General features: G+C 52.8%; 35 protein-coding genes and 3 pseudogenes (1 of these 38 cut by a window edge). 29 read left to right on the top strand and 9 right to left on the bottom strand.

The genetic code is table 11. The features are described from left to right. From A7K61_RS34155 to A7K61_RS32105, 7 genes and pseudogenes are all read left to right on the top strand, one after another. Positions 1-746, top strand: a pseudogene (locus A7K61_RS34155) (MCP four helix bundle domain-containing protein); its annotated part reaches 10 nt to the left of the window's first position; the annotation flags it as partial. Beyond that, a complete protein-coding gene (locus tag A7K61_RS34150) occupies positions 741-1,604 on the top strand; it encodes a methyl-accepting chemotaxis protein (RefSeq protein ID WP_371914714.1) in 864 nt (287 codons plus the stop codon). The pseudogene A7K61_RS34155 and the gene A7K61_RS34150, both read left to right, overlap by 6 nt. 246 nt (positions 1,605-1,850) lie before the next feature. Then, a complete protein-coding gene (locus tag A7K61_RS03545) occupies positions 1,851-2,405 on the top strand; it encodes a hypothetical protein (protein WP_256557695.1) in 555 nt (184 codons plus the stop codon). 784 nt (positions 2,406-3,189) lie between these two features. Then, positions 3,190-3,807 (top strand): hypothetical protein, encoded by a 618-nt coding sequence (locus A7K61_RS03540; RefSeq protein ID WP_019817046.1) that lies wholly within the window; start codon positions 3,190-3,192, stop codon positions 3,805-3,807. After that, positions 3,804-5,810, top strand: a complete 2,007-nt coding sequence (locus A7K61_RS03535) for a hypothetical protein (RefSeq protein ID WP_019817045.1) — start codon at positions 3,804-3,806, stop codon at positions 5,808-5,810. Before A7K61_RS03540 ends, A7K61_RS03535 begins: the two co-directional genes overlap by 4 nt. Continuing rightward, on the top strand, positions 5,810-6,775 hold the full coding sequence (locus A7K61_RS03530) for an ATP-binding protein (RefSeq protein ID WP_019817044.1): 966 nt from the start codon (positions 5,810-5,812) through the stop codon (positions 6,773-6,775). Before A7K61_RS03535 ends, A7K61_RS03530 begins: the two co-directional genes overlap by 1 nt. 3 nt (positions 6,776-6,778) lie before the next feature. After that, positions 6,779-8,233: a hypothetical protein gene (locus A7K61_RS32105; protein WP_139129452.1), complete on the top strand. Its 1,455-nt coding sequence runs from the start codon at positions 6,779-6,781 to the stop codon at positions 8,231-8,233. A 414-nt stretch (positions 8,234-8,647) separates the two neighbouring features. Here A7K61_RS32105 and A7K61_RS03525 read toward each other — a convergent pair whose 3' ends face one another. Then, positions 8,648-8,935, bottom strand: a complete 288-nt coding sequence (locus tag A7K61_RS03525) for a hypothetical protein (RefSeq protein ID WP_171905453.1) — start codon at positions 8,933-8,935, stop codon at positions 8,648-8,650. Positions 8,936-9,167: 232 nt separating this feature from the next. Between A7K61_RS03525 and A7K61_RS03520 the strand changes: the two genes are divergently transcribed. Then, positions 9,168-9,455, top strand: coding sequence for a helix-turn-helix domain-containing protein (locus A7K61_RS03520; protein WP_019817042.1), 288 nt, complete (start codon positions 9,168-9,170; stop codon positions 9,453-9,455). A gap of 630 nt (positions 9,456-10,085) precedes the next feature. Continuing rightward, positions 10,086-12,125: a hypothetical protein gene (locus A7K61_RS03515; RefSeq protein WP_019817039.1), complete on the top strand. Its 2,040-nt coding sequence runs from the start codon at positions 10,086-10,088 to the stop codon at positions 12,123-12,125. Positions 12,126-12,360: 235 nt separating this feature from the next. Here A7K61_RS03515 and A7K61_RS03510 read toward each other — a convergent pair whose 3' ends face one another. The 4 genes and pseudogenes from A7K61_RS03510 to A7K61_RS03495 form a co-directional block, all read right to left on the bottom strand. After that, positions 12,361-13,737 carry a hypothetical protein gene (locus tag A7K61_RS03510; RefSeq protein WP_019817038.1) on the bottom strand — a complete coding sequence of 459 codons (1,377 nt, stop codon included), beginning with the start codon at positions 13,735-13,737 and terminating at the stop codon, positions 12,361-12,363. Next, complete coding sequence (locus A7K61_RS03505; RefSeq protein ID WP_019817037.1) at positions 13,734-15,557, bottom strand: VPA1262 family N-terminal domain-containing protein; 1,824 nt, start codon at positions 15,555-15,557, stop codon at positions 13,734-13,736. The genes A7K61_RS03510 and A7K61_RS03505 overlap by 4 nt, the downstream gene beginning before the upstream one ends. A gap of 250 nt (positions 15,558-15,807) precedes the next feature. Further along, a pseudogene (locus tag A7K61_RS03500) lies at positions 15,808-16,428 on the bottom strand (tyrosine-type recombinase/integrase). A gap of 106 nt (positions 16,429-16,534) precedes the next feature. Next, the gene (locus A7K61_RS03495; protein WP_019817036.1) at positions 16,535-17,590 is read right to left on the bottom strand and encodes a hypothetical protein; all 1,056 of its coding nucleotides are present in this window, start codon (positions 17,588-17,590) and stop codon (positions 16,535-16,537) included. A gap of 308 nt (positions 17,591-17,898) precedes the next feature. Between A7K61_RS03495 and A7K61_RS03490 the strand changes: the two genes are divergently transcribed. Further along, on the top strand, positions 17,899-22,281 hold the full coding sequence (locus tag A7K61_RS03490) for an NACHT domain-containing NTPase (RefSeq protein WP_139129451.1): 4,383 nt from the start codon (positions 17,899-17,901) through the stop codon (positions 22,279-22,281). Positions 22,282-22,749: 468 nt separating this feature from the next. Here A7K61_RS03490 and A7K61_RS03485 read toward each other — a convergent pair whose 3' ends face one another. Continuing rightward, a complete protein-coding gene (locus A7K61_RS03485) occupies positions 22,750-23,145 on the bottom strand; it encodes a hypothetical protein (RefSeq protein ID WP_069556933.1) in 396 nt (131 codons plus the stop codon). A 277-nt stretch (positions 23,146-23,422) separates the two neighbouring features. On the opposite strand from A7K61_RS03485, the gene A7K61_RS03480 reads away from it, so the two are divergent. Genes A7K61_RS03480 through A7K61_RS03465 form a run of 4 tightly spaced genes read left to right on the top strand, consistent with a single transcriptional unit; the run spans position 23,423 to position 26,779 of the window. Then, positions 23,423-23,962, top strand: a complete 540-nt coding sequence (locus A7K61_RS03480) for an AAA family ATPase (protein WP_069556932.1) — start codon at positions 23,423-23,425, stop codon at positions 23,960-23,962. A gap of 3 nt (positions 23,963-23,965) precedes the next feature. Next, positions 23,966-25,639 (top strand): adenylosuccinate synthetase, encoded by a 1,674-nt coding sequence (locus A7K61_RS03475; RefSeq protein WP_069556931.1) that lies wholly within the window; start codon positions 23,966-23,968, stop codon positions 25,637-25,639. Between the two features lie 3 nt (positions 25,640-25,642). Continuing rightward, positions 25,643-26,293, top strand: coding sequence for a hypothetical protein (locus tag A7K61_RS03470; protein WP_069556930.1), 651 nt, complete (start codon positions 25,643-25,645; stop codon positions 26,291-26,293). 24 nt (positions 26,294-26,317) lie between these two features. Then, positions 26,318-26,779 carry an NUDIX hydrolase gene (locus A7K61_RS03465; RefSeq protein ID WP_069556929.1) on the top strand — a complete coding sequence of 154 codons (462 nt, stop codon included), beginning with the start codon at positions 26,318-26,320 and terminating at the stop codon, positions 26,777-26,779. Between the two features lie 180 nt (positions 26,780-26,959). On the opposite strand, the gene A7K61_RS03460 is transcribed toward A7K61_RS03465, so the two are convergent. Next, positions 26,960-27,172: a hypothetical protein gene (locus A7K61_RS03460; RefSeq protein WP_069556928.1), complete on the bottom strand. Its 213-nt coding sequence runs from the start codon at positions 27,170-27,172 to the stop codon at positions 26,960-26,962. Positions 27,173-27,263: 91 nt separating this feature from the next. Here A7K61_RS03460 and A7K61_RS03455 point away from each other — a divergent pair, with 91 nt between their 5' ends. Further along, entirely contained in the window at positions 27,264-27,599 is a 336-nt protein-coding gene (locus A7K61_RS03455; protein WP_069556927.1) for a hypothetical protein, read from the top strand. Between the two features lie 368 nt (positions 27,600-27,967). Here the strand turns inward: A7K61_RS03455 and A7K61_RS03450 are convergent, their stop codons facing one another. After that, entirely contained in the window at positions 27,968-29,119 is a 1,152-nt protein-coding gene (locus A7K61_RS03450) for a site-specific integrase (RefSeq protein ID WP_069556926.1), read from the bottom strand. Positions 29,120-29,197: 78 nt separating this feature from the next. On the opposite strand from A7K61_RS03450, the pseudogene A7K61_RS03445 reads away from it, so the two are divergent. Both A7K61_RS03445 and A7K61_RS03440 read left to right on the top strand, forming a co-directional pair. Beyond that, positions 29,198-30,068, top strand: a pseudogene (locus A7K61_RS03445) (DNA-binding protein). A gap of 273 nt (positions 30,069-30,341) precedes the next feature. Then, positions 30,342-31,097, top strand: a complete 756-nt coding sequence (locus tag A7K61_RS03440; RefSeq protein WP_019819770.1) for a GNAT family N-acetyltransferase — start codon at positions 30,342-30,344, stop codon at positions 31,095-31,097. A gap of 141 nt (positions 31,098-31,238) precedes the next feature. Here A7K61_RS03440 and A7K61_RS33465 read toward each other — a convergent pair whose 3' ends face one another. Beyond that, positions 31,239-31,361 (bottom strand): hypothetical protein, encoded by a 123-nt coding sequence (locus A7K61_RS33465; RefSeq protein ID WP_256203228.1) that lies wholly within the window; start codon positions 31,359-31,361, stop codon positions 31,239-31,241. A 641-nt stretch (positions 31,362-32,002) separates the two neighbouring features. Between A7K61_RS33465 and A7K61_RS30820 the strand changes: the two genes are divergently transcribed. From A7K61_RS30820 to A7K61_RS34145, 12 genes are all read left to right on the top strand, one after another. Continuing rightward, positions 32,003-32,722 (top strand): polyphenol oxidase family protein, encoded by a 720-nt coding sequence (locus tag A7K61_RS30820; protein WP_171905452.1) that lies wholly within the window; start codon positions 32,003-32,005, stop codon positions 32,720-32,722. A 375-nt stretch (positions 32,723-33,097) separates the two neighbouring features. After that, a complete protein-coding gene (locus A7K61_RS03435; protein ID WP_019819764.1) occupies positions 33,098-43,033 on the top strand; it encodes a non-ribosomal peptide synthetase in 9,936 nt (3,311 codons plus the stop codon). Positions 43,034-43,041: 8 nt separating this feature from the next. Next, complete coding sequence (locus A7K61_RS03430) at positions 43,042-46,815, top strand: MupA/Atu3671 family FMN-dependent luciferase-like monooxygenase (RefSeq protein ID WP_074059239.1); 3,774 nt, start codon at positions 43,042-43,044, stop codon at positions 46,813-46,815. After that, positions 46,802-49,357 carry a condensation domain-containing protein gene (locus A7K61_RS03425; protein ID WP_019819761.1) on the top strand — a complete coding sequence of 852 codons (2,556 nt, stop codon included), beginning with the start codon at positions 46,802-46,804 and terminating at the stop codon, positions 49,355-49,357. The genes A7K61_RS03430 and A7K61_RS03425 overlap by 14 nt, the downstream gene beginning before the upstream one ends. After that, the gene (locus A7K61_RS03420) at positions 49,341-50,204 is read left to right on the top strand and encodes an LD-carboxypeptidase (RefSeq protein WP_323570853.1); all 864 of its coding nucleotides are present in this window, start codon (positions 49,341-49,343) and stop codon (positions 50,202-50,204) included. The genes A7K61_RS03425 and A7K61_RS03420 overlap by 17 nt, the downstream gene beginning before the upstream one ends. Then, on the top strand, positions 50,194-51,207 hold the full coding sequence (locus tag A7K61_RS03415) for an N-acetylmuramoyl-L-alanine amidase-like domain-containing protein (protein WP_019819757.1): 1,014 nt from the start codon (positions 50,194-50,196) through the stop codon (positions 51,205-51,207). The genes A7K61_RS03420 and A7K61_RS03415 overlap by 11 nt, the downstream gene beginning before the upstream one ends. Before the next feature lie 98 nt (positions 51,208-51,305). Beyond that, positions 51,306-52,454 carry an HlyD family secretion protein gene (locus A7K61_RS03410; protein ID WP_019819755.1) on the top strand — a complete coding sequence of 383 codons (1,149 nt, stop codon included), beginning with the start codon at positions 51,306-51,308 and terminating at the stop codon, positions 52,452-52,454. 8 nt (positions 52,455-52,462) lie between these two features. Next, positions 52,463-54,592, top strand: coding sequence for a peptidase domain-containing ABC transporter (locus A7K61_RS03405; protein WP_019819753.1), 2,130 nt, complete (start codon positions 52,463-52,465; stop codon positions 54,590-54,592). Continuing rightward, positions 54,589-55,641 (top strand): RNA ligase family protein, encoded by a 1,053-nt coding sequence (locus tag A7K61_RS33065; protein WP_171905451.1) that lies wholly within the window; start codon positions 54,589-54,591, stop codon positions 55,639-55,641. The genes A7K61_RS03405 and A7K61_RS33065 overlap by 4 nt, the downstream gene beginning before the upstream one ends. A 53-nt stretch (positions 55,642-55,694) precedes the next feature. Then, entirely contained in the window at positions 55,695-56,756 is a 1,062-nt protein-coding gene (locus A7K61_RS03400) for an ROK family protein (protein WP_019819748.1), read from the top strand. A gap of 67 nt (positions 56,757-56,823) precedes the next feature. Continuing rightward, on the top strand, positions 56,824-57,420 hold the full coding sequence (locus A7K61_RS03395; protein WP_019819746.1) for a hypothetical protein: 597 nt from the start codon (positions 56,824-56,826) through the stop codon (positions 57,418-57,420). Continuing rightward, positions 57,417-57,629: a hypothetical protein gene (locus A7K61_RS34145; RefSeq protein ID WP_367235741.1), complete on the top strand. Its 213-nt coding sequence runs from the start codon at positions 57,417-57,419 to the stop codon at positions 57,627-57,629. The genes A7K61_RS03395 and A7K61_RS34145 overlap by 4 nt, the downstream gene beginning before the upstream one ends. Positions 57,630-57,671: the final 42 nt, after the last annotated feature.

Below are 57,671 nucleotides of genomic sequence, written 5' to 3'. Positions count from 1 at the left end.
AATTACGCTTGGTGCTGTTGATTGCGACCGGGTTGCTCACCGCTTTGATCATGAGCCTGGCTGGCTACCTGGGCAATACGCGGATGGCCGATGCGGTACAGGACAACGACGTCAGCATGACGGTACTGCGCAACCACATGGAAGCCGACATGATGCACGACGCCCTGCGTGCGGATGTGCTGTCTGCCATGTTGGTCGGGCTGGGCAAAAGCACCAGTACGCCGGCCGAGGTCAACAGCTCGATCAAGGAGCATGCCGAACACTTCCGCGAGGTGCTGGCGGAAAACCTCAAGCTGCCACTGGACGCCTCGATCAAGGCCAGCCTGGAAAAAATCAAACCCAGCCTGGACACCTACATCAGCGCCGGCGAGCGCATCGTCGCCCTGGCCCTGGAGAACCCCGAGGCCGCACGAGGGGAACTGCAGACCTTCAATGCCGCGTTCAGCCAGTTGGAAGAACAAATGGCAGCGTTGAGCGAACTGATCGAAAACAATACCCAACTCACCAGCACCGGTACCCGGCAAACCATCAGTAACGCCAACTGGACCTTGATTATCGTATTGGGCGCGAGCCTGCTGTTGCTGCTGGCACAAGGACGTTGGGTGACCCTGAGCATCATGGGGCCGTTGCGCACCGCCAGCCATATTGCCCAGAGCATTGCCCATGGCAACCTGAGCGAGCCGATTGTCGAACCCAAGAACCAGGACGAAGCCAGTACGCTGATTCGCAGCCTGGCGACGATGCAGCGGGATTTGCGCGGCATGATCGAAGTGGTTCGCAGCAATGCCCATGGCGTCAATGGCATGAGCGAGCGCCTCAGCCAGGGTTGCCATGAAGTGGCAGGCAGCAGCCAGCAACAAAGCGTCGCCGCCAGCACCATGGCCGCCGCCGCAAGCGAAATGACCGCCAGCATCGAAGAAATCACCCGTCACGCCCAGCGTGCCCTGGACATGGCCAGCCAGGCTGAAACCCTGGCCAAGGACGGCGGCCGCGTCATTCACCAGGTGGTCAGCGACATGGACGGCATCGCCCGTTCTGCCCAACAGTCAGCCCAAGTGATCCGCACACTGGACAAGGAGTCTGAAGCGATCTACAGCATCATCCAGGTGATCAAGGGGATTGCCGACCAGACCAACCTGCTGGCCCTGAACGCCGCCATCGAAGCCGCCCGCGCCGGTGAACAAGGGCGCGGCTTTGCAGTCGTGGCCGACGAAGTGCGCAGCCTGGCCGGACGCACCAGCGCCTCCACCCAGGAAATCGCCAGCATGGTCGGGAGCATCCAGCAGAACACCCGAGCAGCGGTGATCAGCATGGAGGAGGGCGTTGCTCAAGTGGACAAGGGCATGGCAGTGACTGCCGAAGTGGAACGCGCCATTCGCGAGATCCTCCAGGCTACGCTGAGTACCACTGAATTGGTCAATGATATTTCCCGCACTATTAGCGAGCAGAGCCTGGCCAGTAATGAGATTGCTCATCAGGTGGAGAGGATTGCGGGGATGTCGGAAAGTAACAGCCGGGTAATCGCGGGCACGGCATCGACCACCGATGAGCTATCCAGCCTGGCAGGGCAGCTGTCGCAGTCGGTTGATCGGTTTAAGATGTAGGAGCCTAAGAACCTGGCCCGGGTTCCAGTAGAGGCGATAAGCAGCCTGCATATAACTCAACTAAATAGTCATTTAGTCGAGTTATAACTCATTATTATTAGTGGAGTAGGGTAGCTCACAAGATGATCTACGGGTAGCTCATCCTTGTTCGTTATCTTCCAAGCATGTTCGGTATCTTTCAAGCACACGTCTAATCGGTAAAAGCCCCGTAAATCAACGGCTCTAGCCATCTGAGGTGCCTATTCAATGGAGTATTCGATGGGGCATTTTCCAAGCTGGATGCTTCAAAGCGCTCATAATTACCTGAAAGCTTCTGAGGTTCTGGACGCGCAGAACCTACCGCACGTTGCCCAGGTCAATGCGGCGATTGGTATGGAAATTCTGCTCAAGAGCTTTATTTCCGTGCCTGACCAACATCAAGGTACATCCGGCGAGACCTACAAACTCGACTCTGTAGCGTTGGCCGCGGCTCACCAACATCTGAAAAGCGTTGGCAAAACCAACCGTAAAACGGCTGATAAGCACGATCTATTGACGTTGTTTCATGCGATACCCGAAGCGATTCGTAGCAGCTTGTCGCTGGACAGCCAGGAAGATTCCTTCGAGAGATACCGCGACGTGTTCACCAACAGCCGGTATCCGTATGAGCCGAGCAGCTGGAAATTTTCCGACCCGGTGCTGATGAGGTTGCTGCGGTGGACGCTGGCCAATGTGGTTGGCTATTACAAGGCGCAAGGTTCTCAGGATCAGTTCGTTCTGAATTACATCGTTGAGGTGCAGGCACGAGCTGCGGCACAGTGATTCGAGGCCCGGGCAGTCCCCAGAACTAAAGTATTGACATTTTTACCACCTAAAAATAGCAAAAAAAACAGATCGTTAGCAAAATCTAGCATCGGCGTGGTGCCAAGATATGAAAAGAAATTAGTCCCGGCTTTGGAAGTGATTATTTTTCTAAGAATGCGTAGGAACTAAATTACTGTCGGTGCTGCAGCAACACTATAGGAGCCCGAACGCCGGCTTAAAGGGGAGTTCATTACCCACTGCGTATAGGTCACAGAGGCTATTGTTGGATGGATGGCTACAAGTGTGGCCACCCAATCTGAGTTTGCCTCCTTCGACCTCAGTAAATACAGATTATGAAAAGGGTGACGTATTTGACCAAGGGCCGTTTTGTCCCGGTCAGTGTGTTATTGGGTTTGGTGATAACGCGTTAATCACGAGCAAAAATTACGCGCACCAATTTGCTTATTTTTTAATTGGGTCTCGCTGAAAAGGTAAGGGGCTTTGCCTATTTCTTATAGGTCAGCATACGAGGGGGGATCTCAGGTTGACAATCTCTAAAATGCGGAAGCTCTGAATATTTAATACACTACACGTATGCATATGATAGGACTGCAAGCCGTTGCATTAATACGATACTAAACACGTAGCTGTAATAATTTGAAGAATACCTATTTGACCGCAGGCTGACTTGGTTTGTAGAGCCACTATATGGCAATTAAGCGATAGAAATTTATGATTAATTGATATAACAAGAAAAATATTCTGGGGGTAGATTAAAGCCTAATGAAAACGGAGAGCTGGTATGGCTTCGGGCAAGCAATCTCTCAAGCAAGCGCATAGGAAGCGAATTATTCGAGAGGTAAGAGCGCGCGGTCACAGTAATAGAAATCTATGGTATGTGTACAGCGTCAAGCTAAAACAGGACTTGGTGTTGTCTTCTGATCTAGCGTTAGTCTACTGGCTAGTATTTCTTGAGATTAATCTAGATGTGGTGTCATTTCGGCAGTCTGAGGGAAGCGAAACTTTTGATTTTTTAGTGCAAAAAAGATCAGGAGATCTAGTTGAAGTTGAACTCTCGAACTTGGGTGAGCCTGCGGATAACAGTAGTGAGAAAAGTGTTCGAGTTCCATCAGTGCAAGTTATGAAGGAGGCGCCTTTCGCGATAAAAATTATGAAAGCTTTGGCATTTGCCGCGGCTATCAGATCGCTCGATTGTGTAGCAGCTTCGAATGCCATACGTGCAATTGAGGTGTCGCTTGGGGAGGGGGACATAAAGAGTGTACTTTCGAAGGCTCCGCTTGTCGCACCTCCGATAGTTTGCGGTGTTTTAGTACGTCACTTTATCGCGGGGCATATCGAAATTGATTTTGCGGGTAAACCCTCATTCGGGTATCACACCCAATGGAAATGTCGGTCATGACTACGATAAATAATGAGACTAACAATTGGGTCGAAAGCTTAAGCAAGCGAGCGATAGCGCTAGGCACTTTTCATGACTGGCCAAAGCCTGAATTGGTGGGATTGACTGACCAAGAGATAGAGAAATTTCAGCTAAAGTTTTTGGCAATGAAACTCTACTGTGAAGGCCTACCATTAAACAGCATCGTTGCTGCAACAGGTATAAATAGGCAGTGTATAAATTATTACGCGTCACGGTGCATGCAGTTGGCTCCTGACGGCTTATGTTGGGGATGCCGCGCACTGTTGCCGTATTTGCATACAAAGAAGTATAGCAGATCCAAGCAAGCGGCTCCAAAACTTCCTGAAGCTCAAGGCGGGTACTCTGGGCTCTTGGGCGCAGTCTTAAAAAAGTATCCAGATTTAGAGAGTAGATTTATTAGGAAAGTTCTTTCTTATTCAGATCCGGAGTCTGAAAGCGAGTATGCCATCAGTTCAAAAACACTACATAAGATATTTCTTGCTTCGCTTAAGGAGTTCGGTGTTAAGGAAGATGAATGGCCGTTTAATACTTTGTATCAAGGGCAGCGTACGATATATGATTACATTAAAAATATAAGAGAAAGCAATTTTAGTCGCATGATTCGCCTTGAAGGGACGCGCGAGGCGAAAGCACATATGGCGGTCGGAAAGGGACCAAGACCTGGATTGGTCTACACTGAACCATTCGAAGCTGTTGAGATTGATGGTTATAAAATTGATTGTCACTCTTCAGTTTTAATGAAGGCGCCGAATGGAACTTATATCCCCAAAAGGATTAGCCGGATATGGGTCGTACTCATGATTGATTGTGCATCGGGGGCGGTGCTGTCCTATAAGTGTGTTTTTCGATCAGAGATTTCAGCTACGGACGTGGTTGATGTCATGCGTTATTCTGTTGTAGGGCAGCAAAAACCAGAGCCCGGTATTGAAGGACTGATATATCCCGAAGGCAGCGGATTGCCTAATGACGTTATTCCGCAGTGTAAAGGAGCCTTATTTACGGTTGTAAAATTCGATGGGGCACTGGCTCACCTATCGGTAAAAGTTACAAATGCTGCAAGAAAAGAGTTGGGCTATTTCTGGACGGTTGGTGCACCTGCGCACTTTGAAAGGCGACCATGTGTAGAGCATGTATTTGGCTTGCTCTCCAATAATGTATTTTGCCGACTTTTAAGTACGACGGGCCACGGCCCTAACAATGGGCGTGCGGAAAACTGTGAGGAAGTTGCGACGCAAGCCCCGATTCTTGTTGAGCATTTGCTTCATCTACTTGATGTTGAAATAGCTCAGCATAATACAAGGATGAGTGAAGGCCTGTTTTTCTTGTCACCGTTAGACTTTATCAGGCAAAAACTGGAGAAAGATCACCAGCACTTCATGGTGAGAACGTTACCGGATGCCAGTGCTATGGGGGATACTATATTGCAGATGAAAAAAACAGTTAATGTTCGAGGTAGCAAAAAAAATGGCCGCCATCCTTATATTCAATTTATGAAAGTTCGTTACACGTCAAGCTATTTGCACGATGCGTGGGCAATGATTGGATCGAAGGTCGTACTGCACATTGATGAAAACGACTTAAGATTTGTAACAGCATTCACGATGGAAGGTTTTTTGCTTGGAAAGCTTGTTGCAGTTGGAAAATGGGCAGATACCAAGCATGATTTGCGAACCCGTAAAGCCATCAACTCAAAGGTGGCGGATAGAACGTTGCAAGTCAGCTTTGAACAAGATCCAGTTCTAGCTTATCTGGCTTTTTTAAGTAAGTCGAAGAGCAAAAAATCCATAGCTATTTCGGCCGACTCGGCAACCGAGGCGAAGCGTGTAGCGAGTGAGGCGGGAGCGCCATTAGTAGTTTCCGGATCCGCTAATAATTCAATTCCGGCGCTGGAAGGGAAACCGTTGGAGTTTTCGGACTCATTAATCATTGGTAGAAAGATTCCTGACCTGAATGAACTGCTCAGAAAAAGAAGGCTAAAATAATGGAATCCAAACAAGAGTTTGATAGGGAGGCTTATTTAGAGAGTCACCCGATTGTAAGTACTTTTTACACGCTGATTACGCCGATGATCGAAAAGGTCTATTCCATTTTTCGAGAAAGAGTATTCTCAAGACATACTGGGACCTTCTTGTATGCTCAGCCGAGAATGGGTAAGACAAGGTGCGCTAATGCCGTTAGAGACCTACTGGCCACCGAATTTCCAAAAAAATATGTCCTGTATCATACAGCAGATGGAAACAAGTCAGCTCACTTGACTCGCGATTTGGTTTTTGGAGCAGGGTTGTACAAAAATCCAAAAGAGTCATACAGCGCTTTGATTGAAAAATTTATCCTTCATGTACGTGTTGAAGTGGAATCAAGAGGTGGTAGGCACTTTGTAATAATTATTGATGAAAATCAACTTTTGTCGATAGACAGTTGGAATGAGTTACTTGTCATTCATAATCGTTTGGAGGAGCATGGCATTAGCATGACGACGCTAGGATTCGGACAGGAGGAGATACTTCAAAGAAGAAATTTATTATTCGGTGTTGGAGCAACCAACTTAGTGGCTCGGTTTTTAAGTGAGCCAATTCATTTTGACGGATGTTTGTCAGAAGCTGATTTCGAAAGCATACTCAATGAGTACGATTTGAATAAAGAATATCCGCTTGACTCGGGGTGCACATATACCGATTTCTTTTTGCCTAAGGCCTTTGCAGCAAATTTCCGATTGACCAGTTACAAAAAACTTATTTGGGCCGAGTTAATGAATGTAGCAGGGGAAAATGGCCCCCGCGTATTACCTCTTGAACATATTTTCCGCGTTATCGAAAGGATTTTAATGCGTTCCCGCCATATGGATAGCTCAGAGTTTCAAGTCACGGAAGGGATTGTTAAGGAGGCAGTGGGCGCAAGTTTAATCGCTGAATTTGTATCGTTGATGCGACAGGCAGAAAGGAAGTAGCCCATGAAACTCACATATGGACACTTTAACTATATTCCATTTGAGTCATCGTGGGGGATCCTGCTAAAAGCAAGCGCATTAAACTTCACTCGCCCGTTACAACTACTCAACGAGATTTCACGATTTCAGCAGTCCAGTCGTCCTGTTCAGTACTGGAGGGGGCGTGCCATTGATGACTCCAAGCTGGCCGAAGCGCTTTCCCTGCCATATCCTGCAGTCAGGCGGGCTTTTATCGATAACCTGGTGGAATGTACGCCATTCAATTCGGTGGTTTATATACGACACTGCGCAAAATGTATCGCTCTAGGTTACCACTCAGTGTTCTTTCTTCTCCAAATGATAAAGCGGTGCCCTTGGCATAACCTACCACTTGAGCTATGCGTGCCCTGCAGCAATGCCATGAGGCTAGGACTATTTTTTTCTCCATCACCTGGAGGATTCGTCGCCAAGACGCGCTGCGATCATTTTGTTTTTGATTCTTCCGGGTCCGTCTACCTGAATAGCACTACTCCAGAGCAGCGGAATAAGTATGTGGAAGTTGGCTTAAGGATCGAAGCATGGCTTCATGCTGCGAGTGCAATGAAAGATCCTGTAGTCGACTACGCAGTGTCTCTGCTTCACGCCGCCAAAGTAGAAAGCACAGACTTTAACGAGCAAGCGCAGTTCGTCAATATCGGTCTCAATTTCGCGATCACCGAATTACGAGGATTCCCCTTTCCTAACGCAATCACTACTCGACCCATCCCTCCTTATAGAAAGATCGGCGCTACATACAGTCATCAAGAGGCTACAGATTTTGATCTCAGCGCGCGAGAAGTATACGTTCGATACCGGTGTGTTCGTCGATACTTGTACAAGACGTATGTGAAACCGCATTTGGAGTGCTATAAATATCTGAGTTCCCTAGATGCTCAGAGTCGACATGGTCTCGACTGCCGGTGCGCCTGTACGGTGTCTGCAGCGTTTTTGGCTTGGCGTTTAGCGTTGCACTATCGATTTCCTGCTGATGGGCGCGCGATCAATCTTACTACACCGAGTTGGCGTTTCCGTCCGACCTCTCCACGTCAAATTATGACTCTCTGGATAACGCAGTTTTATGCTATCTGGACCGGCATTGAATCCAGATGCGCAAATTGCAACCGAGACCGGGACCGTTTTTCGGTTGAGCTGTCGGGTGGAGATTCCCTTATGTTGGGGGCGGATGTCATCAGCATTACCAGTGTTGACGTAGATAAAAGTTCTGATGTGACCTGCTTGCACGTTTGCTCCGACTGGCTATCTCGGCAAAGCGATAAGCGATGCAGTATGAGGTTACGCGTTAGCGACCAGAGTAATTTTCACGCAACTGAAGCCGTCAACAGCTGGTCCTACACACCCGAACCGAAGACTTTTCTACGCTTTTGGTATGGCAAACACAACAAAATAGGGCGCCCATCGCCATTTGTAGCCGCAGGTTGACGTAGATTCACCTGCTTTAAAAGACGTTTGTCGTTCATCCGATAAGGGTGGCGGCAAGCAGGTGTGACGGTTGTTATGAAATGCCTTCAAAACTGCATACCATTTCTCACCTATGGCTCTAGCATAGTCATTTGCACAACGATGCCAGCCTCGCTAGTCTAGGAGACTTTTTTCACTTTTAACCGCAGAGCGGGGTTAGTGCTTAGCGCTGTGTTTTTTGGGGCGACGACTGATCGATAACTGCCTGGTTAGCCAAATCAACGGTGCCCAATATAGCTTCCAGCAATCCAATATGTACCGTACTAGCGATTGTATAGTGCTCGGTTCCTTTAGACTTCCCATTAGGCTTTACCCCCTACACTGGTCTTTTTGAGGAGTACGTATTTCACGCTGAGTGTTTCTTTGCAGTGTCTTTTAGCCCTTCGCTAAGTAGATGGTACACACAACCTGATCTGTCACGTCGTCTGTTTGCCCTTGGGTGTAGAGGCGGTCACCTAGCACTCTATAGATGTAGGATTTCGCTTTGCCTGGGCCGTTCCCCACCTCCGTCAATTCCAGGAGAGGCTCCATCAGCCATCGATCGGATTTGTTGACATAACTTGGGCTGACCAACTGAACGTCTTCCACCCATGCTGTAGATGTTTTCTCAGTCAAGACGTTCTGCAAGGTCTCTACCTTGGACAGCATCAACATTTGGCTCATCTGCAGGCCATCCTCATGATGAACCAATCGTACGTAGAACCAAGGCACATGCAAGCCATGCTCGATGTACGACCATAGCTGTACGTCCTCGCATAGAAATGCCGGCCTGGGTATTGCCGCATCCCGTGTCGTTCTAAACATACCACCGAAACCCTAGCGAAAATGAACACTATAGATTGTAGCTCTAAAGTGGTCGTTGCTGCCTTATAGTTCCTTTTGCGAGTTGTGCAAAATGGAGCTAAACCAAGCATTCGGACTGGCGCTGCAGCGTCTCAGGAAAAGCAGCGGGCTTACTCAAGAGGACTTTTCGACCGTCAGCAGTCGTACGTATCTCAGCACCTTGGAGCGCGGTCTCAAGAGCCCTACGCTGGAGAAAGTAGGGGAGCTGGCCTCCGTGATGGAAATCCAACCGCTGACGCTGCTCGCGTATGCCTATTTGCTACGCGATGAAACGCTCAGTCTTGAAGGAATGCTTGCTCAGGTCTACGGTGAGCTAACGGCGCTCGCATCTGAAGGTTGAGCGAGGCGACGGATCAGGACTAAGTCAATGGCGACGCTCCTGCATGCGGAGTAGGTCGGTGCCTAGCATGAGGTTGTGTGGGGCGAGCCGATATGGATGCACTTGCCCCGTGGAGCGCGCATGCCGGTGAAGCCTTCGGGCGAGAGCCCATGCCGCCAAGCCTTAAGGCTTGGTTCCGCCAAAGCATATTTATTTATGTGGAGGAATACGATCTTATGATTTAAGAGTTCCTGTGCCTATTTTCTCTTGCTAAAACAACCATCCAGCGCACATTTCTAATGGCAAAGCATCATTGCTGTACTTCGTGACATTTGACATCGCAGCGGGGTTTTAAGTCGCCCTATCCAAGTCTAGAGAGCTCTGAAGTCAGGTATCAACGTCAAAATTTGACTAGGCATATCCAAATCAATAAGCTTGAAGGGCTCGCTCTGAGGTTCGTGGGTGAAAACCTCCTCTCGGAGACACTTGAAATGAAAAAAGCCCATCACCCGATGGGCTTTTTTTTTGCTAGCAAACTTCTGAAAACGTTTGGTTCTACTGGTCGATCAAGTCAGCATCGCCCTCATGCAGACAGCGCCCGACTCTGGCATCGTGAATGCTAGGCAGTGAGGCCAATTTGACGAGGTAGATTTGAACGTGAACTGGGGAACGCTTGGGCTAGAAACACAGGAACAGGACGCGCTGGGCAGACCTATTTTCCCGCAACAATGGGGCGCACACCTGCATGACTTGGCTTCTGCAACCGTACATTCGCAGCACACTCCATTGGGGGCATCTCCATTTTCGTTCAGCGACATGAGCGGGGAGCAATTCGAGCAGTTCTGTTGGTGGCTACTTAGAAAGGATCATGACCTAGTTGGGTGCCAGGTGCTGGGCAAACAGGGAGCAAAACCTCAGGGCGGAATCGATTTGTTTGCCTTCCATCGTTCGCAGCCGGACGTATTGCGGGTCTATGAATGCAAATGCTGGAAACGATTTACTCCCGGTGCGTTAAGGGACACGGTGGATCGTTTTCTCTCTGGACGATGGGCCGACACCGCGCGCGTATTTACCTTGGTTCTTTCCAGCAGTGGCGTGCAGGGGTTGGGAGGCGAGTGGATTGAGGCTCGCAGAAAACTAGCCGACCGAGGCATCGAAGGGGTGATTTGGACCGCCGAGCATCTTTCAGAGAAGCTGCAAGCAGCACCTGACGTGATCAGTCGATTCTTCGGTGAAATGGCGGCGGCGGGGTGGGGGGCAGGGTGGATGCGACGGGTCGCTTTTCACGACGCGCTGCTTCAGGCGCTTGAAGACCCGCGACCGCACGTATCGAGGCTGGCTCATGACTTTATAGGTCAGGAGCGAGGCGCGAACGAGGAGCTGATTACCTGCCACGGCACAGACCGAGGCTGGTTCATGAGGAGGCCTTGGATCGAAATTTCGGCGCTGCTGCCTCGAGGCAAAGAGTTTCAGTATCCGGGATCTGCCATCGTTTCGCTGAAGCTTCCCGATACCGCGGGTGTGGATGTGGTTCTGGATCAAAAGTGGATGTTAAGGAACTTTCTGGGCCATTCTGAGAGCCCTGTATCTTCTGAAGCTAGGCCATTCTTCAAGGGGCCCCTGGCCTCGGACAAAATTGGCGAAATCGTCGATCTCAATCATTGCCGTTTCATAATCCCTCCTGAGGCCCTCAAGGAGATCATCAAAGCTTCGGATGCGCTTTCTGACGTATACCTCGGTGCGTTGCGGCAGCAAGAGTCTGATTGGGAGTCAGTGGGTTTTCCAGTCGTAACTTGGAACGGGCCGCAGGTGGCACTCTGCAAAGTGGATAGGCGGGTCTGGGAATGGATTCTCGCGTTCGCCAATCATCATGACGTACGTAAAGGCACGACTGAGTGGCATATTTTCCATGAGGCTCAGGATCGGCTGATGCCATTCTGTGAGTTGGGCTACAGGGGTATTTTCTGGGGGGTAAATATCCCCGATCTTTGCGATGAATCGGAAATAGCTATTCTTTGGGACCCGTCCTTTCTTGACGGGCGCGCGGACCGCCGAGCCGTCTGGTCCTGCATTGATACCTACACCTGGATTTATGAGGAACTGCTACCCGCCATCGGTAGGTGGATTTCCGCGAGTCGCTTCACGCGATTGCAGCGTTGGTTGCATCCGAAAGCAACGCAAAACGAGATGGCACGGATCGTAGAAACTTGGACCAGCGCTTGGATAGTGAGTGAAGTCCGAAGTGTGCATCTGTTGCCAGGAGACGCCTTCCGTAGCCTTGGGCTTTTTCTGACATTAAGTCGCCTTCAAAGCTTCTACAACATCGCAGGACGCTGTAGTCGGGCGCATTTTAGTCTCGAAGCTTGTATGGGGCTTTATCGCACGCTGCTCTGCTTGCTTGAGGGCGGGCGTGGGAATGCGCCTTACATGGGAGCTAACCTGGGACTACGAGCTAGCTGTCAGGACCACGCTGAGCTCAGAACCCACCTCGCCGAACAAATGAGGTGCGGGACGATCATCACCGAACCGGCTAGCGTAGAATATGTGATGCGCGCCATCCTTGAGGCAATCGGCGAGGACGACGGATGGGTTGATCCACGAATACGTGATGCGGCGTTCGAATCACTGATGCCTTGGATGGTATTTCATGACAGGCAATTGCTTATTGAGCGACACAGCCGATACATCTGAGACCGCCCGTTTCATTTAGGCCCCGCCAAAAAAATGGATCAGACCACGATTCAAGGTGTGCCGGGAGGAGGGGTCATAGCGAAGGGCAGCTTTTGGCCGATAGCCGCCTTTGACGGCATCTGGCTCGCCACCGAGCCCATGGATATGCTTCGCCGGTACCGAAACCGTGCTCGCCAAAGTGGTTACCTTTTTTTGTGCGGCGAAGCCGCACTTCTGTTGCTACCGGTGTTAAACGCTAACGTGCATGGGCGTCATAAAACTCGTAACGAACGCCAGCGAATTCGCTCTCGGGATTTATGGCAGGAGGGAGTGCATGAAGACCTTCACTGGGTGGATGCAGCAGTGTTAGCGCGTGTTTCACGAGGCGTACTCGAGAGGAAAGACGATTTCGCTCATTCAAGAGCGAGCTCTTGGCTGGAAACCAGGTCTGCTCGACGCACGCAATTTCGACCTGCAGTTTCTCAATTTCAGCTTTTATCTCAACCTCAGGAAGGCTTGCGTAGTAAACGGCCACTGGAAAGTCGAAGGAGCAAGTCGAAGGTGCTGTCAGGCCCGTTCCAGCTTCCTTATGGCCGTAATCCCAATTATCCCAGCGCGTGAAGGCAAGACGCCACATTTCCCTCGAATCCTCTACCCCCTTCGTCTGGATGAAAGGAACGAGAAGCCTTGCAACCGCGTTAGCGGTGCTGGGTAGTGTCCAGAGCTCTACAGCATCGATGAAGGCGGCCCAGTGCATGGCGTTTAGCTGGGCCAGCGCAATCGGGAGCGCCATCTCTGTCACCGTGTCTTCATGTGGATAGCGAGCCAAGTCCATGATCCACCCTCGCCACCTCTCGGTCTGGGCGACCTGAACATGCAGCGTGGCAATGTCCGCCACTGTCGCTTCTGGTACCTGTGCTGCTGGGCAATCAGCGAGGGAACAAACGCTGAAGTATTTGAATGTAACGTTGTTGACTGACAACGCGAGTTGAACGGATTGCGATCCAAGTAGACGTTGGACTGCAAACGAAAAAAGCACATCTCGCTTTTCCTGAATTAAGCGCGAAACTTCGGCAGGCGCAAATGCCGTTAGCAGCAAGATCGCGACGCAAGCATCCGGCGCTATGTCTGCTTCCTGATGACGTGTCAAATGTCGAAGCCGATGGTAGTTGGCATCGCGATCGGCTGTTTGAAGTGCTTCGCGCAACTCCTGCTGAGATTGGTGCCGGGATATCATACGGATATCCGGGGACGATTCTTCCACCAGGGTGACCAGACCTTTTATGAAATTAGCGTGCGAGAGCGCTTGTGGAACGATCTGCGCAGCCTCTGAGGCTGAGGGTGAGGCAATGTACAGAGTAGTCAAGACAATTCGAAGGGGACTGAGGCTTTGGTCAGGGTCTAAGGACAGCACTTCAAGTTGCCGAAGCGCCCATTGTTGAGCATGAGTTCGATGCAATGCCTGCTCTTCCGGAGTGCCAGACTCGGTTCCGTGCCAAAGAAGTCGATTGAGCGCCCGATTGAAGGCCTTTACCTCACTTGGGCTAGCAGCGAGGAGCGTCACTTGGCTGTCCCCTAATGCGGTGGAAACAGCCTCGGGCATATTAATAAGTTGTAACGACTGTTCTTTCATACCGTGCGCTCCGTGTCGGGAACGCTTTTCCATATTAAGTATTTTTCCTTTTGAAGCTGTCCCCACAAGTCTTGGAAGGCCTGTGCAATTGCTTCGCCGTGCGTGACTTTCTGCAGTATGTGGTGTTCAGCACCGAAGCTGTTGATCGAGGTCCCCAGCGACCAGACCAAAGCGGAACCCTGAGTTCTTGGGAAAATGATGAAGCGGTCGTGGAATGCCCAGCCTGCGCCTCCTTCGCGAATGCGAAACTCAAGCTCAAGTCCAAGACAGTTGCCTTTCGCCGACTCCAGCTTTTCAGCTAGCAAACGTTTCAAGTGTTTTGCTTTCTTACGTGCCTTTATTCGACTTTCCCGGTCATTAGTCGGTTTAGGGGCCTCCCCAGTTTTTGTGGAGTCACTGATAGTCTTACCGGCAGTCAAGGCAAGAAGTCGAACGCCATCATGTGGGCAATAGAAAAGTGTGCGTAGCACGTCATCCGCATTGAGGTAGGGATCCCACAACCACACACCTTCATCACCATGTTCGCAAATAAGCTCGTGCAGGTCCTCAAGTGCGGCTGTCTTTCTTTTGTGCTTCGGCGGGGCGTAAACTAGCGGCCCTTCTTGGCCAATACCAGCAGCCTGAACGTCTGATGATGTCTCAGAGGCATGCGGTGGGTTTGGATCTGCGTCGAGGCCGTATTGCACGAACTCCTTGCGTGCCCTTAGGCTTGAGATGGAATCGCGGAACACTCGTTGCGCAACCCAGGGCTCCCGCGGTCTTTCGGGAGGGCTCCCAATGAGCCGCCCTAGTTCAGACGGTTCTTTCAGGCAAATCGTTTTTTGGCATTCATTTCCATCAAAATCAGTGAACCGAAACTTGCGACTTTTTGCGCTGGCTCCTTCGCCAACGGCCCTCGTCGACATCCGGAGAGACGTGAAAAACCTCATCGCTGGTGTGGCGCATAAAAGGACCCGTTTTTCCAAGTCCCAAATACGTATTCGTCCACCGCCCCCGCGAGCGTTGAGCTCAAGGGTCGCTTCGCCGGTAGTGATGACTGCCGAATCAAAACTACTTAAGGCTGCGTTGTCTAGAATCTCGGCGGTGATCTGGACCTGTCTGGGAGTAACGTCGGGGTGCCAGGCAATGCCTAGCCGATGCTCTCCGCCGGGGGAGTTACGAACGACAGTAGAAAACACTGTCACGGGTAGCTGGATGATGATATTTCCGAGACGATCAGACATACCGTCCAGTTTTATCGGCACTATTTGCCCTACGACGTTCGCAAGCTGAGTCAGTCGGCGGGTGTCCTCGAGCAGGAATCTGAGATGCTCCTTAGTCGTATCAAACAGCTCCAGCGTATGGGAGCCTTCGAAGAAGTTGTTCTTTAGAACACCGTTCCAAGGGGTTGGTTGGTCTGCATCGGGGGGGATGAACTGAGGCGGGGTGGCGGCAAGAGCGCCGAACTTGATATCAGCGGGTGATGTCTTCCAGTGACCACCCACCTCACACTCTGCGAACTTTCTTAAGAAAGCGGAAACAGAAAGTCGATATCGCATAACGCCGAACGAGCAGCTGACTTTTGGGAGCTGAATCCGCTCTTGGTTCAAACGAACAGCGTTCCAATCAATTTCACTCGGTGCTTCGCCCGGCTCCGCTACGGCGAGTGTTAGCACATTGAAGATTTTTTTGTCCTCAAAGCCTAGAATTTCGGTGATCTCGACGCTGTTGTAAAAACCCAGTACGCCTGGCTCCATGAGCTCAACCAGCTTGGCTCGTGTTCTTACTAGATCCCAATCAATCGTCTTTTTCAGCATGATTTGACCATCAATAAATGCCATGTCTGCCGCTCAATTGCCGTGTTCAGACAGTCAGCGGTAGCAGCCGCAGAAAGGTGATGTTATCGCACGACGATATGACCGGGCCGTAAATGCTGCACAAGGGGGGACGAGGACGCTCGAATAATCGCTCTGATTACTTTCAGTCCATACTGGGCTGAGGTAGAGGCTACTTTGAGATGTTAGCGTGCATCAGAGAAAGTCCGCTTTTGGCCGGATAGCAACGGCCTAGCATCGACCGTCGCAGTGATGGTCAAACTTCTGTCTGCTCTGCCATTTCCAGGGCATCATCGACCTCGATTCCCAGGTATCTGACGGTGCTTTCAAGCTTTGTATGACCAAGCAGGAGTTGGACAGCTCTCAGGTTCTTTGTCCTGCGATAGATTAGCGATGCCTTAGTTCTCCGTAGCGTGTGAGGACCGTACATAGCTGGGTCAAGGCCAATGGCTGTCACCCACGCTTTGACTATTCGAGCGTATTGTCTGGTGGAGAGATGGTCTGAGTCGTGCAACCGGGTCGGAAACAAGAAGTCCTCGCTGCGGAGACGGGCCTGATGCATCCAAGCCTCAAGAACCGTTCGGGTTTGCTCAGTGATTTCAAATTACACTGGATGCTGAGTTTTCTGTTGCATCACGATGGCCTGTGACAATACATGCTCCCCATGGGTTATGTCTCGGACTCGCAGTTTGGTTAAGTCACAGGCACGCAATTTGCTATCGATGGCCAAGTTGAACAGCGCCAAATCCCGTGTCTTCTCCGCGAGCTGGAGTCTGACCCGTATGGACCAGATATCTCTGATTCGGAGCGGGGCTTTCTGCCCGACAAACTTTTCCTTGTTCCAAGGCTGATGGCTGCATTTAGCTATGGTGTTCATGGCTCGCCCTCCACGTTGAGGGATGACAAGGGTGGATCAGTCACAATGGCTGGAAGTCGCTATCCGACCCAAAGCTTACCCTTCACAAACCCACCCAGCAGCGATGTTAGGTCTCGCCAGCGAGTTTCGATGCTTGGCCCCTGATCCTTTCGAGAGTCTCAGTGACGTGCTTCGGATATTCACCGCTGAAGTACTCGAAGGTAAGGGGGTTGGCTGTATAGAAGTGGCAGCATAGATCGACCCAGTCTTCCGTTTTCAGCGGGCCATTGATCTTGAAGAGCTTGCTCGATCTGGCTTTAATGTGTGCAGGGTTCTTCATCGTCATGTTGAAGTCGGAATCCCGCCGCTGGAAATATTCTTCTTTCGTGAAAAGCTGGATCGCGCCGTCAAAGTGCCTGAAACAGTTGGCCGCGAGATCGAACTCGGCGTGCAAGTAGCGGGCGGGGAAGAAGTATTGCCCCCCGACCTCAATCTGAATGTCCTCTGTCTTCATTTCCAAGGCCTGGAACGACTTGATGCCATTTAACTCGCTCCACTTGATGTCTAGACAGTACGCGTCGGCGAAGAAGAAAGAGATATTCCGAGCGTCCAGATCCAGTGGCGGGCGCAGCTTGGCGATTCCGGTTTTGATGTTTCTTATGTCCTCGCCGAATGGAGCGCCATACCAGGTGTCGGCCTCGAAATAGCCTAACCCGCCGACGTCGACCCGGACCCGGTCTTCGTCGAGGGCAATGTATTTTTCTATGCCGGGACCGTCGAATCGCCAGAACAGATCTACGAACCTCGGGGCCCAGTTGTTGACTGGGTGCATTCCTCGCCGGTAACAAGGGTGGGCCATCAAAATAAAGTCGGGGCCGGCAAAGCATCCTTCGTGATGGAGGCTAGGAGGGAGTCGGTTTGCGATCTCGTTAAATGGCAGCAGTCCATCGCGCTCGGCCCTGATTGGCCCCAATAGCGTCCTTGCGATGCCCTGCGCCTTGGCAACGATGCCGATGGTCTGGATGTACTCGAATGACTCCGCACCGAGGATTACACCTTTGGATGCGGCTAAAGCCGTGAACTTCGAAATCAGGTCATTTGCTTCGGCAAGCCGTTTGCGGGACTGCTTTTCCATTTCCGTGAAATAACGGGCAATCATCTCGTCGTATTCTTGGTCAACCATCATTATTTCCGAGTAGATGATAAGGGCCCCTAAATATACATTCGCGACCCTTACGATTGGACGATGGTCCCCATCGAACGAGTTCGAACGCGCGGAGTACTAGACCTGGATTAACTGCCACTGGCCCGCAGCTCGTCAGTTAATGGCCGATTGCAGTCCATTGGGAACGACTCCAATTGGCCAATTTTAGTGTTTCACTCTGCTCGTTGAAACTGAATGCAACTGGGAACACACTGAGTTTGTAAGTCTCAAGACCGTTGGCTATATCACATTTGGTAGAGCTGTAAATTTTCACTACAGAATTTTGAATGTCTATGCGCGACGATTTCCGGGCCCAAACCATTCGTAATCTTGCCGCTCGTGTGGGCTATCACTGCTCGAATCCTTCCTGTATGCGCTCGACTTCCGGCCCAGCATTAGCTGAAGAAGGGACGGTCAACATCGGTGTCGGTGCGCACATAGCAGCAGCGGCACCCGGAGGAAAGCGTTACGACCCCAACATGAGTTCCGCCGAGCGCAGCAGCCCCATGAATGGTATCTGGATGTGCCAAAGCTGTTCAAAACTCATCGATTCCGACGATTCGCGCTTTACGGTCGCACTGCTGCAAGAATGGAAAGACACGGCAATACAACGGGCGTTGGGTGCGATCGCCGGTGGCGAACAGCTAGGTTCTATTAGGCCTGCTGAACTGCTCGATGATGCAGACCAGGATTTCCTTCGGGGGCTCAACCTTCCAACCGTTGAAGCGATCGATGCTGTCGGAGGACGACTTCGTGCGGCGACACTAAGAGACATTCAAGGTTTCCGTGCTGCACCCGGTCAACCCGCGCGAACCATTGCGCTAACGCTAAGACTTGAAGGTAGTTCCACACCCCCAGTGACGTTTGAGAGCTTTGCACGACTTGTTTCGCTTGCTGAGCCAGTTGGCGTTGTCGCGGTAGGCGGCACCGGGAAATCGACCACACTTTTACAGCTTGCAGAATGCATGGGAAATCAGGAAGGTTTGATTCCTATGCTTGTCCCCCTCGGTGAGTGGTCTGACCGACTGGAAGATTTTTTTGATTTCGTCCTGCGTCGTAGCGCTTTCTATGGCATCCGGCGAGAACACTTGATGCAGCTGGCCTACCACGGGAATCTTGCTCTGCTGTTGGATGGCTGGAATGAACTACCAGCCGATGCTCGGTTGCGAGCAACTCGTGACCTGACGGCGTTACAGCGCGACTACCCGCAACTCGGCATTGTCATCAGCTCACGACGTCAGGCTCTACCGGACATTCGGCCGATTATCGTGATCGATCCCCTTTCCGATGAGCAACAGCTAGAGATCGCGCAAGCGGTGAGGGGGGATGAGGGCGTTGGTTTTGTGGATAGGGCATGGCGAACGCGTGGAGTGCGCGAGTTAGTGAGCAATCCACTTTATTTAAATGCTTTGCTGACGTTGCCCACAGGTGCGGAATTCCCGGTGACGAAGGAAGCGGTGTTGCGCATGTTTGTGCAGCAAAATGAGAGCGCACCTGAGAAAGTCGAACGTTTGCAGAGAGATGCTGTTGGTCAGCATAAAGCCTTTTTGATTGGGCTTGCGGTCGAAGCAATCCGTGGCGCGAATACTATAGTCGCCGACACCAGCGCTAACCGCATCATTTCAGATGTCACGAAGTGTCTTATTGCAGGGGGACAAATTGGCTCAGCACCGCAACCCCGTGCGATTGTTGATGGGTTAGTTGCCGCGCACTTGCTGGTTCGCTCGACTGGCATCGACGGAGCAGTGAGTTTCCAACATCAGTTGTTCCAAGACTGGTATGCGTCTTTGGAAGTAGAGCGTGTGATGCTTGAGGCGTCAGCAGGGGATGCGGATGCGCTCAGCGTGCTGCGCGAACAAATGCTCAATTGGCCGAGCTGGGAGGATTCGGTCCTCTTCGCATGCGACAGAGTTTCACGTGAAGGCGAAGAAGGCGTGTGGTCAGTCGCAGTTGCGATTAATGAGGCGCTTAAAATTGACCCGGTTTTGGCTGCGGTAATGCTCGAGAGAGCCGATGATTTGGTATGGCGGAAGGTGCGCGATGGAGTTCTTGCTTTTATTGAGTGCTGGCACCGTCCGGGAGAACTTGATAGAGCTGTGAGATTTATGGTTGCCTCTGGCAAGCCCGATTTCGTGCAAGCAATTTGGCCGTTTGTGTCAAGCACAGAACGTCAAACTCAGTTCGACCTATTCGGATTAATTGATCGTTTTCACCCCAGTGTCCTCGGAGTCGATTGTGCGATCCATTTGGGTGAGATGCCTACGGCCCAGCGATTAATAGCTTTCCCTGAGATCGCACGCAATAGTGGATTCGATGGCTTAGAACTAGCGGTTGAACTGGCTGCTTCCGATCCTGATCCGGACGTAGTTGCCGCCGTCGTAACTGCACTGGCGTTCCGCCGAGCTGACCGCCATGTGAACCTAATTCTAGAGACTGCTTCGGACGCGGTTTGGGAAGTAATAGCGCACGCGGGTTTCCCTGATCATCTCACTGATGTGGAGCTTAATGCTCGTCTTATTGCTCAGCGCGGAACGGCACGCAATGCTGACGCTACGCCAGGGCAATTGCTTGACTGGATCTTGCAAGAGCGCCCACAGGATACGGAGTTCCAAATTACGCAGCTTATAGGGGCGGTCGAGTTCGAGCCCAATGGCAGCCGGATCGAACAAGCAGTGATGACCTCATTCTCAAAATATCCGCTCGCCGTTGCTGCTGGGCTCGTTGCCAGAATCGCCGCGGATTTACCACTTCCCTATCACATAGAAGACTATCTCAATGAGACGCCACTGATCGATACAGGACCAGTCGCTGAGGCTGCTTTCGACCCGCTCACCTCGGGGCGCCGTTTAAATGCTGCGGCGGCTGTCATTGGCCCGGTCACCATCGCTGTGCTCTTCGACCAGTTGTTTGTGATAGATAGTCAACTAGAGGCTCTTCTCGGTCGATACGATGAGCCATTGTCGAAAGCCTATAATCGATTGGTAGACGCGCTATCCAGTACACGGCAAAACGTCTTCGCGCAGGTGCTTGTGTCCAAATCCGAGGAAGCTAACTATCGTCGCATCGGCTTGCTAGCTGACGTCCTAGCCCGTCATGGTGGTGGCGATACGAAGCCTCCGTTTGACGATGAACATCGCTCGAATTTGTCTCTCGTCGTTGGCACTTGGATGGACACATTACAAGCTATGCCTCAACTACCCCGTAATGTTGCTTCCGAGGTGGCTCGAGCCGCTGAAAGAGTTGCGGATGCAGCGCTGGCGGAACCATTGCTTAATCTCATTGAGCGTGACTTGGTCGAATATGAGATTGAACGTTCTGGTTGGCTTCAAGCTGGGGGACGTGGAGGTGTGATCCCAGCGGGGCATTCGTTGACGTACTCCCGGGCCTTGGCAGCTATGCATGATGCACCCGCCGTCGCAGTCCTTATTCGAGGGTTGAGTGACTTACGTTGGGGTAAGGAGGCAGCAGGGGCGTTGCTGGATATCTGGCTGGCCGATCATTCCCCTTCAAAAAAACCGAACTTCAGTCGGTCGACCGATTATTCGCATCATCTGATTCGGAGAGCGGAGCGCGTGACGCAACGCCCCGTGACTTCAGATTTTGCGGAGGCGATCTTTGCTGTGGCGATGGATTTCGGAGTTGCTTCAAAGTCTGGTGCAGAGCAGAAGCATGCTCTCGTACTTGTCGGTGTAGGTCTTGCTTTACCGCACGGAGCAAAGCGACCAGAAATAGATTTGCTTCTGTCGCTTCCTCAGCCGACACCGTGTAAGCATCGTTTATTGGTAAATGCTGCTCGCGCCGGAGAAGTTATTCCCTCTGCGATATTGATGGAAGGTGTGCAGGCGCTACTCTCCGAAGCCCAGGAACAAAGATGGCGACTTGACGAAAATCGTGGAGAGTTGATGGGATGGATTGACCTGTTCCCTTTTTCCGACGGTCCAGAACGGGTACACGATGCCATATTTATGTTGTCGGATCAGCACCGCAGCCCATACGCTTTACGGCGTCTGTTGGAGACCATTCCCCAAAGCCCCGCCGATACTGCGTTTGTCATGCTAGAACGTCTGGCCGCTGACATCCCCGCATTTTTGGGTGATTCCCAATGGACAAGCGCGGTGTTGAAGTTGAACACTCTGGAGGCGGCTGTTGCGGTGCTTGAGCACCTTAGCGAGGGCCGAATCCCAGGAGGGGATGGCTTCCACCTATCGTCTGAGTTAACGAGGCTTGCCATTTCGCTCCCTGATTTCCATAGGATTCTGATCGAGCGCTACCTTGCACTGCCCCCCGGAAACACTCGCCGTGTTCTTGAAATGGCAATGGATGATTTACCTGGTGAGGATAACTTCATGGCGCTTTTTGAAGGTAATGTCCAAGCCCCTCATCCTTTTCAACATCTGGGTAGGGCGTTAAGAAACCTAGCTATTTCCCGGCGGCCCTCGGAGCAATGGAGGGGCGCTTTTGAAGAGTTTGGATTGCCCCTTAAAGGGATTCGCGCACGACTTTTCGCAATGTTGCCTGCCAACGATGCACGCGCACGGTTGGCCAAACAATGCTTACTGGCAATTGAAGAATACCGAGACGAAAAAGGGCGAATTAACGGCGAGCCGCGGCATCCGGATATAGCAACGGGTCGAGCATGGCCGCCGGAGGCCGAAACTCAATTCGTGTGACGCGGCTATTGGGGCAGACTACAAAGCGAGCTGGTGCGTCTACTGACCGCTTTTGGCCCAGAGTGTGTAAAAACGCTTCGCCAAAATTGAAGTGTGCGCGTCTACGTTAAATCTGAAATTTATCGGCACGTCAGCAGATATGGATTTCGCGTAGAAACGCGATTTTCAGTCCAGTTTTGAGTAGCTGTCGCGCTCAAAACTGTTTTTACACAGCCTCGGCCGGCTGCTGCCGTTCTCCAGAGGCAGCGGTGGATCGATAGCCGCCTGTCGTGCATTTGTCGGCGTAGGGTTTCGGCTAACTACCACATCCTGCTCGAAATCGCGCTCACTATATTTATGGTCAGCGCACACACCCTGATCAGGCGGGCCGAGAAACGCTGCGTCAAGCAGGCAAAAAGCAGTACTGGAGCGTGAGTGGTCGGAGCTATGCAGTTAGTTGCAAAAAGGCCCAGGCCTGACAGGCCGAGGTCAGTCGTCAGTATCTGATTCAAGGGCCTTGGCTTCTGCTTCCCCCGGCAGCGTATCAATGACGCTTACGCTCGTGCATGCTTTTAATAAGCGCTCCACATCCTTTGCGCTGTATCCATTGGCTTCAATGACAACCGAGCCATCTTTTACTTGGACCATTACGCGTCGGCTTTTCCGAGCCTCGACCCAAGAGATGATCACTTTAGCAATGCCGTTCCAAGGCATAGCATCGCTCAGCGCTGAGATCATCTCGGCAAATCCCGAAGCCTGCGGCTGTCCTGAAAACTGCATCACGCTGGAATGGCGAATGGAGGCATCGTCTAACGCCGCAAGAAAAGAATCCCTACTGTGCTTAAAAAGAGTGAAGCGGATCGCGATTACAGTCTGGTCACTCATTGGTACCGTCCCTTCAGGCATGATTTTAGAAGCGGCATTCCGCGTCCATGGCAATGGTACTCGGGCACTCAATCTCTAACAGTACTCAATCGCTTCTATACGCTTAATCTGAGTTTAGGCTATGGCATTGGGTATCTATCATCGGCAGCAGCGGTATTTACTGCAAATTTCAGCTAGTTGGTGCCTAGCTTCGGTTTCACGAAAATCCCGGCTAAATTCACCAACTAATCTACACTTTATCGTTATATTGGTTTCGCAAGACAGGGATCGTCAAAGCATGAAGCGACTACTTCTCCTAAGTGGCCCGATGGCCAGTGGCAAGACGTCGGTTTCCGCCGTCCTCCAAAAACTCCATGGATTTGTTCCGATCAGCAGCGGCTCCTTTCTGCGTGCGCACCTGGCTACCCGGAGTGAGCCACTTGATCGTCATAACCTCCAAGAACTCGGCGACTCTCTCGACAAGGCCACCGACTTCTCTTGGCTCATAGACTCTGTAGCAAACCCAGCCATCCAAGCTCGGCCAGACGTCGAAAACTGGCTCCTGGATGCTGTCCGCAAGCCCCGGCAGGTTGAACTGTTCCGACTCCGTTTCGGCAGTGCGGTGAGGCACCTGCACATCATTGCGCCCGAGGCTGTCCTGCAACAGAGGTACGCTGCACGAAGCGCTTCCCATCTCGATGAATATAACGCCAGCGTGTTGCATTCCAACGAGCAGAGTGCCCGTTCGCTCTCAGGTTTTGCGGACAAAGTTCTCGATACATCCACGTACACCCCGTTTCAAATTGCGGATCAAATATTAGGAATCTGGGAGATGTAGCTCATGGAAACTCGTCAGATCGTAGTGATCAGTGGCAAGACCTGTAGCGGCAAGAGTGGTTTGGCCAGTTTGTTGGAGAGGGAATTTGGCTTCGCCGTGGTTTGCGATCGTCGAGCCATTGATGATTCCGAGTGGCGCCTTCGCGTGGCGCAACCCGACATACCTGATCGTCGTCACGAAGCGAAAGACGCTGACCAGTGGATGCTTCGGGAAACCCAGGCAGCGTGCGAGGCGGAGAAAGATGGCCGACCGTTAGTGGTGGATCACCTGAATACGCTTGCGCAGGTGCTGCAGTTTCGACAGGTCTTCGGTGCAAACCTGGTGCATGTACACCTTTACGCAAGTGACCCTACGCTCCATGGCCGTTATGCAAAGCGAATAGAGGGTGAAGCCAATCCTTTGTCTTATGGCGAGGTCAATCAGCTCAAGGATCAGGCAGAGATCCAGGCGCTCAAGGATGATGCCGACGTCCGCATTTACACCGAACGCTCGGACTCAAATGACACGCTGGTGCGGGTTGCCGCTCGGTTGCATCTGTACACACCGCCTGAAATCAGATGCGTGGATGTGCTGATTGGCGGGCAGTATGGAAGCGAGGGGAAGGGTAACATCGTCGCTTATCTCGCGCGCGAGTACGACGTGATGATTCGCGTCGGCGGGCCCAATGCCGGACATACGGTAGCCAGTTCTGCCGGCCCTTACACTTACCACCATCTGCCTTCTGGGTCGCGGGACGTGACAGGACGACTGCTTCTCGGCCCGGGCATGACGATTCATTTGCCAGGGCTTTTGAAAGAAATCGAGGAGTGCGGTATCGGCAACGATCGACTATTCATTGATCCCCGGGCCACCATCATTGAGGAAGAAGATATCGGGACAGAGAGGGGCGGGCATCTGGTCTCAACAATTGCATCAACAGGGAGCGGTAGTGGAGCAGCCGCTGCTCGGCGTATTTTGAGCAGGGGTAAAGAGATCCGGCTCGCACGAGATGTTGATGAGCTTCGTCCATACGTCGGTACTCCTGGGAACTATCACGGTTGCACGTCAGACCGTTTGGAAGAGGCCTACCGCAGCGGCCATTCCATATTGCTGGAGGGAACGCAGGGCAGCGGGCTGAGTATTTTTCATGGAGATTATCCTCACGTGACGTCCAGGGACACGAATGTTGCGGGATGCTTGGCTGAGGCTGGTATATCGCCCAGCAGGATCCGCAAAATCCTGATGGTCATTCGCCCCATGCCTATTCGTGTAGGCGACCCCGACGGTGAGGATGGACATACCTCCGGGACGCTCAAACATGCGACGACCTTTGATGACATCGCAGCGTTTGCGGGCCTTGAAGCGCAGGCGTTGAACACCGCAGAGAAAACCTCCACCACCAAACGCAGCAGGCGAGTCGGATGGTTCGAATGGGATCAATTCAGAAAAGCATGCGCCCTGAACGCTCCGACGGATATTGTTCTGACGTTTGCCGATTACTTGAAGTCATCCAATAGCAAGGCGCGCAGGTTCGAGCAGCTCGATCCGGACACGATCAAATTCGTCGAGGAACTCGAGCGCGTTTCTCAGGCGCCTGTCTCGCTTATCAACACCCGCTTTTCCAGAGACCCCCACGCGAGCGATTTACGCTCTCTGATTGATCGGCGGAATTGGACTGCACGTTCTGACAGGAGATAATAGATGGATCTGGACAAGCTGATCGAGCTTTACCCTCGGGTTTATCACATGGCCGAACGCGGCGCTTGGGACAGTATTCGCACACGCGGATTGATGAGTGCCACTGCAGTTCTGGATCACCTCGCAGTGGGAGAAGGTGAGCGCGCCCGATATGAGAGTGAGCATCGTGGACAGAAGATGGATGTGAAGGCAGGCGACCCCTCCAATATCGTACTTCGTGATCAGAAACCGATGCCTGAAGGCCGGTTGGTTAGAGCGCTTACGGGGGGAACAACGCCACGCCAGTGGTATGAATTGATCAACGGCAAAGTTTTCTTCTGGGCCGAGGAAAAGCGCCTCCACGGTCTGCTCGGAGCTCGCGATTATCGCAAGCTGGAACATGACGTCCTGACTCTCAACTCGTCGATTTTCATCCCCGCATATGCCGAGGCCATCTGGCTGTGCCATATGAATTCGGGTAATACCTGGCCGATGCCACACCGTCGCAGCACGGACATCTTCTGCAAGATTGGGGACTACCCGGTGAAGCGTTCTGGCAAGCCCGTGAAAAACGTCGTCGAGCTAGTTGTCGATTACGCCGTTCCCAACATCGCGGATTATGTGGTGGAAGTTCGCAGGATGCAGGGCAGCGAGGTATTGGGCGTCATTGGTTAGTTGTCATCCATGGAGCGGGGAAGTATGCCGCGAAAGCGTTTAGCCGCTCGTTTATTGGTGATCAGTCCAAGCGACCGACTGCTGCTTTTTAAGATTCACTATCAGGCTGGTGTTTTGGCGGGCATGAGCTATTGGGCGACGCCCGGTGGAAAGCTCAAGGATGAAGAGTCGTTTGAAGCGGCGGCAATACGTGAACTCTACGAGGAGACTGGCATTGAGGTACCTTTCGTAGGTCGCTGTATCGCACACAGGGAGTTTCTGTGGCAGATGCCTGATGGCGAGCATGTGCTTGCGGTCGAAAATTACTTTACGGTGTACACAGGTACCGAGCAGTGCTCCTGCGCCCAGTGGAGTGACCGGGAGCGCGAAGCGGTATGTGAAGTGAGGTGGTGGTCTTCAGGAGAGCTTGCGGCTTGCCATGAAAAGGTTTTTCCGTCGGATCTGAATAATCTGTTTGGCAGGGCTCTTGATCATAGCGTCGGGTGAGTCCTGGCAGCCAGATCCCCGATGAGTGTTATGGTGAAGCAGATGTTTGAATCGCCCCGAGTTTCGTAGGCACTTTTGGTGCTGCGCTCTTGGCTGATAGCTGCCCCCCCCTGAATGATAGCTCTAGGCGGATAAGACGTCTTCAAAGTGCGAATATTTGGTTGTTCAGCACCACGACGATCAAAGATTTCTAGATCTGAGCTTTGCCAAGCCCTGCTTGATGTGGCCGGCATTTTCTCCCAAAACATATAACGCACCGCGGACATTTTCGCCGACGTCGCGTGATCCCTGGTCCTCGGCGTGGATTACCAACTCCATCAGCGCCCCCTCCAAGGCCAATTGGTTTTCATACAGCCTTTCCAGCAAGTCTGAAAGTGAGTACTCCATCGCCATTTCGTTTAAATTCCTATTGAGAAAACACAAGCATAGCAGTGGCACGGGTTAGAGTCGGTCACTTGATAGATCAGGCTCAACGAGAAAAATGATGAATACAGAACTTACAGAAGAAGAGATACGTCGAGCATTGTTCGGCGACGTCGAGCCGCCTGCGCCAGGCGCCATTGTGCATCAGCAAAATATCGCCCCGGATGATGTACCGGTGCTGCCTGTTACGCGTGCAAAGAAGAAGGCCTCAATCTCAAAAGGTTTTACGCCCAGGTTGAGGGTCACGCTGCGTGTGGGGAACGATTTTGAGGGTCAAATGCACGAGCTGGTGCATGAGGCCGACACGCTGAGCTCTCTGCTCGCAGAGCAAGAGGCAATCAAGGCGGCGCGGAAGAAATTCCGGTACGTGGAGGTGGTATCGGTCAAGTCGATGTAACTGCGTATCGCCGCATCGTTAAAAAGCTGCCCGGTGTGATCGAGGCGGATTTTAGGTGCCAGGGTTGCGATTGTTACCTCACCCCGCTGGAAAAAGGGGATCACGCTGGCGCGCTTTAAGATTGTGGCCGCTGCCAGCGTCTTAGCGCTGATAGATGACCGGTCTCAGACGAAGGGTGAGTCACCGCCATTGCAGTGGCGGCCGTCTCTTTTTTTGATCGGTCGCATCCTGCTTGAAGCGCGTCGGGTGAAGGCACAAGGCGAGCGGCTTCTAGCGGGCGGCCAGGCGATGAACCGTGGTGCTGCGCGAGCATTCGACACACACTCAAACTCAAATCGACCCGCGCGCAGTGCGCGCATACCCAGCAACTAAGGTGGCTCGGTAGCTTCGGTTGCCCCAATTTGCTTGCCCTTCGGGGGTTCTTGGTCATCAACGGTCGATGACTTAAGCAGAGTCGTGGCTCGACTTTCGAGCAGTGCACCGGCTTGAAAGTAGCCCATGACCGTATTCACGCTGCGGTGCTCGGTCATCGCCATGACTTCACCCAGTGGCACCCCCTGACGGCCGGCCTCGGTTACGAACCCTGAGCGCAAACTGTGCGCCGCCCAGTCGCCGTCCAAGCCCGCGAGTTTTGCACGACGCTGAACGATGCGGGCCACCTGGTCAGCTGATAAGCCTGCCGTGCCCACGTTGTCACCCTTATACAGGCGCCGAAACAGCGGCCCCGACGCTGCAGGCGCAGCCTTCAGCCATTCGCTCAGCGCTTGAGCGGCGGGGCCGCGCAACGGTATTTCACGACGGGTGCCGCTGGTGTCGGTCTTGGTGGTGCCTAAGGCATACAGCCAGGTGTCAGCATCCAGGCGACGCACATCGCCGATCTGCAAGCCAACCACCTCGGAACGCCGTCGACCACCACCACTCCAGGCCAATAGGAGCAGGGCGCGGTCACGCTTCCCGCGTACGCCATCGGTGCAGGTGGCCAGCAGTGCCTGCAGCGGCTCAAGCACAATCGCGGTTTTCTTGCGCACGGTCACACCCTGGCGCGACTGGGCCTTGCGTGCGTCACGCAGCAGGGTTTTCAGGGCTGGCGCTTCGGTGGGGCTGTCCCAGCCCTGCAAGCGGTGCCATTTGCCGAGCACCGAGAGGCGATGACTGACCGTGTTATAGGCCAGCGTCCCCAATCCGCCCTTGACCCGTGCGGCCACCAAGGCGGCATCGATCGCTGGCGGTAGCAGGTGCGCCCACGTGCCGTCGCCCAGCGGTCGGGCCAGGTGATCCAGGACGAACTGTACCGCCATCGTTGCCGGCAGAGGGGCGTCGCCCAGCGTCTGGCGATAGCGCAGATGCAGCCAGGCGGACCAATAGGCGAGGGCGCTGCGATAGCTGCGCACGGTGTTGGCCGCCGTGCCGGCGGCGATAAACGCCGCTGCTGCGTGCTGCGCGTTCATGGCCAAGACATGCGGATCCAGCGGGGTTTCGTCGACTAGGGTTAACTGATCTGTAATATTTAATACGTTCAACGTATGATAATTCCATTATTCAGAAAATAACGTCGGATAATCTTTCATTATCAGACCTTATTCGTAAAGGAGCATGGCATGGCGATAGGCGTCCCGGAAAATGAGGTGTTCGCCGCCGCGGATGCGGTGCTGGCTCGCGGTGAGCGGCCGACGGTCGAGCGCGTGCGTATCGAGCTAGGCCGCGGCAGTCCGGCCCGGGTCGGCGGTCTGCTCGATCAATGGTGGGCGCGCTGACTGAGCGGCTGAACGGCGAGACCCGCCTGCCAGCACTGCCGGCCGAGGTGGCGCGGGCCTTTGTCGCAGTGTGGCAGCAGGCCATGCATCTGGCACAGGTTGCCGCCGAGCAGGCGCTGGTCGAGCAGCGCCAAGTGCTGGCCGGCGAGCGCGAGCGGGTTGCGGCGGTTGAGGACCAGGCGCGCCAAGACGCTGCGCAGTGTCGCCAACTGGCGGCGGACGCGGTGGCGGGGCGCCATGCGGTCGAGTTGCGCCTCACCGACCTGGAGCTGCTGCTGTCCCAGCGCCAGACGCAGATTGAGGACCTGCAGCAGCGGCGTGAAGGCTGGCTGCGCGAGCGCCGTGAGGCGCAACAGCACAGCCTGGCGTTACAACAGGAGTTGCAGGCGCTGCGACTCAAGGCCGAGCAGGAGCGCGTCGCGCAGGAGAGCTACGTGCGCGGTGTCGAGGATCGCGCGCACCGCGAGGTCGACCGCGCCCGGGAGGAGGGCAAAGCCATGACCTGCAGTTCAAGGAGGTCGGACGGCAGTTGGAACACCTTAAACAGCGGGTGGAGACGATCCAGACCGAACTGAGCCAAGCCCAGCAATACGCCGCGGCAGAGCGAGCCCGGGCCGACACGCTGGAGCCGCATCTGACGCCGGGGCATCAGGCGCCGGCCGTCAAACGTAAGCCGCGGCCGCGAAAACCTCTGGTGTCGAAGAGCGCCCCCTGAAGAGGACCGGAGCGACTGGGGGCCACCCGGCTCCGGGTGCCGGTACCGCGGCAACGGCCAGCCCCACGTTCCATGGCTTCGATGGCAGGGCATGCGTCGCAGCGGGCTGTGCCCGTCGCTGGCTGGCGCACCTCGATCGCCCAGGCGACGCCTTGTCAGTACGCACCACGCAGCGCAGCGTTCCCCGGCGACTAGCGCTGGCTTGGCGCGCACCGTAGGCCTGTCGAGCTGGGTCGCGGCGAGTTTGGCGCGGTAGCCAATAAGCGCGGTAACATGTTCTTTCATCACCGTCGGACAGTTCTAGAGGTTTTGGTGCACATAGATTTTCAAAGTATTGAGAAAAAATTCCGGACCCGCGTCCAGCCTGAGGACATGGTGCTAACGCATACAATGGAGGTGGTTGTTGCAGGAGCTCTCCGTCGGTTAGCCGTAAAGACTACTGTATTGCAAGGCGTCTTCGCCGCGGATGGCGAGACTGAAACTGCTGGCTACGAGTTCGAATACTTTCAAATCAGTGCACCTACCCCACATAAAAAATTGGGGTTTTTGCCGCCCTTCCAGTACAAGCCGACCACCAATACATTTTCGGCCACCATTTGCCACACGACAAAGACCGTGCGCTTTGGCCCTGTCAATGCCATCAAGGCGAGCCCTGACAAAATTGGCATTGGCAGCGCCCTGATGGGGGCTGTTATCGAGTGGCTGCAAGGCCAACACCTGACGAGCTACTGCGTTGCCCCCGGAAGCTTGGCGGAGGCGCATGCCATTGAGGATGAGGCAAGGAAGAACCGAAACAAGTTTTATATGGCTCACGGCTTTCAACTGTCGAGCAAATGCGGTTTGTTGCACGGCCTCGATGTCGTTGAAGGAACTTTCGCTGCCGAATCGGTTGGATCCCTGACCACCAGCTATAAACGGGGAGTGAGGGTTGCACCAATAACGCACGCAGCTGACCCAGCCCCATCCTCGGCGTCTCTTGTCGGCTGGTTGCGGGCACGTATACAGCGGCTCAAGTGGTGGCCGAATTAGCCGGTCACTCGACGTCAGTGCTCGGGAGCCTGACAACGTCAGCGAGACACGGCCACAGCATGGGAAATGCGTGTCGGGGTTGTCAAAACTCAACTGCTACAAGCTTTTGCCGGGCTGAGAAGGCGAGCAAAAGAGGCATCGCTATAGATCCGGCTCGACCGTCAACGTCGGTACGGCACCGAGGGAGCGGCCGGGCTTGGCGGAGCTGCGCATACGCAGGTGGAACGTGGCCGCATAGTCCGTCGCGATAGAGATCGGCTGCATGTGACTCTGGTCGTGTGAGCAGTAAGGACAAAACGCTGTATCGGGTGGATTCACCAGGTGGCAGGTGGAGCATTCGGTGCCGTATCCGTACTCGGCAGAGACTTTCACAGTTGTGCCAACGATTTGAGCTTCGCGTAGTTCACGTTTCCCAGTGACGTTGGAGGGCCGTGGTTTCGATGACTGCTACTGCTACAGGCTTTTGCTAGTGTGCGGAGGGCGGTATAAGAGGGCGCATCACTACAAGCCCGACTTGATGGTCGGCGCCGGTAAGGCCTAGGGATGGGGCCAATGCGCTTCGCAAGTCGGCAGCCTCCGTGCTTGCATCCAATGTCCGGTGCTTTTTCTGCTTTTAAGTCCATCGTCAGCTCCTTTAGTTTTGGTGCGCGCCGATTCCAATGAACTAGTACCGGATGTAATGAGACTGTCATGAACTGTCGTTACTGTGCCTAGCAACTGCATAGGGGTTTGATGGCGCAGGTGATGACTGCCAGTCATACCGGTAGAGCCAATAGTTTCAAGGGATAGGACAAAGCTTTCTCGTGTTAAATCGTCTGACAAAGTGATTGGCCGATAATCGTCTCTTCGGTATTTCGAACGACTAATAGCTGCTAGGTGCAAGCTCTCCAAGAGCCATTGCATTCATGAATGATAATTCTGCAGGTGCCTCAATGGATGAAGCAATCATTAGCCCTTTACTCGCGACGATCCCCGGTATTCAGCACGGTTTTGGTTGTCGAAAGAAAAACGTGCCACCAAGTGTTGCTCCTTATTGGGAGCAGCGTGCAACTAAGCGGCAAGTGCACGGCGCGCGAGTAGTACAGGTGTCAGAGTATTGCGAAGATGTGGGCGACGCTGATGGTCTTATCACCTATCAGCCCGGGCTCGTGCTTTCTATTCCAACTGCAGACTGTATTCCCGTGCTATTGGCGCGCGTTGATGGTGGTGCAATAGCTGCACTGCACATCGGATGGCGAGGTGCGTACGAGGGGATTGTGCACGAGTTTGGCGGTGTCCTAGCTGGTGTTGGGGAAGATCTCAGCCGCTGGGTTGCTGCCTTGGGGCCGTGTGCTCAAGGGTGCTGCTATGAAGTGTCGGAGCAGCTAATTGACGACTTCGAGCAGAAGGTCAAAATTCCCCGTGCTGCGTTTTCTCCGCAGCCCCGCAAATTGTCGCTGACCATTATTGTGCAAACACAACTGAATTGTATTGGGGTTGCGAGGCACTCCAATAGTGGTGAATGCACCATTTGCGGTACCGAACGTGTAGAGGGCGCTTCTCCGCGATTTCATAGTTATCGCAGGGACGCAATGCGTGATCCCTCCAAAGATCTTCAGTATGCAGCCATTGTGCTTGCGCCATAATATCATCCAGAACGCATACGAAAATTATGACCTCAGAAATCAGCTTTGCAATCCAGGCAGCAGAACGCATATTGGCAGTTTCTTCGAAACGTCCGTTGTGTAATTTATACCCTCAGGTTTACGAAGCTACTGGTGAGGCAGTACGAGTTGATTGTGGGGAGCTTGCTTTTAGCATTGTCTCGCAACCGATCATTGCGCAAATGGCTGATCGTGTTCTTCATGCCCGTCATGGAGAGATAACACTTGAGCACAGCCTTACTCCTTTGTCTCCACGGGATCACGCGATACTCATTGAATGGGTTGAGTTGTTTCGTGAGTACGGCGGGGAAGTCAACTCCGTGTGCAGTTGTGGATAAAGCCCAGTAAGGAAGTGAGATGTATTTAGACCCTGAGGCGTACGACGTTCAATATGACGTTTCATCGAAAAAGACTCTCCACGACTTCGTCCTGGAGCAAGCGGAACTTACGCCACTTGCTTGCGCCATTGCTGGAGACGGAGCGCAAGCGCTGACTTATCAGGAGTTAGTCGCTCGCTCAAACCAATGGATGGCAGCGCTTGTACAACTTGGCACGAAGCCAGGAGAGCGCATTGCTGTTGCTCTTCATCGCACCCCGGACCTTATCTGTGCTTTGCTCGGCATATTGCGAGCTGGTTGCACCTATGTGCCGCTTGATCCTGCTTACCCGGCAGCTTATCGGGAATTTGTTCTTGAGGATTCAGCGGCGCGCGTCGTATTGTGCGACGACGCGAGCGACGTGCCACAGGCTCAGCATCAAGTTAAAATCTGCACGGCTGAAGATTTGCCCTCAGTGTCAGAGGATCAGCCGAATGCCCAGATCGACGATGGCTCAATTGCCTACCTCATCTACACATCGGGATCGACAGGAAAGTCCAAGGGCGTGCTGGTCGGTCATAACAACGTCGTCAATCTAATTCAATGGGCGCTTGATCGCTACACTCACGAAGAGACAAAGTGCGTTCTGTTCTCGACATCGATTTGCTTTGATATATCGGTGTTTGAGATGTTTTTGCCCCTCTCTTGCGGCGGTACGGTATATGTCGTTAGCGATGCCTTGTCTCTCGTCGATGATACGCCATCACTCCCGATCTCATTGATCAATACGGTACCAAGCGTCATGCGCGAATTGCTGCGCATGAATGCCATACCGACGACGGCGCGTACGATAAACGTCGCGGGCGAGCCGGTAAACGCCGATCTCGTTCGTGACCTTCACGCGCAACCTGGGGTGAGCCGCGTATGCAATCTTTATGGCCCGACTGAAACGACCGTTTACTCCACCTTCTGCGAGCTAACGTCCAAAGACTCATCGCCTACCATTGGCCGTCCCATTCGTGAAACGTCCATTCGCTTGGAGGGAGAGAATGGAGATGAAGTGAATGCCGGTGATGTAGGGGAAATTGTCATTTTGGGGGCCGGTGTTGCTGCCGGATATCTAGGGCGTCCGGATGATATGCGGGCCAGGTTCTTCACCAAGGAAATTGGGGGAAGAACCGTACGTGGATACCGGACGGGTGACCTTGGCCGCTGGCGAGCAGATGGGAACCTAGAGTGTTTGGGACGGAGTGATGATCAAATCAAGATACGCGGGTTCAGAGTTGAGCCGGCGCAAGTAGAAGATCTGCTTCGGCAGTGTCCTGGAGTGATCGACGCTGCCGTGGTAGCGGTTGCTGTCGCTGGCGAGCCATTGCGCCTAGTCGCCCATCTCTCTACGGACAGCGTAAGCGAAAAAATCATCGAGGGTGCTCGTTCGACATTAATGCAGCGTCTTCCGCGCTACATGGTTCCAACTGAATGGAAGACGTGCCCTCTGATCCCGCGTTTGCCGAACGGCAAGGTAGACCGGGTACGCCTGAGGACGATGGACGATGTCGATAGACAGTTGTCGCCGCTTGCTTGGCCTTCCTACCAACAGCTGGAGGCCTTGCCGGAGGGCATCCTGAACGTATTGCTCCACCCCATTAAATCCCCTCTGGAGCACGTCATTTCGGCAGCTTTGGCGGTGGCCGTGGCCCGCGTCGCCCAACTCGATGTTGTTCATGTCATGCTCATTGGTGCCTCAGCCGAGGGGCTAAAATTCGTTTTTGACGGTGAGGCTACGTTCGCCAGTTGGGCAAGCAGCGCTGCTTTATATGAGGCCAATGATGCTGAGGTTCGGCTTGTTTTGGGGGAGGGAGCAGTCGCTAAATGGACTTACAGCAGCGATGTGCAACGGAAGATCGAACACGTTAACGTCGCCGATAGTTTGAGTGCTGTACTGCAACGGATTGTAAGCGAGCCAATGAGTCTCCTAAGGGACTTGCCGCTTCTGGGGGCCGATGAGTACATCAGGTTAGTTCAGCAATCGAATGCGACCGACGAAGAGATCCCTGGCCATGAGACGTTGGTCGGCCTAGTTGAAGAGCAAGTCATGCGGACCCCGAACGCGCTTGCCATCGCATTTGAGGATGAGTGCACCAGCTATGCAGAACTGGACGCTCGGGCCACGGATGTAGCTCGACACTTGCGTTCGCTTGGAGTGGGTCCTGACTGCATTGTCGGAGTATTTGCCGAGCGGTCCATCGACATGGTCGTTGCGTTATTGGCCACCCTTAAGGCGGGAGGTGCCTATCTCCCCCTTGATCCCACGCTGCCCGCCGATCGCATTCGGTTCATGGCAGACGACGCTAAAGTGGCGATCATCTTAGCTCAACGTCATTTGCAGAACCGCCTGCCCGTGCTGTCCCAGCCTGTTTGCTGGTTGGAAGATGAGCATGGGAATAACAACGACATTAATCTGCCACCGGTGGCAACCAGTCATCTAGCTTACGTCTTGTACACCTCTGGCTCCACAGGCCAACCCAAAGCGGTCTGCATTACTCATGCGGGAATTGTGAACCGGATTCTCTGGATGCAGCGTGCCTATCCGATCTCTGGAGATGATCGAATCCTGCAAAAGACGCCGTTCTCATTTGATGTCTCCCTGTGGGAATTTTTCTGGCCGCTGACCCAAGGAGCCATGCTGATTATGGCTAAACCCGGTGGCCACCAGGATGCGCAATACCTTTATTCGCTAGTCGAACAAAAGGGCATTACCGTAATGCACTTTGTTCCCCCCATGCTGGAGCCGTTTCTCAATGAGGTTGTAGAGGGGCAGTGCGGTTCGTTGCGCCATGTCTTTTGTAGCGGTCAAGAATTACCTGTCGCGCTCGCCAGGGCTTTTCACCAGTGCTTGTCTGATACGAGCCTGCACAATCTGTATGGTCCAACCGAGGCCTCGGTGGATGTGTCGTCTTGGACGTGCTTACCGGGCGATACGTCGCTCAGCATACCCATTGGGCGTCCTATCGCAAACACACAGCTATATGTGCTGGACTCCTGCTTACAACCTGTTCCGGCAGGTGTAGTTGGAGAGCTGTTCATTGCAGGGGCGGGGCTCGCTCGCGGTTACCTGGGAAAGCCAGAACTGACTGAGCAGGTCTTTATAAACAATCCATTCGGTTCCCCAGGTTCCCGTATGTACCGTACGGGCGACCGTGTGCGTTATCGTGTCGATGGCGCATTGGAGTACCTCGGCCGACTAGACACACAGATCAAATTACGCGGTGTACGTATTGAGCTTGGCGAGATTGAGCATTTGATTGCTCAACAGCCCGGCGTTTACGCGACAGCGGTGTTGCTGCATGAGCCCACGCCGCATTCGCAGCAACTGGTTGCTTACGTGGCGACGAAGAATCAAAAGATCGATAGAGGTGCATTGCGCGAAGCATTGGCGGCTACGCTACCTGTCTACATGCTTCCAAGCGTTTGGGTGGTGATGGAGTCTCTGCCGCTTAACGCCAATGGCAAAGTAGACAGAAGAAATCTACCAGCCCCCGTGCAGGAGATCGGTGAGCCGCTTACACGTGAGGAGGAGCCGGTCTCTTCGCTTGAGAAGGTGATTGCAGGCATATGGTCTGATGTTATTGGCATCGCGGCAGTAGGGCGCAACGATCACTTCTTTGAAATCGGAGGCGACTCCAGAGCGGCGCACGTGGTTGCTCATCGTCTGGCTAAGACTCTGTGCGTGGCCGTTCCAGTTTCAACGTTGTTCGAGTCACCGAAACTAACTGAATTTAGTCAACGAGTTGCGCTGAACAAAAAAATCGATGCTTTGCCTTTCGGTGGCCTTGTACACGTGAAAGCGCTACCGATGACGTCTGCGCAACGCCAGATGCTGAGTTTCTCAATGCTCATGGCGCCAGCGCCCGTTGCCAACGTTGCCTTTTGCTTGAAGTTCGTTAGTCGGGTATCGCTTTCCGAAATTGAGGCGGCACTGAAGCAGGTTCAAAAGAACAACCCACTCTTGTCTGCTCGTGCCAGTGAGGACGGGGAATGGGTATTTTCTGACCTTGAGCTGCCTCTGTTGATCGAGTCGATTGCTGCCGACGATAAAGTGCTCTACGCGAAAGTAGTCGCCGCAGCGCGCACGCCCATCGACCCTCGGGACGGGTACGGATGGCAAGGGCAGCTCTTCCTTCGACCAGATCTCGCTCCTTGGCTTCTGCTGACCCTGCACCATCTGTTGGTAGATGAAGTGTCGGTCGACATCATCATGCGGCAGTTTCAGAAAGCGCTCGAAGGTGTTTCTGGGGAGCCACAAACGGCACAACCTGAGTTCATGCCGCACGATGAGATAACTGACGAAAAAGATATCGCTTGGTGGAAATGCAAAGTTGAACGGGTACCACCCATTTCGATTCCTCTTGATTTCACCGCAAGTACGGCTTCCCATGGACAACTTGATTGCGAGAGGAGACGTCACCTTTTTGGGGCCACCACTTGGGCAAAAATTGGAGAGGTCGCTTCAATTCGAGGCTTGACGCGATACGAATTTCTTGTTGCGTCACTGTCGCGTTTGCTTTCGATTTGGAGCGGGCAGTCACATGTAGTCTTGGGCACCATGATGTCGACGCGTTCGCCATTCCTAGACCCGCAGATAGGCTTCGAAGCTGCACTTGTGCCGCTTATTATTGAGATGAGCCAAACAGCCCCGTGGGCGGATGTTCTTGGCGTTGTGCGTGACGCCGTGCGCAGTAGCCACTTACATGCCCACGCATCTGCGATTCAGTTGCAGGGGCTCGCGCGTGCTCTCTACGCAGGGAAGGACCTTCTCCCCGTGCGTTTCGGCATGATCGATGCCCCAGCGCGGCGTTTGGAAAAATCTGACTTCATTGCTGAGGAAGTCAATCTGGGGGTGTCTGACGCGCTTCTGGATTTCCAAGTGCGGGTTCACAAGACAGGTGCAGAGCTTTACGTTGATGGCCGCACCGCCTCTTTTCGTGGTGAGACCCTAGATTGGTTGCTGAGCGGCTGGGTTGCGTCAATTGAAGCGTCAGTTAAAGGTACTCCGTTCTCGCTATCACCTTCCGCATGCGCTCCTGCGGTGCATTCAGTCGATACGCGATCCGTTGTGGATTGCTTCGAAGAGCACGTACAGCGACACCCGGATGCTTGTGCAATCTCTGCTGACGGTATGTCGATATCGAGAAAAGCTCTACACGAGCTTTCTCGTAACATTGGCGCGCACCTCAACCGGGTTGCAGCACCTGGAGCCCCGGTCATCATTTGGTGTGGCAGTGTGATTTCCTCTGTAGCAGCCATGCTTGCTTGCCTGCAGAACCGATGTGTTTTTGTCCCTGTCAGCCAGAAGGAACCGGTAAGCCGATTAGGTGATATTGTTAGTTCGGTCGGTGCACAAGTGGCCATAGTCGACACGGCTTCTTTGTGGCCATCGGCAGAAGTCCCTATTTCATCCATTATCAATGTTGCAGACCCAAAAGACTCTGGTCCGATATCAATAGTGGCAAGAGGTCCTGTCCCCGGGGCGTCTGCGCCGGCGTATGTATTATTCACTTCCGGCACCACAGGACGCCCCAAGGGGGTGGCACAAGACGCCGACGCGTTGAATTACCACATCATGACCTACGTACGTAGTGTCGGTATGACGCAGAGCGACCACATTAGTCTTATCGCTGATGTCTGCTACGACGCAGCCCTGATGGATATATTTGGCGCATTGGCAAGTGGCGCACGTTTGGTTGCCTGGAATCTATCCAGGAGTGGTATCGCGGGCCTGCTCGGATGGTTTTCTCAAGAGACCATCACCATCTTTCATGGAACACCGTCGGTATTTCGGGAGGTATTCACAAGCGCCGGTCCCCTTTCCTTGCCGTTGATTCGATGCATCGTCCTTGGGGGCGAAGCGGCTCTGTCCGAAGATCTTGCGTTGTTCAATCGCCGCTGTCCGCCTGAGGCAATCCTGATCAACGGTTTCGGCCCGACTGAGTCCACGATGGCACTCCAGGCACACTTTCGTCACGGTGAAGCCTGTGACTTGCCCTCATTGCCTATCGGTACAGCTGTCACCGGTACCGATATCGCGCTCATTAGCGATGAAATAGGCGAATCGACGATGACGGGAGAGATCGAGATTAGAAGCCCGTACGTCAAACTTGGCTATGTACACCATCCGGACGATCTTGCTGCATTAATTTTGCTCGATACGGCCACCAGACCACGTGCTCATCGAACGGGGGACATAGGTCGCTTTTTACCCGATGGTCGCCTTGTTCACATTGGAAGGCGAGATCACCAAATCAAAGTCGCTGGGGTGCGTATAGAGCCTGCAGAAGTGGAGGCTGCATTGCATCGCCTAGACGGTGTTGCACAAGCATGCTTGCGGTTTTGGCAGCGAGAAGTAGGTAATGCAGCGTTGGTTGCCTATGTGGTACAGGTAGCTGATGCCGGCACCAGAACACCAGAGCAATGGCGAAGTGTTCTGGCCACACGCTTGCCTTCAGCGATGCTGCCGATCGTGATGACAGTGCCGTTGTTGCCCCGACTTTCGAATGGAAAAATCGACTGGAACCAACTGCCATTGCCCGGTTTGACTGGGGCCTATCAAGGACGCAGTCTGACCGAGCATGAGCAGGCGATAGCCGCGACGTGGTCCAAAGTGCTTCGCTTGGAGCACCCAATAGGTCCGGCCGATACTTTCATGCGACTGGGTGGAAACTCATTGATGGCTATGTCGGTATGCGCCGCCGTCGGACGCCTCATTGGACGTCGAATATTGCCCTCATCGTTGTTGCTAGACCCTACGTTAGAATGCTTTGCCGCTGAAAGCAGCCCCTCACAGACGAGCCTTTCAAATACTGTAACCGAATCATTAGCCCTTCTACCGCAGCAGTTACGCTTCTGGTTTAACGTGCAACTGCGTGGCGCTGACGATGGGAATCACATTCTCTGGGCAGCCCGTCTGCATGGGCGCGTCAATTTAGAGGCAGCTGTTGCCGCCATGCGTTGTGTATTCGATCGTCATGAAATGCTGCGGGCCAAAATGGTCGATAGCGATCCACCATCAATCACCATCGCCAATTTCGTCGCAGCACCTCTAGCATTTGAATCGGTGGCACGTTTGCCGGAGGTATTAACGCCGCAGCATCTTCCTGCCAGCCTGCGTGAGCCGTTTGACCTTTGTGATGGCCCTTTGCTACGAGCTGCGATTTTATCGGGACCAGAAGATGACAGACTAGTCATGGTTTGCCACCACATCATCGCCGATGCGAGATCCTGTGAGGTGATCCTGCACGACTTCGATCGTGCTTACGCATCGATAGTCCTCGATGGCGCCCAACCCCAACTGGATGCTCCTCCTTCTTTCGCCCAGGCTGTTACGCGCCTGCAGACGGCGAGTGACCAGGTGCGAGAGGACGCATCCAGTTATTGGCGCAAAGCGCTTGATGGCTCGGTCACCGTGCTCAATCTTCCTGGATTGTCAGTATTGGAGCCTTCGCGCACGGTCACCAGCATACGGAAATCTTTGAAACTAAATGAGCCGTTGCGGAAGTCGCTGTTCGAGTTTTGCAGTTTGAAAGGATTCTCACCGACGGCCGTGTTTCTCGCCGCTTACTCGCTCGTCCTCTGTCGACACGTTGGAGAGAATGACGTCACTATTGGCATGCCGACATCGTTGCGCGAGGCAGGTGAAGATGATGAGCTTGTCGCGCCTTTACTGAATGTTCTGCCGGTGCGTTGTCGGTTGCCTGCTGAAGGAGATTTCTTGGCGCTGTGCCGCCACGCCACCTTAGCGATTGCCGGCGCGCTCGACCACGCTGACTTGCCCTTTGAAGATATTCTCGCGCTTGTTAACCCTGTGAGAGCGTCAGGACGACATCCACTCTTTCAGGCGGTGCTGTCAGTTCATTATTTGAGAGTGGAAACCGGCCGCTTGCGAACGTTGGCGCCGGTTGATACGAACTCCTCAACATTGAGTTGTGACTTGGCCCTAACCGTGGAGTTGCGCGCGGAGGAGGTCGTTTTATCACTTGATGGGATAGGCGGTCGTCTCCACCCTAGATGGCTTGGGCGTGTGTGTGAGCAGATTTGTACCGTGATGACCAATGGCATTGCGAGTGAGCACGCCGCACTGGAATCTATGGTGATTGTTCCGAAAAAGGAGCGAGACGAGATCGTGTATGCATTGGCCTCTGGCGGTAACATGCCAAGGCAGCAAGACTCGATCGTGGAGCAATTTCTTCAAAATGCGCGCAGACGCCCTGGGGCGTGGGCATTACGCGGTCGGCATATGCAGACTTACGCTGAGCTGGCAATGGCCGCACAACATCTGGCAGAGCGGTTGGTTGAGCATGGGGTTAGTAAGGGCTCGATAGTTCCTTTCATCGCGAACGATGACATTAACCCTGCGGCTGTGGCCTTAGGCATTCTCATGGCAGACGCCGCATTTCTGCCGATTGATCCTGCGTGGCCGTCCTCAGTTCGAGAGGCAGCACTTGATGACGTGGGGGCCTCCATCTTGATCGAGCAGGACGGGGCAAGTGTGGCATTGCGCCCGCGCGGGCAGGAAGTTGGACGCAAGAAATCAGAAACCCTAACCGGGGAGGCGGCTGTCTACGTCATTTTTACCTCAGGTTCGACCGCTCGGCCGAAAGCAGTCGCCATTGCCCAACGAGGATTGCTTAACAGGTTCGCCTGGATGACTAGTTTCTTTGGCGATGAAATGCCCAACACGCTTCAGACAACACCCCTTGCCTTCGACAGTGCTGTATGGCAAGTGCTTTGGCCTCTCACGAGAGGTGGCACCTGTGTGTTGCCGGAGCGGCACGAACTATTTGACGTAGAGGCGCTCGCCACACTCGTTGCACGAGAACAGGTCACGGTTGCGGATTTCGTGCCTTCGGTTCTTCAATCGTTGTTGCCAGAGTTCGAGAGTGCAAACTCGGCAGTCGGTCGATTGCAAGGTCTGCGCTGGGTGATACTCGGAGCGGAGCGCCTTCGCGCTGAAACAGCGCGTCGCCTTTCAGCACTCTTGCCAGCCGCCAGAATTGTCAATCTTTATGGCCCGACCGAGGCCACAATCGGATGCATTTATCATGAGATATCTGGCGACACAGGCGCCATTGTTCCCATTGGACGACCACTGCCCAACGTACAAGCCTATGTGACCGGTAAGGACGGCTGGCTCCTCCCACGTGGTGCTGTCGGCGAGTTGGTGGTATCGGGTGATTGTGTCGGTATTGGTTATTTGGGACAGACCACGGCTAATGGATTTTGTACGGTACCGTTCGCAGAAGGTACAGACGCCCGAGCTTATCGTACAGGCGATCTTGTGCGCTGGAACGAGCAGGGAGAACTCGAATATTACGGGCGTATCGACTCTCAATTAAAGATCCGTGGCATACGGATCGAGCCGTCAGGCGTTGAAAAAGTTATATACAGCTACCCGGGGGTTCAGGAGGTAGAGCTTCTTGTTGTCCCCGGTGAGGAAAGCAACCCGCAAGACGAACTGGTCGCGTTCGTGAAACCAAAAAGTGGATATGTGTTGCAGACATCTGAACTGGATCTGTGGCTCCGTGAGCGTTTGCCCGCTGGATGGGTGCCCGGAATGACTGAAGTTATAGACGCAATTCCGCGCCACATTTCCGGCAAGCTCGATACGCAGGACTTGCTATCCAGGGTGAAGGTGAACCGTACCGTTGAAGTGACTGACAGCTCTGATTTGGGTGGCTGCGTACGGCAGATTTGGCGCGAGCTTCTAAAACACACCAATCACATCCCAGCAACTGCGACATTCTTTGATGTCGGAGGGCACTCATTACTGATGCTCGGGTTACGGCGGCGCTTAGTTGAAAGGCTAGGGGTCACGGTCAGTATCGCCGATCTTTTCAGGCACTCGACAGTTCCCTCCCAGGTGGCGCTCCTCGTCTCGCGCGGGGCTCAAATCAATAAGCAAGTTAACTATTCGAATTAGAAATGACTATGGACAGTTCGCAAAACAAAATTGCAGTAGTTGGAATGTGGTGTCGATTCCCCGGTGCAAATTCTCCTGCCGCTTTTTGGGAAAACCTCTGCTCGGGCAAGGTCACGATTCAGCGCCTAGAGCGTGAGGCCATGATCGCCGATGGCGTCGCACCTTCAGATCTGGACCATCCAGATTATGTCCCGTACCGAGGCCTTTTGGACGACGCGCTAATGTTCGACCCGGCTTCGTTCGGAATGTCTCCGGCTGAGGCAGCTCTTACCGATCCCCAGCACAGGCAGTTTCTCGAATGCGCCAGACTTGCTCTACAGGATGCTGGCATCGACGGCCGAGATCTTACGCGTACAGCCGTATTTGCCGCGCAAAGCCATAACGAATACAGAACAGCTTGCCTATCGGGTGCAAGCGAGATTGCTTCATTCAGCGCTGATGTACTCAACGGTGCAGCTCACCTGGCGACAAGCGTAGCCTATCGGCTTGGTGCGGAGGGCGCTGCACTGACAGTGCAGACGGCGTGCTCCAGCTCTCTCGTTGCGGTTCACCTGGCATGCCAGGCTTTACATGCGGGTGAATGCGACCTTGCAATCGTCGGCGGCGTTGCAATTGGGTGGCCGCAACATGTCGGATACAAATATGTGCCGGATGGAATTATGTCCCGTGACGGCCAATGTCGACCTTTCGACGCGGGTGCATCAGGCACGGTTCGCGGTGAAGGTGTCGGTATTCTGGTCTTGCAACGGTTATCGGACGCACAGGCCGCTGAGCGAGCCATACGCGCTGTTATCTGTGGCAGTGCAGTAAATAATGATGGCCGTCATCGCATGGGCTTCTCGACACCTTCGACGCAAGGCCAGGTTCGAGTTATTCGCCAAGCGTTCGAGAGGTCCACGGTGTCGGTGAGCGACATTTCTTATGTTGAAACTCACGGGACCGGGACCGCTGTCGGAGATGCGATCGAACTGGCTGCGCTATCCGAGGCGCTGCACTTGGACGATAGCCCTGAGCATCGTGTCTATCTAGGTAGCGTAAAAGCCAACATCGGACATCTTGATGCGGCTGCCGGAATCGCGGGGATGATCAAGCTTATCCTGCAGTTGCAGCATCGGAAAATAGTGCCGCAAGCAGCGTTTGAGCGATTGCATGACGAGAGTCGCCGCCACCAGGAACAGTTCTCTTTTGCAGAAAAGGTTGTTCCCTGGACGAGTGTGGGAGCCCTTACTGCTGCTATCAGCTCGTTCGGCCTCGGGGGAACAAATGCCCATCTGATCATTCAAAGTCAACCAGAGGACCGCAGCCAGTCGAATCCATTGGAGAGTGATGCGTGGCCGGTGGTTGTGCCCTTAGTCAGCACTGACGAAAAGACTTTGCGTGCTCGATACGCATCGTTATGCAAGCGCGCTGCAACGCTTGGTCTACGTTACGTTGATGTGGCTTTTACCTTGGCGAGCCATAGCAATGGAGTAGGCGCGCGCGCCGCTATCTTCGTTTCTTCTGTCGATGCAGTTCGAGTAATTGATCCAACCACCGTAGTCGCTTTCTCACTGGTCGAACGCGAGCGGCTTGGCACTCTGTTTGTTTTCGGTGAACTGCGAGGGGCCGCAGCTGTTGCCCGTGATCTCAGCCGATGCTTCCCCGTTTTCCGGCGCAATCTAGCGGCAATCGTTTCAAGAGTAGGGCGCTCCGAAGGTACTGCGAATACGGTGGGGGAACATACGACTGCTCTGCCATCGCAAGATCGTTTGGCGGGTCTCTGTGTACAAGTCGCCCTTGCTCGCACTCTGGCGGCAATGGGCGTTCCTGTTCTTCGAGTCGCTGGTTATGGTTTCGGTGAGGCCGCGGCTGCTTGCGTAAGCGGTGCATTAACCTTGGACGTTGCAGCCGCATTGGTGTTGGCCGAATCTGCCAGCGAACTCCAAGACGCGCTGGAAATGGCACAAATACGCGAGGGTATCAGTTGGTACTCCGCAACTCTTGCGCGGCATACCTCGTCAGATGACCTGCACAACAGTGATTTCTGGCACGTGGTGTTCGAAGAGGATGATGATGCTGTGGGGACCTTAATGTCTGAGACGGGCAGTGTGATGCACGTCATTGTTGGTGCGATAGCGACTAAGGTGAGCTTGTCGATTGAGACGCCTCATATCCACTTCATTGACACAGTTGATCAACGGGCATCGGCGCACATGACACGCGCCATCGGGCAAGCATGGTGTTTAGGCGCCACTATCAATTGGCCATTAGTCTTTGAAGGGCAGCAAGCACATGATTATGCAAGCGAGCTACTTGAGGACCGGAGAAGGGCCTACTATCCGCCTGCTATGGTTCGTGTGCAGCAAGCGACCGCGGTTACCGCACCCTCCGAATTGACTCAAGTTTCCAAGCCGGTCCCTGCAGAAATGCGAGCTTATGCGAAGCAGGCGTTTTGCGATGCGCTTCAGCTTGAAGACATTGATATAGACACTAACTTTTTCGAACTGGGTGGATGCTCGCTTACCGCACTCGATGTACTTGAGCGTGTCAATGGCGTAGCCGAAGTGCGCATCTCCCTGCGTGAGTTCTTGCATGAGCCAACAATCCGCTCGCTTGAATTGCTGTTAGTGCGGAATAGCGAAGAGATGGACGGCGCTTTATCGGTCGACACGATCACCTCTTCAGCGCTTGCCTCACCTGCTAGACCTGTTGAGTTTGGTCTTGCAGCAACTGCACATACAGACTCAATGGGAAATGCTGTCCACGAGCACCTCCCGCGATTCAGTGTGTTTTTCTTCTCTGGAGAGACCTCTCAGCACGCACAGCCAAACTTATATGGGCTTGTACTCGATGCCGCTCGCTTGGCCGATGAAAGCGATTTTGAGGCGATATGGATTCCAGAGAGGCACTTTCACCGATTCGGCGGGCTCTTCCCAGCTCCCGCTGTGTTAGCCAGTGCGATTGCGGCTATAACACATCGCGTAAAAATCAGAGCCGGCAGCATTGTGTTGCCGCTGCATAATCCAGTCGAAATCGCAGAGCAGTGGTCCGTTGTCGACAATATTTCTAATGGACGCATAGGCCTGGCTCTTGCCCCGGGCTTTCATCCAACCGATTTCGTGCTCAATCCGACGCGTTATGAAAAACGACGAGAGCATTTCGCGGACAGCACTCGAGTGTTGCGCGCAATGTGGCGTGGTGAGCCTTATAACGGAATAAACGGCTTAGGGGAAAATGAGAACGTCACCGTGCTACCGCGGCCTGTTCAAAGCGAGCTTCCTGTGTGGATTACTGCTGCCGACAGCGAGTCGAGTTTTGAGAGTGCAGGTGCCAGCGGATCCAACGTATTGACTGCAATGTTGTCATTGGACCTTGATGGGTTGCGTCAACGCATTGCCATCTATCGCAAAGCGCTTAATGGCCGTCCTGGGCGAGTCACGGTCATGTTGCACACCTTTGTGCATCAAGATCCGACGGTTGTAGCGCAGATCGGCGCAGGGGCTCTCTATGAATATCTGGATACGCATCTGGACTTTGCTTCCGCGCGAGTAAGCTACGAGAGAGTGCGTGGTTTGGCTGCAGCCGATCGCGGCGCCCTGGTCGACCATGCAGTGGGCCGTTATCTGAACGGCGGCTCACTTATTGGGACACCGTCTCACTGTGAAGCGATGGCTCGATCACTAAAAGAAATTGGCGTGGACGAGATTGCATGTCTGGTCGACTTTGGTGTTCCTCGAGAGCACGTACTGCCTTCACTTGTCGAGGTGGCTTCAATGCAGGCTAAGTTGAATGTACAGCGGTGACCTCTCCGAAATGACTCCGCACTCTCTCCGGACGATGGCGACGGATAATGCGACGATCCCGGTTGCTGGTTTGTATCCTACTTCAGCTGCCCAAAAGCGCATGTGGTATATGTCTCAATTGTCGCCGGATGATCCACACTATAACGTTACTTTGGCAATGCGGCTGAGCTTCGACTTGAACCAAGACGTTCTTGCAGAATCATTACGCCAACTGGTAGCGCGCCATGAAATCCTTCGCACGAGCTATCCCATCGTCGCAGGCGTGGCTTGGCAAAAAGTCTCTCCACCCGAAAAATGGAATTTGGAGTGGATGGGAAGTATTGAGGTCCCCGAGGAACAACGCCTCAAGCGCTGCGAAGTGTTGGGCGCGGAAATTGCGTCATTACATATTGATCTTGAACATGGTGCCGTTTTTCGTGCGTTTCTTTGGTCTTTGGGGCCGTCAGATTATCTCTTGATTCTCTTGACCCATCACATTGCTGTTGACCAGCGAACGATAAATACGCTCTGTGAAGAACTCGACGTTTTATATCGAGCATGCAACGGAGAACGTCATGAACAGTTACCCGTAGCAACACAATACCGGGAGTACGTTGATTTTGAGCGATCTAGGTTCGAGCGTGACCGCCAGCGGTTAGTCGAGTATTGGCATCAGCAACTCATAGGCGAGTTCCCCATGCTAGAACTTCCCTATCTCTGCGCTCCAACAGATCCGAGACGCGACCGGCGTGGTGCAGAGTACCCCATCGAATTACCACCTTCTGCCGTGAATCGATTTCGTGCGTGGTGTCGTCGGCATCGGTTGACCGAGTTCGGCGGCATACTGTGCATCTGGTCGATCTTGCTGCACTCGGTGTCGGGGGGACGCCAGTTATTGCTGGGCACGACGACAGCTTTCCGTGAGCAGCGGCGTTTTGGTCGAGCATTAGGGTGTTTTATCAACACATTAGCAATCCGTATTGATTTTGGAGCGGGCGCGACAATCAATAGCATGGCAGCGCATGTGCGCGAGCAGCTTCTCGATGCCTTTGATCATAGTGCATTTACGTATGAGCGCCTTGTGGAGCAGGCACGAAAATCCAATCCAGCTTTAGGCGAGGATCTCATCAATGCGTATTTACAATTTCAACCGCGGTCAATAGCTGTTGCTCATCAAGCAGGTGGACGGTTCGCCCCAAATTTAAATGTTTTCAATGGGCGGGCAAAATTTCCTCTGATGCTGAACATTTCTGACCGTGGAGACGTATTCACAGGACATTTCGAATACGAAGTCGATGCCTTTAAACAGGAAACGATCGCCACGCTTGCGTCGGACTTCTACACCCTGATAGAAAAAATTGACGAAGAGGGTGATAAATTACCAGAGGGGCACTTTCCGACGGCCGTGATGCGTACGATGGCTATCGATACTCAAAGAACGAATCTGAATGAGCAGGCTCAGATTTCAGAGGCGTTGGTAGAGCAACGACCGTTCGATGATGTAGATCATCGTCTCGCCGACATTTGGTATGACTTGCTCCGTCTTCGGCCATTGAGTTGGAAAGACGACTTTATGTTAATGGGGGGGTATTCTTTACTTCTGACGCAACTCTCCTGGCGAATCCAGCAAGATCTTGGGGCCCGGATTCCGCTCAAGGAGTTGCGTCAAAACACCCGGATGGAGCAAATGTCTGCATGTGTTCGTCGCTCGGCCGTTGCTTCCCCTGTCGTGATATCTCGACCTTCAGCAGATAGCCTCCACGTCGGGGACATTTCTGTTCGCTTGGAACTTGGAGTCTGGACAAGAGATTCTCTTGCTGCCCGTATTGCAAGCGTGAATAGTGTGCGCTCTGGGAGCGGTAATCGCCTATGGCTGGCGGCGGAGTCATTTATGGGGACGCCTGTCAGTCTAAAGTCATCTGGATTTTCGGCCGGTGATACCAGCTTATCTCTATCTCTCGGCGCACTAGACTCTGAAGCGCTTGCAGCGATAGCGATTGCGATGGCCGATGCCAAGGACATGACATCATTTGTTCGGCGTTTTCAAGCGTTGCGCGCTAGGGCTCTCGCAGATGATCAGCGGCGCAACACTATGTCAATATTGCAACAAGCGATAGAGCGCAACATGTTGGTTCTGATCGCAGGCGACCTAGATGAAAAGTCTGACCTTGCTGAGGGAAATTCGAGTCTTGGTTTGTGTACGGGAGACATTGCTGTTTTTAGAAACCGCGCAAATACCTCACATCAGACATATGACGTGGGGATCCTATTCGTGGATCGTACCCAGGCGTATGTATTGCAATCCGTAATAGACTATGAACATTTGCCCGAAGGCAAGTCCGGCGTCAACGTCTTCTATGACACCGAACAACGGTGCGCGCAACTTGGTGTCGGCTTGCGTCGACGCCGTAAAAAAAATGCGGCTACATTCGCTGTTGGTACCCGCACTGCATACGCACTTGAATCAGGTGTGCCTGCATCGCTGAAAGAGTGTTTGCTAGAGGACAGTACGGTATTGTCAGCCGTACTTCGATTGCCAGAGAAAAATGATTATGAGCCATAAACGTCTTACGATAGCGGTCATCTCTCCTGCGGGGATACCTGATCCAGCGGGCCTGGAGCAAGGACTGTCTCTTATACGTAGTTGGGGGCATGAAGTTATAACCGGCCCTCACGTCGGAGCAAAGTGGCGATATATGGCGGGAGATAACGATCAGCGCTCCGCCGATTTGCGATGGGCCTTCGAAACCACCGGCATCGATGTGGTATGGATTGCTCGAGGAGGATTTGGGGTTCAGCATTGTCTCAAGGCCTTGCCTGTGGGTATGAATGATGATCGGATAGTCATTGGTTGTTCAGATGCGACAGCACTGCTGCATTACTTGTCTCTCCAGGGGCATACGCGGCTTGTACACGGGCCGATGATTGATACGCTAGCATCTGGCGTGACCGATGAAACGAGAGCCCGTGTACGGCATATTTTGACTGGTAACTTTCATGGCGAAATGCCTGTGAGCTCATCAAACCAGGCCGCGCTTGAAGGGAAGCTGATAGGTGGAAATCTGACAATGCTCGCGAGCATGTGCGGCACTCCTCAGCAAATCAACACTCGAGGAGCCATTCTCATGCTTGAGGATGTTACAGAACATGCGTTTCGCTTGGATCGCATGGTCCTTCAATTGCGTGACAGCGGTGCTCTGGACGGGGTTAAAGCTATCGTGCTGGGCGAATATGTACGGTGCTATTTACCGGCCGGTGCTGACTACACGGCGGACGAATTGATGGAGAATTTATTACAACCTCTAGGTGTTCGTGTAGTGAGAGGCGCGGGTTTTGGTCATGGGCGAGATAACTATGCCTGGCCATACGGCCATAACGCCCAGTTGCAAGGAGGTCGACTTGTCTTCTAATTCTCATTTACAAGAGGTTATTGGCGGTATCCCATGCGCCGTTTCGCTGGGTGATCTCATTAGTCGGCAAGAGATCGAAGACCTGCTCTTTGAATTCTCCGAATTGCCTCCAGGTCAGCGATTGGCGGTTTGGGCTGAGCGGTTAATTGGTACGCCGTTTGAGTTTGAAAGCAACCTTCCTATCCTTTCGGAGGACATGTTGCGCGTGAACTTGGCCAATCTGGATTGCATCACTTTTATTTACGTTGTCATTGCTCTGAGCCGCGCGGACTCATTCGAGCAATTCGTAAGGCAACTTAAAGTGCTGCGTTACGATGTACCCGACGTTGAGGCCGCGTCAGGTCGTCATGCGGCTTCAGGTTCATTTCTTCACTTTGTTGAGGAGTCGTTGCTCGAACGGGCGATCGAGCAAGGTTGGCTTACCGACGTCACCTCAACACTTGTAACGGCGGAATGCATTATTCCGATGGCAGTCGATCTTCGTGTCATTCGTCGACCCGCGGCTTTTGATTTTCGTGAGCAGCTTGTAGCACCTGTACGTGGCGAGCGCGCCATCAGTCACACATTCATTCGTGCCGTAGATTTGCAAAAAATGGATGTCAAACTGCTTCAAGATGGCGACATTATTGTATTTGCTAAGGATCCTACAACAGCGCAAGGGGATCTTCGTCATATCTTGGTCAGGCATCTTGGGATTGTAAAGAAGCAAGCCGGCGCCGCATACTTTATTCACTCCTCCAGACATTTTGCTCGACGTGAGCACGCTACGAACGAAGCTCGACCTTCACATACCGGCATTTTCTATGACGATGACCGGCGTTGCGAACAGCTGGGTGTCGACTTCTGTGGCGCCTATGCAGGTGACGAATACATTATCAAAAAAGACTCGGATACCTACTTTGCGATGGACATGTCTCGTCTGCGCACGGTGCAGGAGTATGCTGAATCCAATTTCACCGGAATAAAGGTTTTACGCCTTCTCCCGAAACCCAAAAACGCATAGCTGATACAGCTGATACAGTGCATTACTGCTCGGCTAAAAAAATTTAAGCCTACTCGGCAACTTTGGGTGTCGCGTTTTATGCGCGGGACAAGAGAAATATGAGTAAGAAAAGTGCGGTGATCTTTTTTCTAATAAGCGCTTTAGCGGCGGTGATCATCTTCGGAGAGTATACCGAGACGGCGGTCGCCACGGGAGTAGCTGAACCTGAAGGAGGATATGTTTCTGTTGTTGCCGAACAAAGCGGAACGATTATTCGGTTAATAACTGAGGAGGGCTCCAGCATCAATGCCAACACAGCGCTGGCTGAAGTGGCGCCGCAGCGGTTAGGGGCAGACGGCAACGACTTCAGTAAAATGACGATCGAGATATTGCGACAACAACGGGATCTCATCTTAGAGAAAATTAAGCAAGTAGACTCTCGCTTAACTCAGAAAAAGCAGTGGTTAAGCGAACGGTTGAGGATGAACGATCATCAGACCGATGAAGCCCGCATCGGCTTGAAGTCGTTGGAGCCTGCTGTGGTTCAAGCAAAGGACATGATTGAGCGTTACCGCGAGCTAGAGCGTGAGGGGTTTGTGTCGCATACGGTCGTTTCTGAAAAGCTCTCTGATTTCACGACACTGCAGTCACGGGTACTTACCGCGACTCAACAGGTTCAGCAACTAGAACGTCAGAATGTAGAGTTGCGCGTGGAGAGTGCTGATTTCGAGCAGCAGGCCAATAGCGATAAACTGTCCTTTCAAATGGAACTCGAGAAAACTAACCAGGCGATCGAGCTAGCTAAGTTTCAGAGTAACTCTCTGGTTACGGCAGGGGTGGGGGGGCGTGTTGTCGTCTCTAGTGTTCGGCTAGGGCAATATGTCAACCGTGGTGACAGCCTCTTTATGGTGGCGCCCGAAGGCGCAAAAATATCTGTACGCCTTAATGTACCCGCTGAAGCCACCGCTCGCTTGGAGGTTGGTCAGCACGTCAAACTTCGCTACGCGGCATTTCCCTATCAAAAATATGGAATTCAGACGGGAAACATAACGAGTATTTCAGGGGCGCCCGTTCAAACTGATGCAAATGGTCATGAGCGTCCAGCGATTCGTGGGTTCTATCGGGTGATCGTACATCCGGATGTGCAGGCTATTCGTCAAGATGGTCTTGATCTCCCTATTCCAGCAGGCACGCCGGTTGATGCCAATATTGAAATCGCCAACGAATGGATTGTTGATTGGGTTTATTCGATTTTCGTTAGGAAGTGATAATTAATATGCGAAGCAATGAATATACAAATATACATTTTTGCGCGCAAAAAGTGGCCATTCAGGATGACGTTGACTGGTGTTTGGATTTTATTGCAGAACATTATCGCTGTGAAATGAATCATGTCACTCCGGATTCGGTTGGTGAAAAGGCAGAAGGTGTGTACGAAAAGGCACGCCAGCGTGGATTGGTGGCTCAGTCTCATAATGCAGTACTGGATGAATTGCCTTTACTTCAGTCGCCGACATTGGTTCGGCAGATTGATGGTCGCTTCATCGTGATGGTTGCTCGCGGTAAACAGGGTGCGATGTTCGTTACATCGTCAGGTTCGGAGGCGGAGCATATTAAATGGGACGATTTGGCGAAGATATTTTCCGGTGTCGTCGTAAAGGTTTCGCCTATGGGCTATACGCGTCCGCCTAAAAAAGTAAGGGTCCCATTGAGCAGGCTAACCGGGAATCTAGGTGATTTGACAGGGGCCACAATCCGTATTGGAGTGTTGGCGGTAGGGATTGAACTATGCTTGATTGTGTCTCCTCTGTTCATGAAGTTAGTTCTTGATCGAGTACTGCCGGCCGTAGATGGGCCACTTTTGGCCACCTCTGCTATATTTTTTTTTATACTGGTTGCGTTGCAGATGTTGTTACACGATGTTCGCAGCCAAGCGTTGATAAAGTTTAGCCAGCGCATAAACTTGCGCTGGCTGAGCAACCTCTTTACGCACCTTGTCCGTTTACCGATCAGTTTTTTTGAGCAACGCTCAGTAGGAGATGTCGCCTCCAAGTTTTGGTCAGTTGCGCACATACAGCGTACCCTGGCGGTCGGTTTTATCGAAGGTGCTCTTGACGGTTTGATGGCATTGGTTACTGCACTGGTCCTGGTCGTTATTGTTCCTCAGTTAGCAGGATTGCCTGCGGCAGCCCTACTGTTCTACATCATCCTGCGTTGGCGCTGTTTAAAACGGCAGAGAAAGGCGGAGCATGAACGTTCCCAATATTCAGTCGTCCAGCAGTCTCACATTTGGGAAACTATTTCGGGTATCCAGTCTGTTAAGCTATTCCAGAGAGAGAACAACCGGCTGGAGGGCTGGTTGGCGCACGTTTCTCAACTGTTTGATGGAGATAGAAGTTACCAAGAGGTTGAGGCAAGTTTGAGAACGAATTTTACAGCGCTGATGGCTATCGAGCGGGTAATAGTTATAGCGCTAGGTGCCTGGATGACGATGCAGCAAACGATCACTATTGCTCAACTAATAGTGTTTCTAGCCTATAACGAGCTTTTTCTTAATCGCTCCTTCACGTTAACTAATAAGTTGGCCGAGATAGCCTTGCTTGATGGACATCGTGACAAGGTGGCGGACATCGCTTTACACGAGCCCGAGGCGTCGGTCGCGAAAGAGGATAGCTTTGATATTCAGGGCGGCTCTGCAAGTATTGAATTTCGTAATGTTTATTTCAGTCATCCTGGCAGCAGAACCCACGTGTTAGAAGATTTTTCGTTGAAAATCCACCCCGGGGAGTGTGTTGCATTTACGGGGCCGTCGGGTTGTGGAAAGACAACGTTGCTACGCCTTATGCTAGGGCTGGCAGTGCCGCAAAGAGGGCAGATCTTGATCGCAGGGTGTGACTTACATAAGCTGAGTCCAGCAGACTATAGGTCAAATTTGGCGACAGTGATGCAGGAAGATCGTCTGTTCACAGGAAGTATTCTCGAAAATATTACTTTCTTCGAAAAGTACTATGATATGGAGTACGTCATCGAGGTGGCTCGTGCCGTAGATATTTACGATGACGTTGTAAAGCTTTCTGAAGGTTTGCAGACAAAGATAAAGGACAGTGGCTCGATTTTGTCGTCGGGTCAACGACAGAGGATTTTGCTTGCTCGTGCACTTTATAGACGTCCTAAATTTCTATTTCTCGACGAGGCGACAAGTCACCTGGATCCGACGCGAGAACGTCATTTTACTGAGCGACTAACAGCGCTTGATATCACTCGAATTATTGTTTCGCATCACCAACAACCACTGACGGCGGCAAATCGAGTATTTCATTACAGTGATGGGCGTTTTGTTGAGTCTGAAGGTCAACGCCGCTCATCTGTGGTTTCCAATTCAATGGCAGGGCCTAGTGAAGTATGAATGGCATGTATTTATCCCCGGATAAGCAAGGCGTCGTTCTTGCACGTGACAATCAAAGGTGCGTCGTCTGCGAAGGCACGGCAGATGAGGTGTGTTCTATACTCGATCTTCGTCTTTGGGACACATTTACATTTGATGCCCACAATTGGGTGTCTCTATGCGCCACCCATGCGGCCGCCGTAAAAAATGGATTGTTTCATCCCGCTGAATTAAGAAGTTTAGCCCGTATTGACTCGATACTCGTGCCCGCGCAGTGCTATCAAACCTTCACTTATGATCGTTGGGGAAATCAGATTCTCAGCAGTGGGGAGCGAGTCAGAGGTGAGCTCTTTCATGCTTCGGACGTCCAGGATATTTTGGCGAAAACGGGGAAGAGCGATAGCTTTGTACAATGGGCAAAATACCCTCGCACATTCCTTCTTCCTTGGGTGGATGCGGTCTCCGAGGGCGATAGAATAATGACCGACACGAAGGCGCTACACGGCAAAAGAGTCATCGTTACCGAGAAAATGGACGGCGAGAATATTACGATTTATCGCGACTATTTTCATGGTCGGAGTGTCGACGGCCCATCTCATCCTAGTCGGAATTGGTTAAGAGAGTTTTTGAATCAATTATCCATTCGTATCCCTACGGGCGTCAGGGTCTGTGGAGAGTATTTGTTTGCACGTCACGCTATAGAATATCGCGATCTGGAAAGTTATTTTCTCAGTTTTTCTGCTTGGACGGCACTTGATGAGTGCTTGTCGTGGGATGATTCAGTGCAACTGTTCTCGCGACTGGGAGTCTCTACTGTCCCTGTGCTATATGATGGGGTGTTTGAGCAACAGGCAATACACGAGGCCTGGCGTGAGCAGTGCTCACCGCAGAGTGAGGGTTATATAGTTAGGAGCGCGGACGCTATTAGGCCTGATCGCTTCCGGCATCTGTGTGGAAAATTTATCCGGAGTGATTATACGCAAGCCGATGCTATTCAACTCAATCGGCGTGAAGGGCGCCCCGTTGTCCCTAATGGTTTGCTTTCACCGACTTTGCTTGATCCTTCTTGACTGTTTAGGCTTGAATCAAGAATTCATTACATTTAATTGGTGGCGTATCTATCATGAGTTTCTATATTGCGGTTGATGCAGGATTTACCAATACCAGAGTTGCGGTAGTAAAAAGTGGGGAGGTTATAGCTTACGCCACCTCGGCGACGCCGGGGCGTTGCGACAAAGGCGTAGATGGATCAAACGCCGATGCGTTACAGGAAAGATGGCTGTGTCATCTTGTTGCGCAAGTAAAAAGCCAGTTAAGTTCGGAAGGTGCGTGCCTGGGTATTGGAATAAGTTTTGCGGGTGTCGTCTCGCAAGATGGGAGTATTTCCAAGGATAGTGCGATTTGGGGCAGTGCTAGCGAGGGAATCGAACTCGCAGATTTGGAGCGGCGCTTAGGGTTCCCCGTGCGTGTCGCAAACGACGTTTCTGCTGCCTGTTATAGATATGCGTTTGATTTCCAATACATGAAGGACGAAAGAATTTCGTTGATCAATATTGGGAGCGGTATAGGTGCAAAAACATACTTGCGAAGCCTTGACGCAATTTTGTTGGACTCAAAAGGGCGAACTGGGGAAATCGGATTGGCGATTGTAGATCCCGGAGAGCACGCGTTGGCCAGCCAGACAGGGAAATTTAAAGGCGCGTTGAATAACTACTCATCGGGCACTGGATTCGCAAGGTTTCTTGGCGTTCTTGCCCAGCAATGCCCGGATCTCTATGAATCCTCCTTGCTCAAGCGGGCGCTAAAAATGTCCTCGATTTCCATCGATGAAAAGTCGGGCGCTGCGTTAAATAGGATAAACAAGATTGCGATCAAGTGCCTTAATGATGGGGATATTTTTGTCTCGGACGCGCTTGACCGTTCGGTCGGCTGGTTGTCGATAGCATTGCAGCACGTCATTTTACTCGATTCGCCAGATCGAATCATTCTTTGTGGCGGGTTCGTTTCCTCAATCGGTCCATCGTATAGAGATCGCCTGGTAGCTAAGTTGGTGCCGCATCTTAATTATCTTTACAGTGAAGAAGAGATTATGGGGATGGTCCGTCTTGGTAATAACGATGATCTGGACAACCTCCTTGGTATTGCAGAGTTCTGCAAGAAATCACTTTCTCAGATCGGCGAATAATGGGTTGTCTGAAAAGGTAAATTTTTTCTTCAGGGGTGTTGTTTTCAGCGAGTGGCGGAGTACGACGATGAGGGGTTCTGACGTTGAAGTGCCCGCTGCTGGCGTCATGGAAAACTTCCTTTCAAAGATTCGGAGGTATGTGGGGGCTTCGGCGCTTGAGGCGCAAGTGCAGGTGTCACCTCATTTTTTGCCAGAGGGCGCCGTGTCTTTTGCTGTCTCGCTGAAGGACCTGGATTCTATGGCGGCGTTGGTGACTGATGACCTGCTACCGGATGAAGTTCATCGTAGTGTTTATCAGCGGCGTATTGCCTTCATTGGCGGGAGATTATGTGCTGAGTTAGCAATGGAGAGTATTAATGTTTCCACTGAGGGAGGGGTGTTCCGCTGCTTTGATGGCGTGCCGAAATGGCCTCCTGGTATCGTCGGATCTATTACCCACACCGAGCATATGGCTTACGCCACGATCGTTAACTCTTCTCATATTGGATCGTTAGGCATTGAAAGCGAACCGGTCGCGAGTGACGACGCGACGCGTAGTATTCTATCGTTTTGCTGCACGGATTTGGAGCGGGAGGTGTGGTTCGGTTCTGGTTTGGATAGCAGAATGCCACGCTTTTGTTTTCGGCTAAAGAAGCCTTTTACAAGGCGATTTATCCCCGTGTGATTCAACCCTTGGAGTTTACTGACGTGCAGGTTGAAGGTGTTTTTTGGGGGCGGGGAGAGTTGCTGCTATGTCCTGTATCTGAACGCCCGCTGCTCAAGCAGTTTTCTGGCACCTCCATCAAGTTTGTAGAGCATCACGGATGCGTTCCATACCACAGCATCGGAATTATTTCGTTGTTTTTAAAAAAGCTCGTGCTTAAGGCCGGATAACGCTGTTAACCCTCTCCATGCGTCATGACGCAGCGCCAAGTC

Source organism: Pseudomonas sp. AP42 (genome assembly GCF_001728935.1).
GTDB lineage: Bacteria > Pseudomonadota > Gammaproteobacteria > Pseudomonadales > Pseudomonadaceae > Aquipseudomonas > Aquipseudomonas lactis.
Note: the sequence above shows the minus strand (reverse complement) of the source record. Positions and strands in the feature narration are given on the sequence as shown.

What these genes read in the sequence shown, in the direction of transcription:
- A7K61_RS34150 (WP_371914714.1), top strand. Translation starts at nt 741, where the DNA reads ATGCAGCGGGATTTGCGCGGCATGATCGAAGTGGTTCGCAGCAATGCC.
- A7K61_RS03545 (WP_256557695.1), top strand. Translation starts at nt 1,851, where the DNA reads ATGGAGTATTCGATGGGGCATTTTCCAAGCTGGATGCTTCAAAGCGCT.
- A7K61_RS03540 (WP_019817046.1), top strand. Translation starts at nt 3,190, where the DNA reads ATGGCTTCGGGCAAGCAATCTCTCAAGCAAGCGCATAGGAAGCGAATT.
- A7K61_RS03535 (WP_019817045.1), top strand. Translation starts at nt 3,804, where the DNA reads ATGACTACGATAAATAATGAGACTAACAATTGGGTCGAAAGCTTAAGC.
- A7K61_RS03530 (WP_019817044.1), top strand. Translation starts at nt 5,810, where the DNA reads ATGGAATCCAAACAAGAGTTTGATAGGGAGGCTTATTTAGAGAGTCAC.
- A7K61_RS32105 (WP_139129452.1), top strand. Translation starts at nt 6,779, where the DNA reads ATGAAACTCACATATGGACACTTTAACTATATTCCATTTGAGTCATCG.
- A7K61_RS03525 (WP_171905453.1), bottom strand. Translation starts at nt 8,935, where the DNA reads ATGAGCCAAATGTTGATGCTGTCCAAGGTAGAGACCTTGCAGAACGTC.
- A7K61_RS03520 (WP_019817042.1), top strand. Translation starts at nt 9,168, where the DNA reads ATGGAGCTAAACCAAGCATTCGGACTGGCGCTGCAGCGTCTCAGGAAA.
- A7K61_RS03510 (WP_019817038.1), bottom strand. Translation starts at nt 13,737, where the DNA reads ATGAAAGAACAGTCGTTACAACTTATTAATATGCCCGAGGCTGTTTCC.
- A7K61_RS03505 (WP_019817037.1), bottom strand. Translation starts at nt 15,557, where the DNA reads ATGGCATTTATTGATGGTCAAATCATGCTGAAAAAGACGATTGATTGG.
- A7K61_RS03495 (WP_019817036.1), bottom strand. Translation starts at nt 17,590, where the DNA reads ATGGTTGACCAAGAATACGACGAGATGATTGCCCGTTATTTCACGGAA.
- A7K61_RS03490 (WP_139129451.1), top strand. Translation starts at nt 17,899, where the DNA reads ATGTCTATGCGCGACGATTTCCGGGCCCAAACCATTCGTAATCTTGCC.
- A7K61_RS03485 (WP_069556933.1), bottom strand. Translation starts at nt 23,145, where the DNA reads ATGAGTGACCAGACTGTAATCGCGATCCGCTTCACTCTTTTTAAGCAC.
- A7K61_RS03480 (WP_069556932.1), top strand. Translation starts at nt 23,423, where the DNA reads ATGAAGCGACTACTTCTCCTAAGTGGCCCGATGGCCAGTGGCAAGACG.
- A7K61_RS03475 (WP_069556931.1), top strand. Translation starts at nt 23,966, where the DNA reads ATGGAAACTCGTCAGATCGTAGTGATCAGTGGCAAGACCTGTAGCGGC.
- A7K61_RS03470 (WP_069556930.1), top strand. Translation starts at nt 25,643, where the DNA reads ATGGATCTGGACAAGCTGATCGAGCTTTACCCTCGGGTTTATCACATG.
- A7K61_RS03465 (WP_069556929.1), top strand. Translation starts at nt 26,318, where the DNA reads ATGCCGCGAAAGCGTTTAGCCGCTCGTTTATTGGTGATCAGTCCAAGC.
- A7K61_RS03460 (WP_069556928.1), bottom strand. Translation starts at nt 27,172, where the DNA reads ATGGCGATGGAGTACTCACTTTCAGACTTGCTGGAAAGGCTGTATGAA.
- A7K61_RS03455 (WP_069556927.1), top strand. Translation starts at nt 27,264, where the DNA reads ATGAATACAGAACTTACAGAAGAAGAGATACGTCGAGCATTGTTCGGC.
- A7K61_RS03440 (WP_019819770.1), top strand. Translation starts at nt 30,342, where the DNA reads ATGTTCTTTCATCACCGTCGGACAGTTCTAGAGGTTTTGGTGCACATA.
- A7K61_RS33465 (WP_256203228.1), bottom strand. Translation starts at nt 31,361, where the DNA reads ATGCAGCCGATCTCTATCGCGACGGACTATGCGGCCACGTTCCACCTG.
- A7K61_RS30820 (WP_171905452.1), top strand. Translation starts at nt 32,003, where the DNA reads ATGAATGATAATTCTGCAGGTGCCTCAATGGATGAAGCAATCATTAGC.
- A7K61_RS03435 (WP_019819764.1), top strand. Translation starts at nt 33,098, where the DNA reads ATGTATTTAGACCCTGAGGCGTACGACGTTCAATATGACGTTTCATCG.
- A7K61_RS03430 (WP_074059239.1), top strand. Translation starts at nt 43,042, where the DNA reads ATGGACAGTTCGCAAAACAAAATTGCAGTAGTTGGAATGTGGTGTCGA.
- A7K61_RS03425 (WP_019819761.1), top strand. Translation starts at nt 46,802, where the DNA reads ATGTACAGCGGTGACCTCTCCGAAATGACTCCGCACTCTCTCCGGACG.
- A7K61_RS03420 (WP_323570853.1), top strand. Translation starts at nt 49,341, where the DNA reads ATGATTATGAGCCATAAACGTCTTACGATAGCGGTCATCTCTCCTGCG.
- A7K61_RS03410 (WP_019819755.1), top strand. Translation starts at nt 51,306, where the DNA reads ATGAGTAAGAAAAGTGCGGTGATCTTTTTTCTAATAAGCGCTTTAGCG.
- A7K61_RS03405 (WP_019819753.1), top strand. Translation starts at nt 52,463, where the DNA reads ATGCGAAGCAATGAATATACAAATATACATTTTTGCGCGCAAAAAGTG.
- A7K61_RS33065 (WP_171905451.1), top strand. Translation starts at nt 54,589, where the DNA reads ATGAATGGCATGTATTTATCCCCGGATAAGCAAGGCGTCGTTCTTGCA.
- A7K61_RS03400 (WP_019819748.1), top strand. Translation starts at nt 55,695, where the DNA reads ATGAGTTTCTATATTGCGGTTGATGCAGGATTTACCAATACCAGAGTT.
- A7K61_RS03395 (WP_019819746.1), top strand. Translation starts at nt 56,824, where the DNA reads ATGAGGGGTTCTGACGTTGAAGTGCCCGCTGCTGGCGTCATGGAAAAC.